This window comes from Gordonia sp. YY1 (assembly GCF_009872315.1).
Taxonomy (GTDB): domain Bacteria; phylum Actinomycetota; class Actinomycetes; order Mycobacteriales; family Mycobacteriaceae; genus Gordonia; species Gordonia amicalis.
Window position 1 is genome coordinate 147,068 of record NZ_WXYI01000008.1, and the last position, 53,069, is coordinate 200,136.

The 53,069-nt window shown below is 67.3% G+C and carries 48 protein-coding genes, 3 tRNA genes and 2 pseudogenes; 31 read left to right on the top strand and 22 right to left on the bottom strand.

The window, feature by feature from the left end:
- The 12 genes from nuoF to BPODLACK_RS13040 all read left to right on the top strand — a co-directional run.
- Positions 1–1,450, top strand: a 1,450-nt coding sequence (nuoF, locus tag BPODLACK_RS12985; protein WP_236577667.1) for an NADH-quinone oxidoreductase subunit NuoF, incomplete at its 5' end; no start/stop codon positions are given.
- Entirely contained in the window at positions 1,447–3,879 is a 2,433-nt protein-coding gene (locus tag BPODLACK_RS12990; RefSeq protein WP_024498750.1) for an NADH-quinone oxidoreductase subunit G, read from the top strand. The genes nuoF and BPODLACK_RS12990, both read left to right, overlap by 4 nt.
- On the top strand, positions 3,876–5,216 hold the full coding sequence (gene nuoH, locus BPODLACK_RS12995; RefSeq protein WP_006435195.1) for an NADH-quinone oxidoreductase subunit NuoH: 1,341 nt from the start codon (positions 3,876–3,878) through the stop codon (positions 5,214–5,216). The genes BPODLACK_RS12990 and nuoH overlap by 4 nt, the downstream gene beginning before the upstream one ends.
- Entirely contained in the window at positions 5,209–5,778 is a 570-nt protein-coding gene (gene nuoI, locus BPODLACK_RS13000) for an NADH-quinone oxidoreductase subunit NuoI (RefSeq protein ID WP_006435196.1), read from the top strand. Before nuoH ends, nuoI begins: the two co-directional genes overlap by 8 nt.
- Positions 5,775–6,590 (top strand): NADH-quinone oxidoreductase subunit J, encoded by an 816-nt coding sequence (locus BPODLACK_RS13005; RefSeq protein WP_024498751.1) that lies wholly within the window; start codon positions 5,775–5,777, stop codon positions 6,588–6,590. Before nuoI ends, BPODLACK_RS13005 begins: the two co-directional genes overlap by 4 nt.
- On the top strand, positions 6,587–6,886 hold the full coding sequence (gene nuoK / locus BPODLACK_RS13010; RefSeq protein ID WP_005200546.1) for an NADH-quinone oxidoreductase subunit NuoK: 300 nt from the start codon (positions 6,587–6,589) through the stop codon (positions 6,884–6,886). The genes BPODLACK_RS13005 and nuoK overlap by 4 nt, the downstream gene beginning before the upstream one ends.
- 10 nt (positions 6,887–6,896) lie before the next feature.
- Positions 6,897–8,810, top strand: coding sequence for an NADH-quinone oxidoreductase subunit L (gene nuoL / locus BPODLACK_RS13015; RefSeq protein ID WP_006435198.1), 1,914 nt, complete (start codon positions 6,897–6,899; stop codon positions 8,808–8,810).
- A complete protein-coding gene (locus BPODLACK_RS13020; protein WP_024498752.1) occupies positions 8,807–10,456 on the top strand; it encodes an NADH-quinone oxidoreductase subunit M in 1,650 nt (549 codons plus the stop codon). The genes nuoL and BPODLACK_RS13020 overlap by 4 nt, the downstream gene beginning before the upstream one ends.
- Positions 10,453–12,225: an NADH-quinone oxidoreductase subunit NuoN gene (nuoN, locus tag BPODLACK_RS13025; protein ID WP_024498753.1), complete on the top strand. Its 1,773-nt coding sequence runs from the start codon at positions 10,453–10,455 to the stop codon at positions 12,223–12,225. The genes BPODLACK_RS13020 and nuoN overlap by 4 nt, the downstream gene beginning before the upstream one ends.
- Positions 12,226–12,336: 111 nt before the next feature.
- Positions 12,337–13,218: a LysR family transcriptional regulator gene (locus BPODLACK_RS13030; RefSeq protein ID WP_024498754.1), complete on the top strand. Its 882-nt coding sequence runs from the start codon at positions 12,337–12,339 to the stop codon at positions 13,216–13,218.
- Positions 13,215–14,144 carry a serine hydrolase gene (locus tag BPODLACK_RS13035; RefSeq protein WP_006435202.1) on the top strand — a complete coding sequence of 310 codons (930 nt, stop codon included), beginning with the start codon at positions 13,215–13,217 and terminating at the stop codon, positions 14,142–14,144. Before BPODLACK_RS13030 ends, BPODLACK_RS13035 begins: the two co-directional genes overlap by 4 nt.
- Positions 14,145–14,233: 89 nt before the next feature.
- Complete coding sequence (locus tag BPODLACK_RS13040) at positions 14,234–16,015, top strand: penicillin-binding transpeptidase domain-containing protein (protein WP_006435203.1); 1,782 nt, start codon at positions 14,234–14,236, stop codon at positions 16,013–16,015.
- Here the strand turns inward: BPODLACK_RS13040 and BPODLACK_RS13045 are convergent.
- Together BPODLACK_RS13045 and BPODLACK_RS13050 are read right to left on the bottom strand one after the other, a co-directional pair.
- Complete coding sequence (locus BPODLACK_RS13045; RefSeq protein WP_024498755.1) at positions 16,001–17,635, bottom strand: alpha/beta hydrolase; 1,635 nt, start codon at positions 17,633–17,635, stop codon at positions 16,001–16,003. The two genes, BPODLACK_RS13040 and BPODLACK_RS13045, sit on opposite strands and share 15 nt — an antisense overlap.
- Positions 17,636–17,687: 52 nt before the next feature.
- Positions 17,688–18,239 (bottom strand): LppA family lipoprotein, encoded by a 552-nt coding sequence (locus tag BPODLACK_RS13050; protein ID WP_232513049.1) that lies wholly within the window; start codon positions 18,237–18,239, stop codon positions 17,688–17,690.
- A 507-nt stretch (positions 18,240–18,746) separates the two neighbouring features.
- Between BPODLACK_RS13050 and BPODLACK_RS13055 the strand changes: the two genes are divergently transcribed.
- From BPODLACK_RS13055 to BPODLACK_RS13065, 3 genes are all read left to right on the top strand, one after another.
- Positions 18,747–18,971 carry an amphi-Trp domain-containing protein gene (locus tag BPODLACK_RS13055; RefSeq protein ID WP_006435207.1) on the top strand — a complete coding sequence of 75 codons (225 nt, stop codon included), beginning with the start codon at positions 18,747–18,749 and terminating at the stop codon, positions 18,969–18,971.
- A 347-nt stretch (positions 18,972–19,318) separates the two neighbouring features.
- Positions 19,319–20,923, top strand: a complete 1,605-nt coding sequence (locus BPODLACK_RS13060) for an MFS transporter (protein ID WP_024498756.1) — start codon at positions 19,319–19,321, stop codon at positions 20,921–20,923.
- Positions 20,920–21,741 carry a universal stress protein gene (locus BPODLACK_RS13065; RefSeq protein ID WP_024498757.1) on the top strand — a complete coding sequence of 274 codons (822 nt, stop codon included), beginning with the start codon at positions 20,920–20,922 and terminating at the stop codon, positions 21,739–21,741. Before BPODLACK_RS13060 ends, BPODLACK_RS13065 begins: the two co-directional genes overlap by 4 nt.
- A 92-nt stretch (positions 21,742–21,833) precedes the next feature.
- On the opposite strand, the gene BPODLACK_RS13070 is transcribed toward BPODLACK_RS13065, so the two are convergent.
- A complete protein-coding gene (locus tag BPODLACK_RS13070) occupies positions 21,834–22,541 on the bottom strand; it encodes a YoaK family protein (protein WP_006435210.1) in 708 nt (235 codons plus the stop codon).
- Positions 22,542–22,754: 213 nt separating this feature from the next.
- Between BPODLACK_RS13070 and BPODLACK_RS13075 the strand changes: the two genes are divergently transcribed.
- The gene (locus BPODLACK_RS13075; RefSeq protein WP_006435211.1) at positions 22,755–23,453 is read left to right on the top strand and encodes a GNAT family N-acetyltransferase; all 699 of its coding nucleotides are present in this window, start codon (positions 22,755–22,757) and stop codon (positions 23,451–23,453) included.
- Positions 23,454–23,500: 47 nt separating this feature from the next.
- Here the strand turns inward: BPODLACK_RS13075 and BPODLACK_RS13080 are convergent, their stop codons facing one another.
- A complete protein-coding gene (locus BPODLACK_RS13080; protein ID WP_024498759.1) occupies positions 23,501–24,460 on the bottom strand; it encodes a hypothetical protein in 960 nt (319 codons plus the stop codon).
- 137 nt (positions 24,461–24,597) lie between these two features.
- On the opposite strand from BPODLACK_RS13080, the gene BPODLACK_RS13085 reads away from it, so the two are divergent.
- A complete protein-coding gene (locus BPODLACK_RS13085; RefSeq protein ID WP_024498760.1) occupies positions 24,598–26,343 on the top strand; it encodes a DUF3556 domain-containing protein in 1,746 nt (581 codons plus the stop codon).
- A gap of 33 nt (positions 26,344–26,376) precedes the next feature.
- Here BPODLACK_RS13085 and BPODLACK_RS13090 read toward each other — a convergent pair whose 3' ends face one another.
- Positions 26,377–27,519: an acyl-CoA dehydrogenase family protein gene (locus BPODLACK_RS13090; RefSeq protein WP_006435214.1), complete on the bottom strand. Its 1,143-nt coding sequence runs from the start codon at positions 27,517–27,519 to the stop codon at positions 26,377–26,379.
- 362 nt (positions 27,520–27,881) lie between these two features.
- Here BPODLACK_RS13090 and BPODLACK_RS13095 point away from each other — a divergent pair, with 362 nt between their 5' ends.
- Positions 27,882–28,352: a hypothetical protein gene (locus BPODLACK_RS13095; protein WP_006435215.1), complete on the top strand. Its 471-nt coding sequence runs from the start codon at positions 27,882–27,884 to the stop codon at positions 28,350–28,352.
- 19 nt (positions 28,353–28,371) lie between these two features.
- Here BPODLACK_RS13095 and BPODLACK_RS13100 read toward each other — a convergent pair.
- Positions 28,372–29,273: pseudogene (locus BPODLACK_RS13100) on the bottom strand (helix-turn-helix transcriptional regulator).
- 176 nt (positions 29,274–29,449) lie between these two features.
- Here BPODLACK_RS13100 and BPODLACK_RS13105 point away from each other — a divergent pair.
- On the top strand, positions 29,450–30,271 hold the full coding sequence (locus tag BPODLACK_RS13105) for an SDR family oxidoreductase (RefSeq protein WP_006435217.1): 822 nt from the start codon (positions 29,450–29,452) through the stop codon (positions 30,269–30,271).
- 78 nt (positions 30,272–30,349) lie between these two features.
- On the opposite strand, the gene BPODLACK_RS13110 is transcribed toward BPODLACK_RS13105, so the two are convergent.
- Together BPODLACK_RS13110 and BPODLACK_RS13115 are read right to left on the bottom strand one after the other, a co-directional pair.
- The gene (locus tag BPODLACK_RS13110) at positions 30,350–31,762 is read right to left on the bottom strand and encodes a phytoene desaturase family protein (RefSeq protein WP_024498762.1); all 1,413 of its coding nucleotides are present in this window, start codon (positions 31,760–31,762) and stop codon (positions 30,350–30,352) included.
- Positions 31,759–32,721: an alpha/beta fold hydrolase gene (locus BPODLACK_RS13115; protein ID WP_236577668.1), complete on the bottom strand. Its 963-nt coding sequence runs from the start codon at positions 32,719–32,721 to the stop codon at positions 31,759–31,761. Before BPODLACK_RS13115 ends, BPODLACK_RS13110 begins: the two co-directional genes overlap by 4 nt.
- 136 nt (positions 32,722–32,857) lie before the next feature.
- Here BPODLACK_RS13115 and BPODLACK_RS13120 point away from each other — a divergent pair, with 136 nt between their 5' ends.
- Complete coding sequence (locus BPODLACK_RS13120; RefSeq protein ID WP_159405444.1) at positions 32,858–33,295, top strand: MarR family winged helix-turn-helix transcriptional regulator; 438 nt, start codon at positions 32,858–32,860, stop codon at positions 33,293–33,295.
- Positions 33,296–33,350: 55 nt separating this feature from the next.
- Here the strand turns inward: BPODLACK_RS13120 and BPODLACK_RS13125 are convergent.
- The 5 genes from BPODLACK_RS13125 to BPODLACK_RS13145 all read right to left on the bottom strand — a co-directional run bounded on the left by BPODLACK_RS13125 (position 33,351) and on the right by BPODLACK_RS13145 (position 35,318).
- Positions 33,351–33,441: transfer RNA gene (locus tag BPODLACK_RS13125), tRNA-Ser, on the bottom strand.
- 77 nt (positions 33,442–33,518) lie between these two features.
- Positions 33,519–33,728: a CsbD family protein gene (locus BPODLACK_RS13130; RefSeq protein WP_006435223.1), complete on the bottom strand. Its 210-nt coding sequence runs from the start codon at positions 33,726–33,728 to the stop codon at positions 33,519–33,521.
- Between the two features lie 172 nt (positions 33,729–33,900).
- Positions 33,901–34,170: a hypothetical protein gene (locus tag BPODLACK_RS13135; protein ID WP_006435224.1), complete on the bottom strand. Its 270-nt coding sequence runs from the start codon at positions 34,168–34,170 to the stop codon at positions 33,901–33,903.
- Positions 34,171–34,294: 124 nt separating this feature from the next.
- Positions 34,295–34,759: a nucleoside deaminase gene (locus BPODLACK_RS13140; protein WP_006435225.1), complete on the bottom strand. Its 465-nt coding sequence runs from the start codon at positions 34,757–34,759 to the stop codon at positions 34,295–34,297.
- Positions 34,760–34,775: 16 nt separating this feature from the next.
- Entirely contained in the window at positions 34,776–35,318 is a 543-nt protein-coding gene (locus BPODLACK_RS13145; protein WP_006435226.1) for a tRNA adenosine deaminase-associated protein, read from the bottom strand.
- 79 nt (positions 35,319–35,397) lie between these two features.
- On the opposite strand from BPODLACK_RS13145, the gene BPODLACK_RS13150 reads away from it, so the two are divergent.
- The gene (locus tag BPODLACK_RS13150) at positions 35,398–36,372 is read left to right on the top strand and encodes a prephenate dehydrogenase (RefSeq protein ID WP_006435227.1); all 975 of its coding nucleotides are present in this window, start codon (positions 35,398–35,400) and stop codon (positions 36,370–36,372) included.
- Between the two features lie 23 nt (positions 36,373–36,395).
- On the opposite strand, the gene BPODLACK_RS13155 is transcribed toward BPODLACK_RS13150, so the two are convergent.
- Positions 36,396–37,049 carry a putative glycolipid-binding domain-containing protein gene (locus BPODLACK_RS13155; protein WP_035760422.1) on the bottom strand — a complete coding sequence of 218 codons (654 nt, stop codon included), beginning with the start codon at positions 37,047–37,049 and terminating at the stop codon, positions 36,396–36,398.
- 60 nt (positions 37,050–37,109) lie between these two features.
- Complete coding sequence (locus BPODLACK_RS13160; RefSeq protein WP_006435229.1) at positions 37,110–37,850, bottom strand: hypothetical protein; 741 nt, start codon at positions 37,848–37,850, stop codon at positions 37,110–37,112.
- A 429-nt stretch (positions 37,851–38,279) separates the two neighbouring features.
- On the opposite strand from BPODLACK_RS13160, the gene helR reads away from it, so the two are divergent.
- The 4 genes from helR to BPODLACK_RS13180 all read left to right on the top strand — a co-directional run bounded on the left by helR (position 38,280) and on the right by BPODLACK_RS13180 (position 42,452).
- A complete protein-coding gene (gene helR, locus BPODLACK_RS13165; protein ID WP_096272787.1) occupies positions 38,280–40,451 on the top strand; it encodes an RNA polymerase recycling motor ATPase HelR in 2,172 nt (723 codons plus the stop codon).
- An 89-nt stretch (positions 40,452–40,540) separates the two neighbouring features.
- The gene (locus tag BPODLACK_RS13170; RefSeq protein WP_006438762.1) at positions 40,541–41,086 is read left to right on the top strand and encodes a hypothetical protein; all 546 of its coding nucleotides are present in this window, start codon (positions 40,541–40,543) and stop codon (positions 41,084–41,086) included.
- The gene (locus BPODLACK_RS13175; protein WP_006438761.1) at positions 41,083–41,493 is read left to right on the top strand and encodes a BlaI/MecI/CopY family transcriptional regulator; all 411 of its coding nucleotides are present in this window, start codon (positions 41,083–41,085) and stop codon (positions 41,491–41,493) included. Before BPODLACK_RS13170 ends, BPODLACK_RS13175 begins: the two co-directional genes overlap by 4 nt.
- Entirely contained in the window at positions 41,493–42,452 is a 960-nt protein-coding gene (locus BPODLACK_RS13180; protein WP_006438760.1) for a M56 family metallopeptidase, read from the top strand. The genes BPODLACK_RS13175 and BPODLACK_RS13180 overlap by 1 nt, the downstream gene beginning before the upstream one ends.
- Positions 42,453–42,478: 26 nt before the next feature.
- Here BPODLACK_RS13180 and BPODLACK_RS13185 read toward each other — a convergent pair whose 3' ends face one another.
- Together BPODLACK_RS13185 and BPODLACK_RS13190 are read right to left on the bottom strand one after the other, a co-directional pair.
- The gene (locus tag BPODLACK_RS13185; protein ID WP_159405445.1) at positions 42,479–43,375 is read right to left on the bottom strand and encodes a cytochrome c biogenesis CcdA family protein; all 897 of its coding nucleotides are present in this window, start codon (positions 43,373–43,375) and stop codon (positions 42,479–42,481) included.
- Between the two features lies 1 nt (position 43,376).
- Positions 43,377–44,084 carry a DsbA family protein gene (locus BPODLACK_RS13190; protein ID WP_236577669.1) on the bottom strand — a complete coding sequence of 236 codons (708 nt, stop codon included), beginning with the start codon at positions 44,082–44,084 and terminating at the stop codon, positions 43,377–43,379.
- Between the two features lie 82 nt (positions 44,085–44,166).
- Between BPODLACK_RS13190 and BPODLACK_RS13195 the strand changes: the two genes are divergently transcribed.
- The gene (locus tag BPODLACK_RS13195) at positions 44,167–44,931 is read left to right on the top strand and encodes a DsbA family protein (protein ID WP_236577670.1); all 765 of its coding nucleotides are present in this window, start codon (positions 44,167–44,169) and stop codon (positions 44,929–44,931) included.
- Positions 44,932–45,046: 115 nt separating this feature from the next.
- Here BPODLACK_RS13195 and BPODLACK_RS13200 read toward each other — a convergent pair.
- Positions 45,047–45,119 (bottom strand) — tRNA-Arg (locus BPODLACK_RS13200).
- Between the two features lie 36 nt (positions 45,120–45,155).
- A tRNA-Ser gene (locus BPODLACK_RS13205) sits at positions 45,156–45,247 on the bottom strand.
- Between the two features lie 117 nt (positions 45,248–45,364).
- Between BPODLACK_RS13205 and hisC the strand changes: the two genes are divergently transcribed.
- Positions 45,365–46,432, top strand: coding sequence for a histidinol-phosphate transaminase (gene hisC, locus BPODLACK_RS13210; protein ID WP_159405446.1), 1,068 nt, complete (start codon positions 45,365–45,367; stop codon positions 46,430–46,432).
- Here hisC and BPODLACK_RS13215 read toward each other — a convergent pair.
- Positions 46,429–47,424 (bottom strand): alpha/beta hydrolase, encoded by a 996-nt coding sequence (locus tag BPODLACK_RS13215; protein WP_035760424.1) that lies wholly within the window; start codon positions 47,422–47,424, stop codon positions 46,429–46,431. The genes hisC and BPODLACK_RS13215 overlap by 4 nt on opposite strands.
- 199 nt (positions 47,425–47,623) lie before the next feature.
- Between BPODLACK_RS13215 and BPODLACK_RS13220 the strand changes: the two genes are divergently transcribed.
- The gene (locus BPODLACK_RS13220; RefSeq protein WP_006438754.1) at positions 47,624–48,124 is read left to right on the top strand and encodes an acyl-CoA thioesterase; all 501 of its coding nucleotides are present in this window, start codon (positions 47,624–47,626) and stop codon (positions 48,122–48,124) included.
- Here BPODLACK_RS13220 and BPODLACK_RS13225 read toward each other — a convergent pair.
- Positions 48,098–49,345 (bottom strand): hypothetical protein, encoded by a 1,248-nt coding sequence (locus BPODLACK_RS13225; protein ID WP_024498768.1) that lies wholly within the window; start codon positions 49,343–49,345, stop codon positions 48,098–48,100. The genes BPODLACK_RS13220 and BPODLACK_RS13225 overlap by 27 nt on opposite strands.
- 145 nt (positions 49,346–49,490) lie before the next feature.
- On the opposite strand from BPODLACK_RS13225, the gene BPODLACK_RS13230 reads away from it, so the two are divergent.
- From BPODLACK_RS13230 to BPODLACK_RS13240, 3 genes are read left to right on the top strand one after another with little or no spacing between them, the layout of a single operon-like run.
- The gene (locus BPODLACK_RS13230) at positions 49,491–50,615 is read left to right on the top strand and encodes a magnesium transporter CorA family protein (protein WP_024498769.1); all 1,125 of its coding nucleotides are present in this window, start codon (positions 49,491–49,493) and stop codon (positions 50,613–50,615) included.
- Between the two features lie 7 nt (positions 50,616–50,622).
- The gene (locus tag BPODLACK_RS13235; protein WP_006438751.1) at positions 50,623–51,537 is read left to right on the top strand and encodes an ABC transporter ATP-binding protein; all 915 of its coding nucleotides are present in this window, start codon (positions 50,623–50,625) and stop codon (positions 51,535–51,537) included.
- A complete protein-coding gene (locus tag BPODLACK_RS13240) occupies positions 51,534–52,334 on the top strand; it encodes an ABC transporter permease subunit (protein ID WP_006438750.1) in 801 nt (266 codons plus the stop codon). The genes BPODLACK_RS13235 and BPODLACK_RS13240 overlap by 4 nt, the downstream gene beginning before the upstream one ends.
- On the opposite strand, the pseudogene BPODLACK_RS13245 reads toward BPODLACK_RS13240, so the two are convergent.
- Positions 52,331–53,069, bottom strand: a pseudogene (locus BPODLACK_RS13245) (IS481 family transposase); the annotation flags it as partial. The gene BPODLACK_RS13240 and the pseudogene BPODLACK_RS13245 sit on opposite strands and share 4 nt — an antisense overlap.

Below are 53,069 nucleotides of genomic sequence, written 5' to 3' on the forward strand. Positions count from 1 at the left end.
GCCACCCCCGCCGGTTGAGCCGGCACCGAGCGCAACGAAGCCACCCCCGCCGGTTGAGCCGGCACCGAGCGCAGCGAGGAGCCGCGTCGAAACCCCCGAACCACCCGAACCCGATCCGCCGGAAACCCCGGTCCTGTCCCGCCACTGGGACGAGCCCGAGTCCTGGTCCCTGGCGAATCATCTGCGCCACAACGGCTACCGCGGCCTGCGTACCGCGCTCGACACCCCGCCCGCCGACGTCATCGAGATGGTCAAGGCCTCCGGCCTCCGGGGACGCGGGGGTGCCGGATTCCCGGTCGGGATGAAGTGGTCGTTCATCCCCCAAGAAGAATCTCCCGACGCCGAACCGTCGATTCCGCACTACCTCGTGGTCAACGCCGACGAATCCGAACCCGGCACCTGCAAGGACATGCCGCTCATGCTCTTGACGCCGCACACCCTGATCGAGGGGGTGATCATCGCGGCGTATGCCATCCGCGCGCATCATGCGTTCATCTACGTCCGCGGGGAGGTCGCCTCGGTTCTGCGGCGGCTTCGCACCGCGGTCGACGAGGCATACGCCGCCGGCTATCTCGGCACCGACATCCTGGGATCGGGCTTCGACCTGGAGCTCGTCGTGCACGCCGGCGCCGGCGCCTACATCTGCGGTGAGGAGACGGCTCTCCTCGACTCGCTCGAAGGCCGTCGCGGCCAACCACGCCTGCGCCCGCCGTTCCCGGCGGTCGCCGGTCTGTACGCCAGTCCGACCGTGGTCAACAATGTGGAATCCATTGCGAGCGTGCCGTCCATCATCCGTAACGGCGTCGACTGGTTCCGCTCGATGGGTACCGAGAAGTCCCCTGGTTTCACCCTGTACTCGCTGTCCGGCCATGTCACGCATCCGGGCCAGTACGAGGCACCGCTCGGTATCACCCTGCGGCAGCTCCTCGAACGCGCCGGCGGCGTACGCGCCGGACACGAACTCAAGTTCTGGACCCCGGGCGGGTCGTCGACGCCGCTCCTCACGCCGGAGCATCTCGACGTCCCCCTCGACTACGAGGGAGTCGGTGCCGCGGGCTCCATGCTGGGCACCAAGGCTCTTCAGATCTTCGACGAGACGACATGTGTCGTCGGCGCGGTCCTGCGCTGGACCGAGTTCTACGCGCACGAGTCGTGCGGAAAGTGCACACCGTGCCGCGAGGGCACGTACTGGCTGGTGCAACTACTTCACCGGCTCGAGCACGAGGGCGGCACCACCGCCGATCTCGACACCCTCGCCGACGTCACCAACAGCGTCGTCGGAAAGTCGTTCTGCGCGCTCGGCGACGGCGCGGGCAGCCCGATCGTGTCCTCGCTGAAGTACTTCCGTGAGGAGTACCTCGCTCATCTCGACCACGGTTGCCCGTTCGACCACTCGTTGTCGACGGTCTTCGACTCACCGGGCGGCAACCCGACGGGAGGTGTCCGATGACCCTCACACACGGTAGCGATCCGACGACCGGGGCAGACCTCGTCGGGATCACCATCGACGGGCACGAGGTCCGGGTTCCGAAGGGCACCTTGCTGATCCGCGCCGCCGAACAGATCGGCATCACCATCCCCCGCTTCTGCGACCACCCGCTGCTCGACCCGGTCGGCGCCTGCCGCCAGTGCCTCGTCGAGGTCGAGGGTCAGCGAAAGCCGCTGGCGTCGTGCACGACAACGGCCACCGACGGGATGGTCGTCCGGACGCAGCTCAGTTCCCAGATCGCCGCCGATGCCCAGCGGGGCGTGATGGAACTGCTGCTGATCAACCATCCGCTCGACTGCCCGGTGTGCGACAAGGGCGGCGAGTGCCCACTGCAGAACCAGGCCATGTCGGCCGGCCGCAGCGAGTCCCGGTTCGACGGCGTCAAGCGCACGTTCACCAAGCCGGTCCCGCTGTCGTCCGAGGTCCTGCTCGACCGCGAACGATGTGTGCTGTGCGCCCGGTGCACGCGGTTCTCGATACAGATCGCGGGCGACCCGCTCATCGAGCTGGCGGATCGCGGTGCGCTGCAACAGGTCAGCATCTACGAGGACCAACCGTTCGACTCGTACTTCTCCGGCAACACCGTGCAGATCTGCCCGGTCGGCGCGCTGACCGGTGCGCAGTACCGGTTCCGTGCAAGGCCTTTCGACCTGGTCTCGACACCGAGCGTCTGCGAGCACTGTGCGAGCGGATGCGCCCAGCGCACCGATCACCGGCGCGGCCAGGTGCTCCGCCGCCTCGCCGGCGACGACCCCGAGGTCAATTCCGAGTGGAACTGCGACAAGGGGCGATGGGCGTTCGCGTATGCGACCGCGGCCGACCGTCTGACCTCTCCCCTGATCCGCGACCGGCACGGCGAACTTCGGGAGGCGTCGTGGGCCGACGCGATCCGTGTTGCTGCGGAGGGGCTCTCGGCGACCATCGGAAACGTGGGTGTCCTGACCGGCGGACGTCTCACCGTCGAGGACGCCTACGCCTACTCACGTTTCGCCCGCACGGTCCTGAAGTCCGACGACATCGACTTCCGTGCACGCGTCCACAGCACCGAGGAGGCGTCCTTCCTCGCGAGCCGGGTCGCGGGGCGCGGGCTCGAGACCACCTACGACGACCTGTCCGCCGCCCCGGCGGTACTCCTCGTCGGTGTCGAACCCGAGGAGGAATCCCCGATCGTCTTCCTCCGGCTGCGCCGGGCGGTGCGGACCGACCGGCTGCGGGTGGCCACCGTGGCGCCGTACGCGAGCCGCGGAGCACAGAAGCTCGACGCGCGACTGTTCGCCACGAAGCCCGGTGCCGAGGCGGAGATCCTCACCTCGGCCGAGGTCGCCGACCATCTCCGCGAGCCCGGATCGGTGATCGTCGCCGGTGAGCGGCTCGCCGCCGCTCCGGGTGGGTTGCGGGCGGCTGCCGATCTCGCGGACCGCACCGGCGCCCGCATCGCCTGGATTCCCCGACGGGCCGGCGAACGCGGTGCACTCGAGGTCGGCGCCATGGCCGGGCTGCTGCCGGGCGGTCGACCGATCACGGACCGCAGTGCACGCGAATCGGTGTCGGCTGTCTGGGGGCCCGGCATCCCGACGCATCCCGGTCGGGACACCACCGGCATCCTCGACGCGGCCCGGTATCACGGACTGTCACTGGTCGTCGCCGGTGTCGACCTCGAGGATCTCCCCGACCCGGCGGCCGCGAACGAAGCCCTCACCGCCGCACCGTTCGTCGTGAGTCTCGAACAGCGACTTTCGACGGTGACGCCGCACGCCGATGTGGTGTTCCCGGTCGCGGCGGTGGCCGAGAAGGAAGGTACCTTCGTCGACTGGGAAGGCAGGCCGCGCAGCTTCACCGCCGCGCTCACCGAGTCGGGGCACATCCCCGAACACCGGGTCCTGGACGCCCTGGCCCGGCGTCTCGGCGTCGAACTGCGCTGCGACGGGCCTCAGACCATCCACCTGGACCTGCGCCGGATCGGGGCGTGGTCGGGTGACCGCTCGCCCGTCGTCGCTCATGAACGTCCGCTGCGCGCACCCGAATCCGGTCAGGCCGTGCTGGCGACCTGGCACATGCTGCTCGATCTCGGTCGTCTGCAGGACGGTGAACCGCACCTCGCCGGGACCGCGCGTCCACCGGTCGCGCGCATGTCGGCGAGGACCGCCGCCGAAGCCGGTGTCGCGGTCGGCGGGCGGGTCCGGGTCAGCACCGCCGACGGGGAGATCGCGCTGCCCGTCGAATACGCCGACATGCCCGACCGGGTGGTCTGGGTCCCGCTCAACTCGCCCGGATCGCGTGTCCACGCGGACCTGCGGGCACAGGCGGGCGATCTCGTCGCCTTGTCGCCTGCCTCGGCGGCCGACGTCGCCGGAGGCGTCCCGATGAACACAGCCGGAGGCGTCCGATGAACACGCTCACGCTCGCCATCGACTACCCCGACCTCACCGATTTCGGCCACGACCCCATCTGGCTCATCGTCGTCAAGGCCGTCGCCGTGTTCGCCTTCCTGGTCGTCAACCCGCTGGTCGCGATCCTGCTCGAACGCAAGATCATGGCGCGCATGCAAACCCGGATCGGACCCAACCGCGTCGGACCCCGCGGGATTCTCCAGAGCCTGGCCGACGGCGTGAAACTCGCGCTGAAGGAGGGCATCATCCCGACCGGCGTGGACAAGGTGATCTACCTCCTCGCACCGATCATCGCGGTCGTACCGGCGGTCATGGCGTTCGCGGTGATCCCGTTCGGACCGATGGTCTCGGTGTTCGGCCACGAAACCCCCTTGCAGCTCACCGATCTGCCCGTCGGGGTGCTCTATGTCCTCGCCGTCACATCGGTCGGCGTCTACGGCATCGTGCTGGCCGGCTGGTCGTCGGGCTCCACCTATCCACTGCTCGGCGGGCTGCGGTCCACCGCCCAGGTGATCTCCTACGAGATCGCGATGGGACTCACGTTCGCGGCGGTGTTCCTCGACGCCGGGACGATGTCGACGTCCGGGATCGTCGCGGCGCAGGAACACCACTGGTACTTCCTGCTGCTGCTCCCGTCCTTCGTGATCTACGCGATCTCGATGGTCGGCGAGACCAACCGCGCCCCGTTCGACCTGCCCGAGGCCGAGGGCGAGCTGGTGGGCGGCTTCCACACCGAGTACTCGTCGCTGAAGTTCGCCATGTTCATGCTTGCCGAGTACATCAACATGGTGACGGTCTCGGCCCTCGCCACCACGATGTTCCTGGGCGGCTGGCAGGCCCCGTGGCCGCTGAGTGCCTTCGACTGGGCGAACTCCGGATGGTGGCCCGTCCTCTGGTTCACCATCAAGGTCTGGGCGTTCCTGTTCGTGTTCATCTGGCTCCGAACCAGCCTGCCGCGGTTGCGGTACGACCAGTTCATGAACCTGGGCTGGAAGGTGCTCATCCCGATCTCGCTCGCCTGGGTGATGGTCGTGGCGATCATCCGCGCCTTCGTCGGCGGCGACAACGCCGAACTCATCCGGGCCCTCATCTCGGCGGGCGCCGGTCTCGTGGTGACCGGCCTCATCGCCTATGCGATCTGGCGGATGATGCGGGTACCGGAGGTGCCGGAGACGGCCGCCGAACCCGAACGTCCGGCAGCATTCGACGCCATGGCCGGCGGGTTCCCGATCCCGCCGATGCCCGCACCGGACTCGAGATCGCAGCCGGTCCGCACCGATCCCGATCTGCCCCTTCCCGCCGATCAGACGCCGAGCAGGGAGACCACCGATGCCTGATTTCCTCAAGCCCGTCAGTGGATTACGCGTCACCTTCGGTGGCATGTTCCAGCCGAGCATCACCGAACAGTATCCCGAGGAGAAACGACCGACCGCACCTCGCTATCACGGTCGCCACCAACTCAATCGGCACCCCGACGGACTGGAGAAGTGCATCGGGTGTGAGTTGTGCGCCTGGGCGTGTCCGGCCGACGCCATCTATGTCGAGGGGGCCGACAACACACCAGACGAGCGGTATTCGCCCGGTGAGCGATACGGGCGGGTCTACCAGATCAACTATCTGCGGTGTATCGGCTGCGGACTCTGCATCGAGGCGTGTCCGACGCGTGCGCTCACGATGACCAACGACTACGAACTCGCCGACGACAACCGCGCCGACCTCATCTACGAGAAGGACCGGCTGCTGGCGCCGCTGCAACCGGGCGTCGAACCGCCGCCGCACGCCATGGCACCGGGATCGACCGAGGAGAACTACTACCGGGGTGAGATCACCTCCGACGGCCGGCTGACCCCGTTGCCGACTCCGACTGTGCGCGAGGGTGCACGGGAGCCGCGGCCATGACGCCCGGATCGATGACGACGCTTCTCGCCGACGAACTGGTCCGCACCTCGACCGGGGAGGCCGTGCAGTTCTGGGTACTCGGCGTCGTCGCGGTGGTCGGCGCACTGGGTGTCGTGTTCGCCACCAAGGCCGTGTATTCGGCGATCTTCCTGGCCACCACGATGATCGTTCTCGCGGTCTTCTACGTGGCCCAGGGCGCACTGTTCCTCGGGGTCGTGCAGGTGGTCGTCTACACCGGCGCGGTGATGATGCTGTTCCTGTTCGTGCTCATGCTCATCGGCGTCGATTCATCGGACTCACTCAAAGAGACCCTGCGAGGGCAGCGCGTGGCCGCGTCCCTCGTCGGACTCGGCTTCGGTGTGCTCCTGATCGCGGGGATCGGCAACGCAACCATCGCGGTCACCACCGGCGCGACCGCGCCCGGCGCACTTGATACTGACAGCAACTACGGCATCGAGGCGATCGCCGAACTGATCTTCGTCCGTTATCTGTGGGCCTTCGAACTGACCGGCGCCCTGCTCATCGCCGCCACCCTCGGCGCGATGGTCTTGGCCCACCGGGAGCGGTTCGGTCCGCGCCTGACCCAGAAAGAGCTGTCGCAGGCCCGGTTCCGTAGCGGCGTCAACCTCACGCCCCTGCCGAGTCCCGGTGTCTACGCCCGCCACAACGCGGTCGACGTCCCGGCGCGACTCCCCGACGGGAGTCCCTCCGACCTCTCGGTGAACGCCATCCTGGCCGCACGCACGTTGCGGCAGAAGAACTCGAAGGGTCCGAAGAATCCCGAGGGCCAGAATCCCCGGGGGCGCGCATGAACCCGGAGAACTACCTCTACCTCTCGGCACTGCTGTTCACCATCGGCGCTGCCGGGGTCCTGCTGCGACGCAACGCGATCGTCGTGTTCATGTGCATCGAGCTGATGCTCAACGCCGCCAATCTCGCCTTCGTCACGTTCGCTCGGATGAACCAGTCCTTCGACGGGCAGGTGATCGCCTTCTTCACGATGGTGGTCGCCGCAGCCGAGGTGGTCGTCGGGCTCGCCATCATCATGACCATCTTCCGATCGCGCCGCTCGGCGTCGGTCGACGACGCGGATCTGCTCAAGCGGTAGAGGAGGATTGGTGAACGCCGAACTGACCGCGTCACTGCTCTGGTTGGTCCCCGCGCTCCCGCTCGCCGGTGCGGTGATCCTTCTCCTCGGCGGTCGTGCCACCGATCGCTGGGGTCATCTGCTCGGTACCGCCGCGGCGATCGCGTCGTTCGTGGTCGGACTGGTGATGTTCGCCGGGATGGTGTCCCGCCCGGCCGACGACCGCGGGGTGACCGACACACTGTTCCGCTGGGTGCCGGTCGGAGACTTGCAGGTGGACTTCGGTTTCCGCCTCGATCAGCTGTCCATGTGCTTCGTCCTCCTGATCACCGGTGTCGGGTCGCTGATCCACGTCTACTCGATCGGCTACATGTCCGACGACCCCGACCGCCGACGATTCTTCGGCTACCTCAACCTGTTTCTCGCGGCGATGCTCGTCCTCGTCCTCGCCGACAACTATCTCGGCCTGTATCTCGGCTGGGAGGGTGTGGGCCTGGCATCGTATCTGCTGATCGGCTTCTGGCAGTACAAGCCGACCGCGGCGACCGCGGCGAAGAAGGCCTTCGTGGTCAACCGCGTCGGCGACATCGGACTCGCCGTCGCACTGATGATCATGTTCGCCACCTTCGGATCGGTCGCGTTCACCGCGGTCTTCGACGGCGCTCCCCAGGCCGGCGAAGGAACCCTCACCGCACTGGGTTTCGTGCTCCTGCTCGCGGCGTGCGGCAAGTCTGCTCAGGTACCGCTGCAGTCGTGGCTCGGCGACGCGATGGAAGGTCCGACCCCGGTGTCCGCGCTGATCCACGCGGCGACGATGGTGACCGCCGGCGTGTATCTGATCGTGCGCTCGGGTCCGATCTTCGACCTGGCACCCGTCGCACAGGTCGGTGTCGTGGTGGTCGGATCGGTGACGCTGCTGTTCGGTGCGATCATCGGCTGCGCCAAGGACGACATCAAGAAGGCGCTCGCGGCGTCGACGATGAGCCAGATCGGGTACATGGTCCTGGCCGCCGGACTCGGTCCGGCCGGCTATGCGTTCGCCATCCTGCACCTTCTCACGCACGGCTTCTTCAAGGCCGGCCTGTTCCTCGGTGCCGGATCGGTGATGCACGGGATGAACGACGAGACCGACATGCGACGCTACGGCGGACTCCGCAAGCTCATGCCGATCACCTTCGTCACCTTCGGCGTCGGCTATCTCGCGATCATCGGAGTCCCGCCGTTCGCGGGCTTCTACTCCAAGGACCACATCATCGAGGCCGCGTTCGGGGAAGGCGGCGCGAAGGGGCTGATCCTCGGTGGTGCAGCGCTTCTCGGGGCGGGTATCACCGCGTTCTACATGACCCGCGTGATGCTCCTGACGTTCTTCGGGGAGAAGCGGTGGCACGACGGCACGGATGCCGCTGTCCCGCATCCGCACGAGTCGCCCAGGGTGATGACCGGACCGATGGTTCTGATCGCACTGGGTTCGGTGGCCTCCGGCGGGCTGCTCGCGATCGGCGGGTCGCTCGAGCACTGGCTGGAACCGGTGGTCGGCGAACACACGGCTCATCATCTGATCCCGGTGTGGGCGATGACCGCGATCATCCTCGTCGTCGTCGCGGTCGGCGTCGCGATCGCCTACCGGCAGTACGCCACCCGGCCGGTGCTCGTCCTCGCACCCGAGGACGTGTCGGTGCTGACGGTCGCGGCACGGCATGATCTGTACGGCGACACGATCAACGAAGAGCTGCTGATGCGTCCCGGACAGCGCGTCACCGCCGGCCTGGTCGCCGTGGAGTCCGACGGCGTCGACGGTCTGACGAGTGGCGTCGGCGTTGCCGTGACCCGCACGTCGCGTCGAATACGCAGGTGGCAGAACGGTTATGTGCGGTCCTACGCGCTGTCGATGTTCGCCGGGACGACCCTGATCGTCGCGCTCGTGATGGCGGTGAACGTGCTGTGAACATCCCCTGGCTGACGATCCTCTGGTTCGCACCCGCGGTGGGCGCGGCCCTCGTTCTCGCGATACCCGCTAGCCGTCCCGCGGCGGCTCGATGGTTCGCCTTCGCCATCACGCTCGGAGTCCTCGTCGTGGCCGTCGGCCTCGCGATCGGATTCGATCCGGCCGGTGAGCGATACCAGTTCACCGAAGACGTGAGCTGGATTCCGGCGCTGGGAACCCGATACGCGTTGGGGCTCGACGGGATCGGCCTGGTCCTGATCCTGTTGACGGCCGCACTCCTGCCCCTGCTCCTGCTCGCCGGCTGGCACGACGCCGAATCCGCCGGGTCGCTGGACCATTCGGGCGGACGCGCCCAGAAGGGTCCGCACATCTACCTCGCACTGCTCCTCGCCACCGAGGCGATGGTGCTGATGAGCTTTGTCGCGCTGGACATCCTGCTCTTCTACATCTTCTTCGAGGCCATGCTCATCCCGATGTACTTCCTCATCGGCGGCTTCGGCACCGGACCCAACCGCTCCGGCGCGGCGGTGAAGTTCCTGTTGTACAACCTGTTCGGCGGTCTGCTCCTGCTCGCCGCCGTGATCGGCGTGTACGTCGTCTCCGCACAGAACAGCGTCGGGGCTGATGGCGGCGGGACTTTCGCGCTCGGCGACATCGTGGCCGCGGTGTCGAGCGGCCAGATCGACGACACCACCGGCCTCGCGAAGTTGCTGTTCCTCGGTTTCATGTTCGCGTTCGCGGTGAAGGCCCCGCTGTGGCCTCTGCATTCGTGGCTTCCCGATGCTGCGGTCGCGGCCACCCCGACGTCGGCGGTGCTGATGATGGCCGTCATCGACAAGGTCGGGACCTTCGCGATGCTGCGGTTCTGCCTGCAACTGTTCCCGGATGCGAGCCGGTACTTCGCGCCACTGATCTGCGGACTCGCGGTCGTCAGCATCGTCTACGGTGCGATCCTGGCCATCGGCCAGACCGACGTCATGCGCCTGATCGCCTACACCTCCATCTCGCACTTCGGTTTCATCATCCTGGGCATCTTCGTGATGACCGATCAGGGACAGACCGGTTCGGCGCTGTACATGGTCAACCACGGACTCTCCACCGCCGCCCTGTTCCTCATCGCCGGGTTCCTGGTGTCGCGCCGCGGCAGTCGGCTGATCGCCGACTACGGCGGGGTCCAGAAGGTCGCCCCCGTCCTCGCCGGCACCTTCCTCGTCGCGGGCCTGGCAACCCTGTCGCTACCCGGCCTCGCCCCGTTCATCAGCGAGTTCCTGGTCCTCATCGGCACATTCACGCGCTACCCGGTGGCGGCGGTCCTCGCATCATCCGCGCTGGTGCTCTCCGCGATCTACATCCTGTGGACCTATCAGCGCATGATGGGCGGCCCCCCGAAGCCCGACGACGTGCGGGTGTCGTCGATACGCGACCTCGCCGGCCGCGAGCTGGCCGTCGTCGTACCGCTCCTCGCGCTACTCATCGCCCTGGGGGTCTATCCCAAGCCGATGATCGACCTGATCGATCCCGCGGTGCAGAGCACGCTCACCACGGTCGGGGTCACCGATCCCGCACCCGCGGTGGCGGACCCGGTCCCGATCCCGGCCCACGACCGGCCTGAGGGCCCCACCACCGATGCGGAGGCCCACCGATGAGTCCGTCCGTCGTTGCGCTGAGTTCGACGCCGCTGGCCGCGATCGAGACCCCGAGCGTCGAGTACGCGGCCCTGTCGCCCATGTTGATCGTGTTCGGCGCAGGTGTCATCGGGGTCCTGGTAGAGGCCTTCGCTCCGCGCAGGCTGAGGTACCCACTGCAACTCGGGCTTTCGCTGGGCGGACTCGTCGTCGCGCTCGCTGCGCTCGCCACCGTGACGGCCGCACAGACAGCGGACGGCTCGAACGGACAGTTCGCGATGTCGGGGGCCGTCGTTCTGGACCGCCCGACCCTGTATCTGCAGGGACTCCTGCTGATCATCGCGATCATCGCGGTCGGGTTCATCGCCGAACGTCGGCTCGAGCGGGTCGTCGCGCCGGTCACCATGCGTACCCTGGCCGGCGCCGCGGTCACCGACGATCAGTCCGGCAGAGCAGGATTCAACGGCGGGGGCGTCGACGCGGACATGTTCACCCCGTCCGGCGCCTCGGTCCCGAACACCGACGCCGAGTTCGAGGCGACTCGTGCCGGGGCGGTGACGACCGAGGTGTTCCCGCTGGCACTGCTGGCGGTCGGCGGCATGATGCTGTTCCCGGCGTGCGGTGATCTGCTCACCATGTTCATCGCGCTGGAGGTCTTCTCGCTGCCGCTCTACCTGTTGTGCGGGCTGGCTCGGCGTCGTCGGCTGATCTCGCAGGAAGCATCTCTGAAGTACTTCCTGCTGGGCGCCTTCTCGTCGGCCTTCTTCCTGTTCGGTGCAGCATTCGTCTACGGGGCGACCGGCTCGTTGAACCTGTCGACGATCGGTGCGTCGATCACCGACGTCGCCGGTACCGGTGGCGACACGACGCTGGCGCTGATCGGTTTGGCGATGCTCGCGGTCGGACTGTTGTTCAAAGTCGGTGCGGTGCCGTTCCATTCGTGGATTCCCGATGTCTATCAGGGGGCCCCGACCCCGGTCACCGCGTTCATGGCATCGGCCACCAAGGTCGCGGCGTTCGGTGCGCTCCTCCGGGTCTTCTACGTCGGTTTCGGGGCGCTGCGCGACCAGTGGGAACCGGCGCTGTGGGCGGTGGCGATCGCGTCGATGGTCATCGCCTCGGTGATGGCCGTGACCCAGAACGACATCAAGCGGATGCTCGCCTACTCGTCGATCGCACACACCGGGTTCATCTTGCTCGGCCTGATCGCCTTCGACGATGCCGGGCTCGGCGCGACGCTCTTCTATCTGGCCGCCTACGCCTTCACGACCCTCGGCGCCTTCGCGACCGTGGCGGTGATCCGCGAACCCGACGCGGACACGAGCACGTCGGCGCGCACGGCCGCGGTCCACGGCACCGCCGCGACCGTCCGCAATCCTCATCTGTCCGGGCGTGAGGCGACCGATCTCACCCAGTGGTCGGGTCTGGGCCGACGGTATCCCTTGGTCGGCGCCATGTTCGCGGTCTACCTGCTGTCCTTCGCCGGCATCCCGCTCACGAGCGGCTTCATCGCCAAGTTCGACGTCTTCGCCGCGGCCGCCGGCAGCGGTGGCGGCGTTCTCGTGGTGATCGGTGTGATCAGCAGCGCGATCGCCGCCTACGTCTACATCCGCATCATCGTGGCCATGTTCTTCGACGATGTCCCCACCGGCGATGCCCCGCACGTCGTGAAGCCCAGCATCCTCACCACCACCGGCATCGCGGTCTGCACGCTGGCCACCGTCGTGCTCGGCATCTTCCCGCAACCGCTGCTCGACCTCGCCGACGCGGCCGCGACCTTCCTGCGCTGACCCGCAAACCCACCCCTTTTCAGCATTTCCACCCCCCTGCGAGGGGGTGGAAATCTCCATCCGTGGTGGGTTTGTGGAGCAGGTCGACGATGCCGTGCCATCCTGGAAGCCGTGGATCTCGTCAGGCACCTGCGGTTCTTCGTCGCCGTCGCCGAGGAGGGCCACTTCGGGGACGCGGCCGCCCGGTTGGAGATGACGCAGCCACCGGTGTCGCAGGGGCTGCGCCGCCTGGAGAGGGAACTCGGGGTTCAGCTCATCCGGCGCACCTCCCGCGGTGCGGAACTCACCGACGCCGGTCGCGACCTGTTACCCCGGGCACGACTCCTCATCGACGACGCGGCGCGGTTCCTGGGCGAAGCCCGACGCCTTCACGAGGGTTCTGAGGTACTGCGTTGGGGTGCAGTACCTCTCGCGGGGAGCGCGGCCGTCGCCGCTGTCGCACAACGCCTCGGCGACGTGTCGTCCGGTCAGGAGATGGTGAGTGCCGCGGCGGTGAGTCTGATCGAGCAGGTGTCGGCGGGCACGCTCGACCTGGCCATCGTCGACGCGCCCTGCGTCACCGGCACTCTCACCACCGGCCCGGTCGTCGTGTTCCGACGCCACGTCGTCGTGCCGGCCCGTCATCCGGTCACCACCGCAGCACGTCCCCGGTTGCGCCACCTTGCGGGCCTGGACTTCTGCCACCCGCCGCGCGCCGCGAATCCGCCGGCTCATGACCAGCTGATCGACCGCCTCCGCGAGTCCGGACTCGATCCAAGAATCCTGGCCGTCTCGTCCTCCGAGCACCTGGTGGCCGCGGTCGCCGGTGGCGGAGCCTTCGGCCTGACCGTTGACCCGGAACGTCTCGCGTCGCTCGACGGCGTTCGGTGTCTCCCCATCGGGCGCGACGCCACGGCGCTGCGACTCCGGGTCGTCTACCGGGAATCCGCACTCGCCGAGGTCGCGGACGTGTCAACGGCGGCACTGTGGAAGATCAGCAAGGCCGCCGGGTGAACCCAGAACCAGCTGAGCTGCCCCTACACGTGCGGAAGCGGGTCGACCGCGACGTCACGGAGACCCTCGCCGACGCCGGCTGTTCCGGCTGGATACATGCGACGACGATCGGTTCCCCACGGATCGGATACTCCTTCGACGCCGACGCTCCGGTCGTCCTGGCCTCGGTGTACAAGCTCGCTCTACTGATCTCGTTGTGCCGCAGCGCAGATCGCGGTGACATCGACCTGACCTCGTCGGTGACGGTCGACCCGACACAATGGGCACAGGGTCCGACCGGACTGGCCGCGTTGCGCGATCCGATCACACTGAGCCGGCGAGACCTCGCCACCTCGATGATGACCGTCTCCGACAACGTCGCCGCCGACGTCATCCTCGACGAGATCGGACTCGACCGCGTACGCGAGGACCTTGCAACGCTCGGTGTCGCGAACACCCGGATCGTCGGCGGAGTCGCAGAGCTACACCAGCGTCTCCAGCGGGAAACCGGGACAAGCACGGTGGCAGAGGCTTTCGCCGCGCTCGCAGACCCGGATGACGACACGTCGGTCAGCGCCTACGACGCCGCGTACTCCAGTTCGTCCACGCCTCGGGACTGCACGACGCTGCTGTCCGCGGTCTGGACCGACCACGCGGCGTCGAACGAGATGTGTGCGTTCATCAGGGACACCATGCGTCGTCAAGTGTTCACCTCGCGCCTCGCGTCTGGATTTCCGTTCCGACGGGTCACCGTTGCGGGCAAGACGGGCACCCTGGTCGCGATCCGCAACGAGATCGGCGTCGTCGAGTTCCCCGGTGAGTTGCCGGTCGCCGTCGCGGTCTTCACGTCGAGTGCACGGTCTGAGCCCGCACTGCCGCACGTGGACCGGGCCATCGGTGAGGTCGCCCGGACGGTCGTCACGGAGCTCCGCACTCCCGCTGAGTAGCGCGGCAACCTGCCCCGATAGCGTTTCGCTATGGCGTCATCGCGCGTCGTGACCTTGCGTGGGGAGGCTCGGGTCGGTTGTCTGGCCACATGCGTCGGTTGTTGGTGATCCTGAGTGTTCTCGCGGTGCTGGTCGGCACGTTGTCGGGGTGTTTCCTGTCGAAGGACTCGCCGGAGGACACGTTGCAGTCGTTCGCGGACGCACTGCAGCGAGGAGATGTCGACGCGGCCGCCGGGCTCACCGACGACCCGACGACGGCTCGCACGACGATCCGGTCGATCTTCGACGGTATGGGCTCCACCCCGAAACTGTCGGTCGCCGCCGACCTCGTCGACGACAAGAAGGTCACCGGAACGCTCGACCATCAGTGGCAGATCCGAAACACCAATACGGCCTACCAGACGTCGGTCGTTCTCGCCGAGACGGATTCGGGCTGGCGCGTCCGGTGGCAACCATCGGTCATGCACCGGCAACTCCGCGCGGGACAGTCCTTCTCGTACAGCGACGACCGCGCCTACCGCACACCGGTTCTCGATACCAATGCGCGCCCGCTGATGACGTGGCAGCCGGTGACGTTGATCAGTCTCGAACGGGCACAACTCGCTTCGGCCGAGACGTTGGCCCGTGCGCTGCGACCGGTCGAACCGTCGATGACGGCGGCCGGGATCCGCAAGCTCTTCGACGGCAACAACGCCCCGCGTCAGACCGTGATCAGGCTGCGTGAAGCAGATCTCGAACGTGTCCGGCGCAGCGTCGAGTCGACCGCCGGCGTGACGAACACCGAGCAGGGTGCGCTCCTCAGTGCCACCAGGGACCTCCATTCGCCCGCGATGTCGGGACTCGAGGACATCTGGCGTGGCGCGATCGACGCCACGGCCGGCTGGTCGATCCAGATCGTCGACAACGACGGCACTCCAACGCATCTCGTGGACTCCGCGCAACCGGGCACCACGCCGCCGATACGCACCTCCATCGACCGAGACATCCAGACCCGGGCACAACGCGCCGTCGACGGTGAACGACGTCCCGCGATGATCGTCGCCATCTCCCCGTCGACCGGCGGGATCGTCGCCGTCGCCCAGAACGACGCCGCCGACAGGTCCGGCGCGGTCTCCCTCACCGGCTTGTACCCGCCGGGATCGACCTTCAAGACCATCACCACCGCAGCGGCATTGGCCGCCGGGGTGGTGCAGCCGACGTCGCAGGTTCCCTGTCCCGGGCGCACGACGATCGAGGGACGAACCATCCCCAACGAGGACGACTTCGACCTCGGAACCGTCGCGCTGCCAACAGCTTTCTCCCGCTCGTGCAACACGACCATGGGAGCTCTCGCGAACAGACTCCCCGCCGACGGGTTGACCACGATGGCCCGCCGATTCGGCATCGGCGCCGACTACACGGTCCCGGGCCTGACCACCGTCACCGGACGAGTGCCCGTGGCCGACACCCCTGCCCTGCGCGTGGAGAACGGAATCGGTCAGGGCACGGTGACCGTCAGCCCGTTCGGTCTGGCGCTGGCCGAAGCGAGTCTCGCGCGGGGTGAGACCGTCACGCCCACGCTGGTCGAGGGACAGCGCACCACCGGCGACACCGAACCCGAACAGATTCCCGACGACGTGGTCCGTGCACTGCGAAGCATGATGCGCGACACCGTGACCCGCGGTACCGCCACCGCGTTGCAGGACATCCCCGACCTGGGCGGCAAGACCGGCACCGCCGAGTACGGTGACAACAAGAACCCACACGGGTGGTTCGCCGGTATCGTCGGCGACCTCGCCTTCGCGACGCTCGTCGTCGGCGGCGGGTCGTCGGCGCCCGCCGTGCAGGTCAGCGGCGAGTTCCTGCGTCCGCTGCGGTCATTCGGCGGATAGGCCGGCCAGTATCCGGGCCATCAGATAGCCGGACACGCGTAGCTCACCGTTGTTCCCGTCGCGGGGATAGTCGGCATGCCCGAATGCGCCTTGCCGCTCCACACCGTCGGCGGTGGTTCGATCGTCGACTTCGAGTTGCACGAGGTCGGTCGAGGTTGGCCGCGGACCGTTGGGGCCGACGGGCCCGAGGGACTGACCGTACGAGATGCTGTCGCTCTCGCCCTGCATGACGAACCCGTGACCGTCCTCGAGCCCCAGCTCGGGTTCGTCGTTCGCCTCGAATCCCGGAGAGCCGTAGAAAACGGCATCGTCGACCGGATGTCCGCCGGGGGTCTGCAGCGCCAGTCCTTGCGTCAGCGACCCGTAGGAGTGCCCGAGTGCGACGATGTGCGGGTCCGCCTTGTTCGACGTCGCATCGATCGCACGGTAGAAGTTCGCCAGTTCCGGCGCACCGTCGCTCGCCCGATCCTGTTGCGCCACTTCCAGCCACGACCATCCGGACGGACGGCTGCCGTCGGAGTCCGGCGGTTCGAAATCGAGCCACGAGACGGTGGCGACCCTCTCGTGTCCGCGTCCGGCGCGCTGGAGCTCGTCGAGCGTTTCGTCGCGCAGAGCTGCCGACTCACCCAGCATGGATCCGAAGCTGTTCCGGATGTTCGTGTTCAGTCCCGGCGTCGTGACCGAGACATGGTCGGCATCATCGGGATTGCCGATGGAGATCGCCGCCTTGCCCTGCTCCCCGGAGAACATGTCCATCACCAGCAGCATCCGACCATTCAGATTCGACGGGCTCCACTCGTTGTCGGCCATCAACTCCTGCAGCGTCTGCACATCCCGGATCTTCTTCCCGACCTGTTCGAGTTCGGCGTCCTCGTTGGTGAAGAGGCCGCCGAACCTGATCTGCCTCGTGAGCTGATCCCGACGATCCTCGAGCTGTCTCAGCACGTCGTCGAGCCGGGCGACGTTCGCAGCATGTCTGATCGGCGACGGGATGCCGTCGACGTTGCCCAGCAGATCCGGTCGGTCGCGTAACAGCTCCTGCTGTTGCTCGGGAGCCAGCGCGTCCCAGTAGGCATTCACCTCGTCGGGCGACTTGCCCGCCGGCGGTTCGAGAGGGGTGAGCCCGCCCTGTCCAGCCCCCGCCTTCGTCGCCTCTTCCATGCTCCCGGCATCGTTCGCGGTGATCTTGCCGTCGCGGATGGCGTCGAACACCCGCGCGGCATCGGCGTCGACATCGGTTGCCTGGGTGATGAGTGCCTTCACCGCGGTCTCCAGTGCCTTCCGCAGGTCCTCCCGCGCTTCGTCGTCCTCCGGGTCGGGTGTCGGTGCGGCGGTCACGGACCCGTCGTCGTGGATGGTCATCGACGCATCCGCGGCCTGCACCCGTAGACCGGCGAGTCGGCCTTGGAGGTGTTTGACCGCCGAGGAGGTCTCGACGGCGAGCTGCCGGGCCGCACCGAGGACTGCGGCTTCGTCGCGGAGGTCATCGACCGTGACCGCGTACAGCTGTCGGGCGGCGTCGGCCGCATCGCCGAACCAGCCCGGCAGCTCGCCGGCTGTCCGTAGCGCACCCTCGATCTCGCCGACGGTCGTCACGCGTTTCGCGAGGGAGTCGGCCATCGTGTCGAGCGCGCCGGTGTCCCAGGCGTCGATTCGGGCAAGATCCGTGGAGTCAGCCCGGCGACGAGGCGTTCGATCCGTCCGCGGCCGGCGGAGTCACCGCTTCCGCGGGGCCGGCGGGGAGCCTGCACGGCGTCCGGATCGACAGTAGCGCTGCCTCGAAGGTGCCGAACTTGACGGAACCGTTCTCGTCGTCGGAGAACCGGACCTCTCGGTCACCCGGCTGATTTCGTGTCCACGTCTCGTTCGTCAACCCCGCCGCGGCAGCGGCAGAACGCACGATCTCCACGGCTCGGGGCCACTGCTCTTCGCTGATCGGCACCGGGGATGTCCGACGGTCGAGCTGGACGGTCCTGCCGTCGGTCTCCAGCCACTCGCCCGAGCAGGGGTTCCGGTAGTCCGGGAACAGGTTGTCCGGCGGATTGGTCGATTCGAACCTCACGCCGGGCGCGATCACCTCGACCTGCTCGACGATCGCCTCCCGCATGGCGCGGAAATCATCCAGGGTCGCTTCCAGGCTCGGTAGCCCGCGAAGCTGCCCGTTCAACTCCGCCACTCTCGCCGCGGACACGTCGTCCGACGGTCCGAACGTCGCTTCGTCCACCGCGGAGCACCCCCCTCCACACAGAACGGCCGCGAGTACCACCGCAACCCATCCCGCACGCATCACGTAACCCCCGACCGGCTCTGCGGGTAGCCTGCTACCTGCACCAGAAACATACTTCAACGCACGGGGGTGCCGGTATGTCTGCTCACGAGTCAGAGGTCGATCCCGAAGTTCTGTGGCACTCCGCCCGAACCATCACGACGACCGCCGACCTTGCGGAGACCCATCTCAAGAGCAGCGATGCGGCGGTGGCCTCGTGCGGTCGCGGCTGGTCGACCATGGCGTCCGCGGGCTTTCGACGAGTTCGTGGACCGCTCGGACCGATTCACCAGAGACCTGTTGCAGAAGCTCGCGGACCTCGAGCAGAGCACCCGGGCTGCAGCCGCACAGTACGAACGCACCGACGCCGCCAGTGGTCGGGAGATCGCCGCGACCGCTGGAGATTCCCGTCTTTTGAACCTCTGAACCTTGACCGCCGGCGTGTCATCGGCTCAGATGAAACGCATGGGCGACGAACTGTTCGAGCACAAGACCAAGACCACGCTGACCCGCGAAGAAGCGGCCCAGCGGCTTCGCGACCTCGCCGATGCGATCGCCCGGCACAATGAGGTGTCGTTCGTCGCCAACAACAAGACCGTGCGAATCGACGTCCCCCCGCAGGTCAAGCTCAAGGTCGAGTTCGAGCGCGGCGAGAAGGAATCCGAGATCGAGATCGAGATCTCCTGGTAGCCCCGCTCCCGACCGCCGATGCCCGGTCGGATTCGGTCCAGTCCTCGGTGATGCCTCTCGCCGATCGGCTCGACGACGCCAGTACCCACACCGCGCCGCCCAACGCGTAATCGTCGACCTGCGCGCTCGCGTCGAGGAGCGTCGAACCGACCCGCTCGGAGTCGGCGATCCTCGTCGTCAGAACAAATGCCCCGCGACTGAGGCGTCGAACACAGCAGGAACAATCCCGCTTAGTTGCGTGTTACAACCTTCACGTCTGCCTTTAGTTGCAGCTTTCAACAATTTGCCGTCCACGTGCGCGAACATCGCCGGCAGCACGCGGACGCGTACCGCGGAGGTATCAGAGGATGAGCGCACCCGCCGCCGGGCCGGTGGAGGTCGAGGACATCCCGATGACCCATCGCCAGCGAATCGAGGCACTGGTCGGCCTCCTGCTGGGGATGTTCGTCGCCTTCCTGTCCTCGACCATCGTCTCCAATGCACTGCCGACGATCATCACCGATCTGCACGGCACACAGAACCAGTACACCTGGGTGGTCGTCGCGACCCTCCTGGCGTCGACCGCCACCACCCCGATCTGGGGCAAGTTCGCGGATCTGGTGAGCAAGAAGCTGCTGGTGCAGATGTCACTGGCCCTGTTCACCATCGGATCCGTCCTCGCCGGGACCTCGCAGTCCGTCGACATGCTCATCGGGTTCCGTGTGATCCAGGGTCTGGGTCTGGGCGGTTTGCAGGCGTTGGTCGTCATCGTGGTGGCAACCATGTTCAGCCCGCGTGAGCGCGGTCGCTACCAGGGTCCGATGGCCGCGGTGATGTCGGTCGCCACGGTTGCTGGTCCGCTGATCGGCGGGCTGATAGTCGACACCAGTTGGCTCGGCTGGCGCTGGACCTTCTACGTCTGCGTGCCGCTCGCCGTCGCGGCACTGCTGGTCATCCAGCGCACGCTGAACCTCCCCGTGATCCGCAAGAAGGTCAGCATCGACTACGGCGGCGCTGTCCTCATCGCCGCGGGTGTCAGCATTCTGCTGATCTGGGTGACCCTCGCCGGGAAGAGCTTCGACTGGGCGTCGGCGGCGTCCTACGCACTCGTCGCGCTGGGGCTGGTGCTGCTGGCGGCCGCGGTGTTCGTCGAGTCGCGGGTGAGCAGCCCCATCATCCCGTTGCATCTGTTCCGCGATCGCACGACGACGCTGGCCACGCTGGCAAGCGTCGCCGTCGGTGTCGCCCTCTTCGGTGGTGCGGTGTTCCTGGGTCAGTACTTCCAGGTCGCCCGCGGCTACTCGCCGACCGCGGCGGGCCTGCTCACACTCCCGATGATCATCGGCTCGATGGTCTCGGCGACCATCTCCGGACAGATGATCACCCGCTTCGGACGCTGGAAGGTCTACCTAGTCGCCGGTGCGGCGCTGATGACGGTCGGCTTCGGACTGCTGGCCACGATCGACGCGCACACCGACATGAGGATTCTGGGTGTGTACCTGTTCGTCCTCGGTATCGGTATGGGTATGACGATGCAGAACCTGGTGCTGGCGGTCCAGAACAACGTCAGCCCCGCGAACCTGGGTGCGGCCACCTCGACCGTCACGTTCTTCCGTTCGCTCGGCGGCGCGTCGGGTGTGTCGGTGCTGGGTGCGGTCCTGTCCAGCCATGTCTCCGACCTCATCGCGCAGGGGCTGAGTGCAGTCGGCATCAACGCCGGGCAGACCGGCGGCTCGCAGGCCGGCTTGTCGAACCTGAACGAGTTGCCCGGCCCGATCGCCGATATCGTCCGCGGCGCGTACGGTGACGGCACGGCCCGCATCTTCCTGGTCGCCGGAATCATGGCGGCGCTCAGCCTCGTCGCCATCTGTTTCATCATGGAGGTCGCCCTCAAGACGATGAGCAGCGATGAGGAGCGCCGGGCCGAGGCCGCCGCGGCCGCACTGACCACAGAGGACACCAGTCCGCGATGAAGACGATCGCGGTCGGGCTCGACCACAGCCAGGAGTCGGAAGCCGCCGCACGATGGGGTGCGGCGGCTGCCGTCCGTCGCGGCGGGCGGCTGCTGCTCGTCCACGGATACGCTCCTGCGGGCGCCGCACAGGGCCTGGCCGAGTTCGACATCGAGAACATTCGCGATGCCGCGCTCGCCCGGGCGGACGCGGTCGCGAATTCCCTTCGCGCCGACCATTTGCAGCTACGGGTGGACACGCTCGTCAGGCCAGAGCTCCCGGTCCCGTTGCTGCTGCAGGTGTCGGAGCACGTGGACCTGCTGGTCCTGGGGCACCACCGCGCGAACTGGCTGGAACGACTCACCTCCGGAAGCGTCAGTGCGATTCTCACCGCACGGTCGAAATGCCCCGTCGTCACCGTGCCTTTCGGCAATGTGTGCTTCGACGGCCCGGTCGTCGTGGCGGTCGACGTCGACGCGCCGTCGGATCAGGCCATCAAGACCGCCTTCGAGCGGGCACGCGACATCGGCCAGCGGGTGACCATCATCTGTGCAATACCCGACGACGCTGCGCCAGAACAGGTCTCCGATGCGTACGCGCGCGCCGACACCCTCCTGGACCCGTGGCGGCGGCAGTACCCGGACTGCCCCGTCAACGTTCAGCTCGTCAACGGCGATCCCCATCGCTCGCTCGCCGAAGCCGTGCCGCAGGCGTCACTTTTGGTGATCACCCGACCGCGCGCCGGTACCGCCTTCCCGGTCTGGACCACCTCGGTGACCCGCGCCGCCCATCACGCGGCGCGACACCCGATCGCGGTGGTCGATCACTCCGCGTCCTGACTTCCGAGAGTTCGGATCAGCCCACCTGCGGAGGCACTCCGCCGGGATCAGGTTGCGTTTATGCCCGCGACCCGGGACAGAACGCAACCTGATCAGACGCCCGCCTGCTCACCAGCACCTGCCGACGCAAGCACGTATCCGCACACCACGACGACCGCGCTGATGACCGCGGCGACCGCGAACACCGACCACAGCGCGACCTTGACCAGCAGCGCTCCGACCAAGGCGCCCAACAGGATTGACACGATGGCCGCGGATCGACGGTTCACGATCGTCGCGCGACCGGGCCGTGCGAACATGTCGATCGCCCATGCGGTGATCGTCGACGTCACGACGACGGTCGTCACGTCGGCGACACCGATGTTGCGCGCCGCCGCAGCCTGCATGCCCATCGCGCACGCGGTCATCCCGACGGCGAACATCGCTGCCACATGCTCCGTCGACTGTGCCCAGATGATGACCGCGGTACCGGCGACCAGCGACGCCGACACCGCAAGCACAGCGGTCAACCGCGGACTCCACCCACGCCGATCCGACCGTAGGAACAGGCTCGCCAACCCGGCGCCGAGGATGAACGCGACGAGGGCGAGCGCCACGGAGAACACCGGCAGTCCGTCGGCGCCGGCAGCACCCATCCCGAGGATCAGGACGTTCCCGGTCATGTTCCCCAGGAACACGGTGTCGAGACCGAGGAAACCGCCGGCGTCGACGACGCCGGTCGCGAACGTCAGCACGAGCATCAACGCGAGGTCTCGGGCCGCTTCCCGGTCAGCGCCGGGGGAACTGTCACTCGTGGTCAAGCGCGGCTCCTTCGGCCCTGGATCTCGCCGTCGACGCACGGCAGATCGTCGTGACCAGCACTGTTCGGTCGCTCCGATCGTAAGGCGGCGAGCAGCCGGATGTCCGGCGAGTCCGGTTCCCGCGTGTGCGTTTACATCCCGAGCGCTCGCGGTCATCGTGGTCGGCGCACGGCCGGGTATCGTCGTCGTGTGGTCGGAAGCGTCGACGAATCCATGAGCGGTACAGAGCGTTCCGGCCACCGGCAGCTCGGCAACCCGGCACGTGCTGCCCTCACCGGCCCCCATGCGCGGTTCGCCGAACGTGTCGGCACCGCGCTGCGGTACCACCCCGATGTCTGCCCGATGGCGGCCCTGCCGGACGACCCGACCCCCGGCGACTGGGCCGACGCCGCCCGACTGGTCGGCCCCGGCGGTTCTCTCTTCATCCCCGTCGTCGCCGACGCCCCACCGGCGGAATGGCAGACGACCATGCGTCGACCCGGGGTGCAGATGATCGACGCAGGCGTGTCCGCGGAACCCGACGCCGAGGCGGTCCCCCTGGCCGCGGGCGACGTACCGGAGATGATCGACCTCGTCCGGCGCACACGTCCCGGACCGTTCCGTCCGCGCACCATTGAGATGGGCACCTACCTCGGCATCCGGCGCGGTGGGCGGCTCGTCGCGATGGGTGGCGAACGACTCGCCCTACCGGGTTACACCGAGATCAGCGCGGTCTGCACCGATCCCGCGCACCGCGGCGAAGGACTTGCGTCACGACTGGTTCTCGCCCTCGCCCACGGCATTCGACAGCGTGGCGCCACCCCGATACTTCACGCGGACGCGACCAACGTGAACGCCATCCGCCTGTACGAGCAACTGGGTTTCGAGATCCGCGCGGAAGTGCTGTTCCAGGTGATGCTGGCCCCTTCGTGACGTGCGCTCCGCAAGCTCCGGGCACTCCTCAGGGAGCAGGTGACGCGCTACGCGGCATCACTTTGTTTCAGCGACTTCGCCAGCGGCGCGATCTCGTCCAGGTAGATCGCGGCCAGAACACCGGACTCGTCGGCGAGGTTGCGCACGCGGTCACTCTCCGCGCGGTCCCGTTCCGCGTCGACCACGTGCTCGAATTCGTCTATGGCACTGACCCGCTCGAGCCAGGACTGCTTGTCCTGACGCTGTTGGATGCGGGCGACGATCTGCTCGTACTCGGCGAATGCCTCGACCCGCGCGACGAGGCCGTCAAGCCGACCGGACAGCAGCCTCGACTTCTCCGCGAACGTCGCGATCACCTCGTCGTCGACGCCGAGATGTCCCGCGGGCGCGTCACCGAGGATGGCCAGCTGGTCGCGCAGCCCGGCCGCTGCGGTCGTGATCGCGGTGGCCTCTCCGACCAGGTCGACGCGCACGGAATGCCGGTCGAAGAAGTCCAGCTTCCACGCCGGATAACGGCTGACGCTGTCGGCGACGAGCGCCGTGGTCCAGACGATCTTCCCGATGCGATCCTTGTTGAGTTGTGCGAGTTCGGTCCAGTCCCCGAGCCGGTCGCGAGGTTCCGCCTGGCCCGCCTCGTCCGGATCGGAGTTGCCCGGACTCCGGTTGTGCCAGAGATCGAGAGCAAGGACGAGGTAGTCGTTCGCGCCACCCGCCGGGCTGCGGGTCCACTGCCCCTCGATTCGGCGCTGTACCGACTGACACGACGCCCACCGCGTGGCCTGGGCCAACCGCAGCTCGTCGGCGAGTTCGCCCAGTGCATCGGTCGACGGTCGAACAGCGACGTGCGACGCCTCGACCGGGGAGTCGTTCCGCTCGGCTCGACGCCGCGCGCGGTCGTCTCTCATCCCGGTGAACATCGCCGAGAACGCGCCGACGGCCAACGACATCAGCAGGACGAGAGCCACCACGACCACCACCACGAAGACGGCCCCGGCGACGAACATCATGCTTCCAGTGAACCACTCGGCGACGCTTACGTGGCCTGTTCGCGACTGGCATCTACCACGCGAGGATGTCGGCCACAGCCAGGCCACACCACCGATCTCGCCCCAAGCAATCGCTTGGTTTGTTACGTTCGGCAACGATGGGATTCCTGAAACAGACCACTCCCGACATCGACTTCCCGACCTGGAGCCAGGGCACACGCGCGGAGAAGATCCGGCCCATGGCGCGACATTGGGCCGAGGTCGGGTTCGGGACCCCGGTGGCACTGCACCTGTTCTATGTCGGCAAGATCCTCGCCTTCATCCTGATCGGCTGGACGATCGTCATCACGACGCCGGGCATCGACGGCTTCCTCGACGTCACCGCCTGGTACAACGAGCCGATCGTCTTCCAGAAGGTCGTGCTCTACACGACGCTCTTCGAGGTGGTGGGTTTCGGCTGCGGGTTCGGCCCGCTGAACAACCGCTTCTTCCCGCCCTTCGGCTCGATCCTCTACTGGTTGCGCCCCGGGACGATCCGTCAGCCCCCGTGGCCCCGGATCCCACTGACCGCGGGTGACGCCAGGACCCCCGTCGACGTCCTGCTCTACGGCGCGCTGATCGTCGTCGTGCTGATCGCCCTGTTCAGCCCCGGTTCGGGCGCCGTCCCCGAACTCGACACCACCGTCGGCGTCCTTCCCGCGTGGCAGATCTGGACGATCCTCGGACTCCTCGCCGCGATCGGACTCCGGGACAAGACGGTCTTCCTGGCCGCACGCGGCGAGGTGTACGGCGCGCTGACGGTGACGTTCCTGTTCGGCGGCGTCGACATGATCATCGGCGCCCAACTCTTGTTCCTGTGCATCTGGCTCGGCGCGGCGACGTCGAAACTGAACAAGCATTTCCCCTTCGTCATCGCGACGATGATGTCCAACAACCCGATCTGGCGGTCGCCGAAGATCAAACGCAAGTTCTTCGAGGACTTCCCCGAAGACCTCCGACCCGGACGCCGGTCCCGTTGGATCGCCCACTTCTCCACGGCCGTCGAAGGACTCGTCCCGATCGTGCTGTTCTTCTCGCACGGCGGGTGGGTCGGCGGGATCGCCGCCGCGATCATGCTCGTCTTCCACTTCGGCATCCTGTCGTCGATCCCGATGGGAGTCCCGCTGGAGTGGAACGTCTTCATGATGTTCGGCATCCTCGCGATCTTCGTCGGCCACCCGGGCATCGGGCTCACCGACCTCGAATCCCCGTGGCCGCTACTACTGTTCGCGGTGTCGGCGACGACGGTGGTCGTCGGGAACCTGATGCCGCGCAAGGTGTCCTTCCTGCCCGGCATGCGGTACTACGCGGGCAACTGGGACACCGGACTGTGGTGCATCAAGCCGTCGGCGTCGGCGAAGATCGAAGCGGGCATCGTGGCCATCGCGTCGATGCCGGCGGCCCAACTCGAACGGTTCTACGGCAGTCCCGAAGCCGCCCAGATCCCCCTCTACATGGGATATGCGTTCCGCTCCTCCAACAGTCACGGCCGCGCACTCTTCACGCTCGCACATCGCGCCATGAGTGGAACCCCCGAGGAACAGTACGTACTCACCGACGGCGAACGGATCTGCAGCACCGCGATGGGCTGGAACTTCGGCGACGGCCACCTCTCCAACGAGCAGCTCATCGAATCACTCCAGCGCCGTTGCCGATTCGAGCCGGGCGAGGTGCGGATCGTCCTGCTCGACGCCCAGCCGATTCATCGTCAGACGCAGGAGTACCGCCTGATCGACCCGGCGATCGGCGTCTTCGAGAAGGGCTACGTCCGGGTCGCCGATCTCGTCACCCGCCAGCCGTGGGACGACGAGGTCCCGACGACAGTGACATGGCGCGCCGATGGTGGCCGCACTGATCCTGCCTGAGGCCGCCTGCCGTCGGCGCGACCGGTCCCGGACTCACAGGGTGCGGGCGATGATCTCCTTCATGATCTCGTTGGTTCCCGCGTAGATCTTCTGCACGCGGTTGTCCGCCCACAGGCGGGCGATCGGGTACTCGTTCATGTATCCGTAGCCGCCGAACAGCTGGAGGCATTCGTCGGCGACCGCCATCGCCCGGTCGCTCGTCCACCATTTCGCCATTGCGACCGTGGGGATGTCGAGCTTTCCGTCGATGTGCTTCACGATGCAGTCGTCGACGAAGACACGCGCTATCCGTGCCTCGGTGGCCGCTTCGGCGAGTTTGAACTTGGTGTTCTGGAAACTGAAGACAGGCCGGCCGAATGCCTCGCGCTCCTTGGTGTAGGCGATCGTCTCGGAGACGGCCTTCTCCATGCCGGCCACCGAGGCGACCGCGATGATCAGCCGCTCCTGTGGCAACTGCTGCATCAGCTGGATGAACCCCTGACCTTCCTGCTCACCGAGCAGGTTCGACGTCGGCACCCGGACGCCGTCGAAGAACAGCTCCGATGTGTCCTGTCCGCGCTGCCCGATCTTGTCGAGGACCCGTCCGCGACGGAACCCCTGCCGGCTGGATTCGACGAGGATCAGGGAGATGCCCTTGGCACCCTCGGACGAGTCCGTCTTGGCGACGACGATGATGAGGTCGGCCTGGCCGCCGTTGGTGATGAAGGTCTTCGAGCCGTCGATGACGTAGTCGTCACCGTCGCGGATCGCCCTGGTCTTGACGTTCTGTAGGTCGGAGCCGGTACCCGGTTCCGTCATGGCGATGGCGCCCACGACCTCCCCGCTGGCCATCTTGGGGAGCCACGTCGACTTCTGCTCCTCGGATCCGTACGCGAGGAGGTAATGCGCAACGATGCCGTTGTGGAGGCTGACGCCCCATGAGCTGTCGGCCACGCCGGCCTGCTCCTCGATGAGCACCGCCTCGTGCGCGAACGTGCCCCCGCCGCCGCCGTACTGCTCGGGGATGGACATACACAGAAGCCCCAGTTCACCGGCCTTGAGCCACAGGTCGCGATCGACATGGTGCTGCTCGATGAACTTCTCGGTGTTCGGCTTGATCTCTTTCTCGCAGAAGCTTCGCGCCAGTTCACGCAAAGCGCTGATGTCGTCGTCCTCCCAGGGGGAACGTTCAGTCACAGGGGTCAGCCTTTCGTCGCGGGACCGTCGGCGCCAATCGTAACATTGAACGATGTAACGGTTGGCGCACCGCGCATCGCCGCGCCTCGTGTACGGGAGAACGCGGGCGATCAGGCCGCGGCGTGTCCGAGGTGCGCAACCGGGAGTCGTACGTCATGATCGGATGCACACGCCGAGATCAGCGGCCCCCGTGCCCGATCGTCGTGCGCGTCGAATCGACGCCGGGTCCCGCGCGCGCCTTCCCCCGCCTTCGGATGCTCAAATCGACTGCTGTCCAATATCTTTCCGACGCGTCGCGATGCAGAACGATCCGAAATCGGTCACACTGTGAGCACACCAGCCTTCGCCGAGAGGGGTCAGTTGTGACCAGGATCTTCGATGCAACCACTTGGGGAGCCGAGCTCTGTGCCGCCGGCGACGACGTCCTCGCCGGCGAGGTCTCACTGCGTGAGGAATCCCTGAGGCGCAAGGTCGCGTTCTACCTCGACGCCGAGGGACTCCCCTTGTGCCAGTCCTCGTGCGACCCGTCGCAGTGGCATCCGACGCTGGTGACCCGGATGACCTCGGTGGTCGTCTCCCATGGGCGCGCCGTCGTCTCCATCGATGCGGCTCTCCCGTTGCACTCGTCGATTCTCGACATCGCTTTCCCCGGAGCAGGTTCTGGTGGCTCGATGATGGACATCACCATCGTCGACCTGTCCCGGCACCGCCGTACCCTGCACGCCGAGGTCCCGTCACATCTGGTGGTGACCGGCACCATCGCCGTGGCACTCTCTCCCGTCGGGTCGGCGCTGCGCACCGCGCCATCGGGACGCACGATCGGGATCGGCTGACCTCGCCCCCGGCGCCCGCTCAGGCGTTCCCATCGGGGATCTGCGGGACCGTCGACTCCGACGCAGTCGCCGCCGACGGTTCGTCGGCGATCCGGGACAACAGCTGCAGCGCATGCCGGGACGCGGACTCCGGCTCGGTCCGGTAGACGAAGATCGTCGCTCGGGATCGTCGCCCGGGCTCAGGGCTTGGTAGGAGACCTTCAGATCACCCACCACCGGATGGTGGTACCGCTTGGTGCCGACGCTCCGCTCATGCACGCGGTTGCGCGACCACAGCTTGACGAATTCCGGGCTGTGGATGGACAGTTCACCCACCAGAGCGCCGAGCCGCGGATCGTCGGGATGCTTGCCCGCATCCATGCGCAACATGGCAGCGGTGTCCGCGGCGACGCCGTCCCAGTCGACGTACAGGTCGCGCGCGTGGGGGTCGAGAAAGACGAATCGGGCCTGATTGCGTTCTGCCGCAGGCCGGTTCTCGAAATCGGCGACCAGGAGTCCGGCGAGTCGGTTGTGGCCCAGCACATCCAGGCGGCGCCCGAGTACGAACGCTGGTTGCAGTGCGGCGTCGAAGGTCTCGAGCAGTTCGAGCGTCGACGCGTGGAGACGCTGCGGCTTGTCGGCACGGCGTCGGCGAGTCGGTTCGCGACGGGCGATCGTGTGCAGGTGGTTGCGTTCACTGTCGTCGAGTTGCAGTGCGTCGGCGAGTGCGTCGAGGACCTCCAGCGACGCACTCTTGCTCCGCCCCTGTTCCAGCCGCGTGTAGTAGTCGACGCTCACTCCGGCGAGCATCGCCAGTTCCTCACGACGCAGGCCGTTGACCCTGCGACGTCCCACCTCGGCTATCCCGGCGGCGTCCGGTGACAGCCGACCGCGGGCCGCGCGAAGGAAATCGGCGAGTGACGGTTCGAGTTGATCGGCCATGTTCCCATCCTGCGGACTCGTCTGACCTGCGTCAAAGGGTGAGGGTGGCCCAGTTTGTCCCAGGAAGAACTCTCTCTTCACCGATGGCTGCCGGGTCGTGACGATGGATGTCATCGCCTCGACGGCGATTCACCACCACCCCAACAGGAAGTGAGTACACGAACATGTCTGTCTAGATGATCACCGGAGCGGGCCGCGGACTGGGCCTCGAGATCACACGAGCCGCCCTGCAGGCCGGCGACCACGTCGCGGTCTGCGCACGACGCACCGACTCCATCCCCGACGACGTCCGCAACCACCCCGATGTGTTGCCGGTACCTCTCGACGTCACCGACATCGGCCAGGTCGCGACCGCAGTCGCGTCCGTGATGGAGCGGTTCGGAACCGTCGACGTCCTCGTCAACAATGCCGGACGCGGCCTCCTCGGCGCCGTGGAGGAGATCACCGATGCCGAGGCGCGGTCGGTGTTCGACGTCAACGTCTTCGGGCTCCTCAACGTCACCCGTGCGGTCGTACCACTGATGCGCGCGGCCGGCCGGGGCAAGCTCGTCCACATCGGGTCGCGCGGCGGCTTCGAGGGCGAGCCCGGCGTCGCACTCTATTCGGCGACCAAGTTCGCGGTCGCGGGTATCAGCGAATCCCTCGCCGGTGAACTAGCGCCGTTCGGAATCCAGAGCACGGTCGTCGAACCCGGCGTGTTCCGCACCGATTTCCTCGATGCCAGCTCGCTACAGTTGCCGGCGAATCAGGTTGCCGCATACGACGGTACGCCCGCACACGCGACTCTCGAGTGGGCCGAGGAGACCAACCATTCCCAGCTCGGCGACCCGGTCAAGGGTGCCGCGTTCATCCACCGGATCGTGTCGTCGGACGATCCACTGCCCCTGCATCTTCCGGTGGGCCAGGACGCACTCGACCGACGGGTGGCGATCACCGAACGCATCGAGAAGGAGATCGCTCCGTTGCGTGCGGCATCCGCTGCCACCGCGTGTGACTGACCGGCACCCGGAATCGCCACCTCACGTCCAGAATCGCAGCTGCCCAGCGGGATTCCCACGGAGGTGGCGATTCGGCCGTCACCGGAGTGAGCGCAGCGCCGACTCGGCGGCGTGATACCCGCACAGCCCGTGGATACCGGCGCCCGGCGGGCTGGCCTGCGAGCAGATGTGCACGCCCGGAACACCGATCGCGTACGGGTCGATCGCGAGGCGAGGCCGCAGGACCATCTGCAGGCCGTCGTTGGCGCCACCGATGATGTCACCGGCCCCGAAGTTGGCGTTCTTCTGGTGCAGGGCTTCGGTCCCCGTACTCGCCGTGGCGACGATCCGATCACGAAAGCCCGGCGCGAATCTCTCGATCTGCGAGACGATCTGGTCGGTGGCGTCGCCGTCGAAACCGCCGGGGACGTGGGCGTAGGCATAGATCGGGTTGATTCCGCCCGCACTGCGGGTGGGATCGGCGACGTACTGCTGACCGAGCAGGACGAACGGCCGCGACGGCATGACCCCGGCGGCACGTTGCTTCTCCGTATACGCGATCTCGCCGAAGCCGCCGCCGAGGTGAACGGTTCCGGCCCGCACACACTCCGGATTGGTCCACGGGATGTCACCGTCGACGGCGAAGTCGACCTTGAATGCGGACGAGCCGACGCGGTATCTCCGGTAGGAGCGGCGAATCCGCGCAGGCATGGCGTCGCCGTATATCGAAAGCACCTGTGACGGTGACAGATCCAGGAGGACGAGGTCGGCGGGCGGGATGTCGGCGCGGGAGCTGACCCGGACTCCGGTCTCGATCTTGCCGCCGGCCTCGAGCAGCGCAGCCGACACCGCGGCGGTGATGGCGCCGGAACCGCCCTCTGCCACCGGCCATCCGTATCGGTGCCCGCTCGCGGCGATCATCAGGCCGAGCGATGCGGTCAGCGGCCGGTCGAGGCGGGAGAACAGGTGCGCGGCGATCCCCCCGTAGAGGGCCCGTGCGCGTTCGGTGCGAAACCAGCGGGCCAGCACGGTGGCCGGAAGTACGGCTCGAGGACCGAAGGCGGCCAACCGGATCGGGTGTCCGGGGATGCCGACGATCGGCCCGAGGAGATCTTCACCCAGGTCGTCGAAGTGTTCGGCCAGATCGCCGAACATCGACCGCCAGCGGGCCCCGTCGACGCCGAGACCAGCGGCGGTCTCGGTGATCGACTGGTACAGGAGTCCGGCTTCACCGGAGTCGAGCGGGTGGGCACAGTCGATCTCCGGCCACTTCCACACCAGCCCGTACTTCTCGAGTCCGACCTCGGCCCAGAACGGCGACCCCACCCCGAGAGGATGGAACGCCGAACAATGATCGTGGATGAGGCCGGGCACCGTCAGCTCCCCGGACCGTGCGCCACCCCCGACCGTGTCCGCGGCCTCCAGCACCTGAACCTGCACTCCGGACCGGGCGAGGTGAAGGGCGGCGGCGAGCCCGTTGGGACCACCGCCGACCACGACTGCAGTGGTCACCGACTCCCCTGACCTCTCTCCGGGACCGGCGACGCGCCACAGTCGTCGGGTCGCATCCGCCATTCACTCACCACCTCAGAATCGGTGACCCGATGACGGGCGTCAACGTCGAGACTCCGGTCGACGCCGTCCAGGAAGTCGACGATCGCTGCAGCGAGGCGATCCGGAGCCTCGAGCGCGACGTGACGTCCGACCGCCTCGAACTCGATCGTGGACAGAGGTCCGCCCGAAATCTGAGCGAGCGTCTGAGCGGTGAAAGCTCCGCCGGAGGTCCCGACAGCGAGCATCGGCATGGTCAACGGCACCGAGGCCCGGTCGCGGAACTCTTCTCCCTCGGCGAGCATGGACCGATACAGGCCCGCCGCCCCGCGCCAGCCCCCGTCTCGGGCGAAGACCCGCACGAACTCGGCGATGTCCGTTTCGTCAACCGCCCCCGGCACGGTTGTCATCGTCGGGAACGCCCACTGCTCCAGCACTTCCCGTTCGCGCCCGCCGAAGAGCAAGTCGGCGATGCCCGGCGCGGCCAACGTACCGATGTGCCACGAACCGCCTCGGGTCACGTCCCCGAGCCCCTCCAGGCCGAACCCGGCCAGACCCATCTCGACCGCGATCAGACTGCGCACGAGACCGGGATGTTCCGTTGCCAACCGGTAGACCGCTCCACCCGAAATATCCTGTCCCAGAACATGCATCGGGCCCACATCGAGGTGCCGGATGAGTTGGCGCAGATCATCCGACGCCGTCGCGCTGTCGTGGTCGTCATCCGCGACCGCGGAGTCGCCGAAGCCACGGAGATCGACGGCGAACACCCGGTGACGCCTCGCCAGCAACGGAATCAGTCGGTGGAACGTCCACCATGATTCCGGGAAGCCATGAACCAGGAGGATGGGCGAGCCACCGCTTCCCGCCGAAACATGGTGCAGCGTCGTTCCGTTCACGTGCGCTACGTGGTGTTCCACGCCGGGGATCGTGGCCCTGGCCACACTTCGGGTATTCACACTCATGACAAGCCGTTTTATTGGCAACCGGGTTGTCAATAACCTAGAACCTGACAACCGGGTTGTCAATAGGGTGGGTGAGCATTAATCTCCCGACGTGGACGTTTCCCATGGTGGGCAGTTCGCGCGAATGCTGGTCGAGACCTTCGATGCGATGACGCGCGAGGTCATCGAGGAGCTGACCGCGGCCGGCCACGCCGGGCTCACGGTCTCGAATGAGCTCGCCATGGAGGCCATCGACGACGGGGCGGGCACCGCCGCCTCCCTGGCCCGTCGCCTCGGCGTCTCCCGTCAGGCCGCCGCCAAGACCATCACGACCCTCGAAGGCCTGGGTTACGTCGAACGTGCTGCCGACACAGACGACGCGCGCCGCAAGAGCCTGAGGATCACCACCCGGGGCCGGGAGGCGATCGCGATCGGGAGCTCGGCGTTCGAACGGATCCGGGTCCGGTGGGAATCCGCAGTCGGCGCCGACCGTGCCGCCGAGACCGAAGAGGCCCTCCGTACGCTGCGGGACGACATCGCCGGCAGCTGACGAAGCAGCATCCGAGAAGCAAGATGGCCCCCGTCTACACGACGGGGGCCATCTCTGGCGGTGGCGGAGGGATTTGAACCCTCGGTACGGGGTTACCGCACACAGCATTTCGAGTGCTGCACCTTCGGCCGCTCGGACACGCCACCGCGAAAGACTGTACCGCAGCGGGGCGGCGAGTCTTAAATCAGCTGGTCAGAGCGATCAAACCGGGTACAGCGGGCAATCAGTGGCCGGTCAGCTTGTCCTTGACGTCGTCGACCTTGCCCTTCACGGCGTCGGCGGCCTCGGTGATCTTCTGCTTCCCCTGGGCCTGGGCCTGATCGCCCTTGCCCTCGTTCTTCAGATCCTGATCGTCGGTGAGGCTGCCGGCGGCTTCCTTGCCGCGGCCCTTCAACTCTTCGGCTTTGTTCTTGGCGTCGTCAGTGGTTCCCATGAAGCCTCCTCGATGAGGTTCGGCACGGCCGGATGCCGGCCGAGGTGGAAGAACTCGGCGATCTACCCGCGCCGGTGGCTCGACGCGAGCGTCGCCATGCAGGAGCTGACTCCTGCGTTCCACGGTGCCACAGACCGGCGACTCCGTGCAGAACTCCAGGTCAGACGTCAGATCAACGACTGTTGAACTTCTGGGCCACCTCGGTGATCTTGTCCTTGGCGGTGGTGACGACCTCCTGGACCTTCTCGTTCTCGGCGAGCTCGCCCAGCTTGTCCTTCGCGGTGCCCAGCGCATCCTGGACCTGCTTGCTCTCGACCAGTTCGTCGATCTTGTCGCGGGCGGTGCCCAGTGCCTCCTGCACCTTGCCACTCTCGGCCAGTTCGTTGATCTTGGCCTTGGCGGTGTCGAATGCTGCGGTGACCTTGTCGGCCGGGTCGGACATGGCTACTCCTCGAGGATCGGGTCGGGACTCGATCTCCAATCTGCCAGAGCAGCGCGGTACCGACCACCGGTCGCGACCCTGCGATCTCACCGATCTTTTCGTCTCACATCCCTGAGAGTGGTGTTCAGCGCGCTCTCCGTGTCGCGAAGAAATCGACCATCAGCGCGCGGCACTCGGCCTCGAGGACGCCGCCTTTCACCTGGGGGCGGTGGGTGAGTCGCGGGTCTCGCACGACGTCCCACAGGGACCCGACGGCCCCGGTCTTGGGTTCCCACGCGCCGAACACCAGCGCGTCGACGCGGGACAGCGTGATGGCGCCGGCACACATCGTGCACGGTTCGACTGTCACCGCGATCGTGCAGCCGGGGAGTCGCCAACCGTCACCGAAGGCGCGGGCTGCGGCACGCAGGGCGAGCACCTCGGCGTGCGCCGTCGGATCGCCGTCTGCTTCCCGACGATTGGCCGCGCGCGCCAGTTCGACGCCCTCGGGGTCGAAGACCACGGCACCGATCGGGACGTCGTCGGTTCCCGACGACGAGGCGGCGTCGAGTGCCGCGCGCACCATGTTCTCCCAGGCGGGGGCACTCATCGTGCGCCGGCGCCGGTCAGTGGCCGAGTGAGTCGAGAACCTTGCCCAGTTCATCGGCGAAGCCGAGCCGGGCGGCGATCATGCCGAGCTGTTCATCCGCGTAGAGGTCGGTGTCGCCGACGATGACGCTCATGACCGCGTCGGGCAGGCCCAGGTCGGCCAGGACCGCCAGGTCGCCCTCTTCCCACGGTTCGACGGTGTCGAGCTCGTCCGGGTCGATGTCGGGCACGTCGAGGTTCAGGGCGTCGAGGACGTCGGCCGCGACGTCGTAGTCGACCGCCGCGGTCGCGTCGGAGAGCAGCAGCCGCGCACCCGACGGCGCGGGCCGGACGATGACGAAGAACTCGTCGTCGACGTCGAGCAGCCCGAACACGGCGCCGGCCGAACGGAGCTCGCGAAGTTGTCGCTCGGCGTCCTCGAGATCAGAGAGCGCCGACGGCTTGAGCGCAGTGACTTTCCATCCGCTCTCGTCGCGCACCACCGCAACAGCGAAACCGTCGATGTCCTCTTCCACGTCCTGCGTGTTCGAACCCGACTTCCCATATCCGGCACCGGCCATGCAGCAAACCGTAGCCTCTATCAGCTGCAGTCCCAAGTCCCGGAACGAGCGGAGATCGAGGTATGGGAACGTTGTCAGCGTGACTGCTGACTCGTCGTCCTCGCGTTCTGCGCCCTCGACGCCGGTGTGCGTGCTTGGCCTGGGTCTGATCGGCGGCTCGCTGTTGCGGGTTCTGCACGACGCCGGGCACGAGACGTTCGGTTACAACCGGTCGTCGGCGACCGTCGACGCAGCAACCTCCGACGGATACCAGGCGTCGACGGATCTCGTCGCCACCTTGCGCCGTGCGGCCGAGACGGAAGCCGTCATCGTCCTGGCGACCCCGGTGACGACCATCGAACCCATCGTGTCGGACATCGCCGAACACGCACCCGGCGCTCTGCTGACCGACGTGATCAGCGTCAAGCAGGAAGTGGAGAAGGTGATCGCGCGGGCACACCCCGGCGCGCGCTACGTCGGCGGGCATCCGATGGCGGGGACCAGTCGGTCCGGGTGGCCGGCAACCGATCCGACACTGTTCCGGGATGCGATGTGGGCGGTCACCACGACCGATCACACCGTCGCCGACGACTGGCTGGCCGTTGCGTCGATCGCACGGCTGGCGGGGTCGCTGGTGGTGCCCGTGGCTCCCGATGCGCACGACCGTGCCGTCGCCGCGATCTCCCACATGCCGCATCTGACGGCGGCCGCGACCGCCGCGGTGGGCGCCGGCGAGAGCGACCTCGCCCTACGCCTGGCCGCCGGCAGCTTCCGCGACGGCACCCGGGTCGCCGGAACGGCACCCGCGCTGCAGCGGGCGATGATCGAGGCCAACAGCATCGCCGTCCTCAACGTTCTCAGCGAGACCATCGACCGTCTGATCGCCGCGCGCGACGAGTTGCGTGATCACGGGACGGCCGAGGTCCTGGTCGACGACGGACATCGAGCACGCACCGCGTACGAACGACTGCACGACGGTAGCCCGGAGCCCATCAGTGGAGTGACGATCGGCGAGCCGGGTTGGCAGGAGGAACTCCGCCGCCAGGCGCATCAGGGCCGGGTGTGGGTGGGCTAGGCCTACCGCAAGGTCTGAGTGGGCTAGACCCGGCGGGCGAGTCCCGGGTAGTCGGCGACGAAGCCGTTGTCGTCGAGGGTGATGGTCGTGGTGGCCAGCGGCGACACCAGGTCGACGCCGTCCGCGGTGGCGGTGTAGGACATCGTGGCCGGCTTCACCTCACCGCTGGGCAGGTACATGTACATGACGGGTACCTCGACGGTGCCGTCGGCCGGCGTGATCCCCATGCGGCGCAACGGGAGCGCGTTGAACATGGGCGACAGCGCGAGGTCGACGTCCTCGGCACCCTCGAAGTCCGATTGGATGATCTCTCCGTCAGGGCGACGGATGAGCCAGGTGCCCTCGTTGTCGCGGGTGATTCCGAACTGGGTCTCCCCCGTGTCGCCGCAGATGAGGTGCACCGTGAGACGTCTGGTGATGCCGGTGTCGGTGGTCTGTAACTCGTACGACGCGGAGAACGGCTCGTGGTCGTCGGTCGCGGCGGCGATGATCCGGCCATAGGCCTTCACGCGTGCGCCGGAGACGACCAGGCGGACCTGTTCGAGTCGGTCGGTGTCCTCGCCACGCCACGTCAGCACGGTCTTGAACTCGTCCGTGGCGGCGGACGACTGCTCACCCTCGGGGGCTGTCTGCGGAGAACTCACACGACTACGGTAGCGAGCCGACCCGCCGATCACACATCGGACGTGCTGGTCACTCGACCAGATGGACGACGTGGCGGCGCGAATCTCCGCCGGTCACGCGATACACGAGGCGGTGCGTCGGGCCGACGACGCCGTCACCGTGTCCTCCACCACCACTTTGCCGTCGACCTTGATCGAACACTTGGCGCCGCTCCCGGTCCCGGCGATCACCAGGAGACGCAACGGATTGTCCCCACCGGTGAACTGGACACTCCAAGGATTGGATGGCGCGAACTCCGACCTCAGACCCATCGCGTCGACGTAGAGGATGGTGGCCTGACCGTCGATGGCGACGTCGTAGGTCACCGGTTTGTCCAGGGGATTGACGCGTTCGTCGGGTCCGCCGGGCACGGGCCGGCCGGGATCGTCGGGAGTCAGTTGCGGTGGTTCGAATGTGCGCGGAAGCGGAACGTCGATGGTGGTCGGCGGGTCGGCGAGGGGCAGTTCGGTGGGTTCGTTCCGAAAAATCCCGCTGAACCCGACTATCGCGACGGCCACCAGCACGACGAGTCCGAGACACACGATGAGCGTCGAGGTGGAGACCTTCGTGATGCGTGACTCGTCGTCCGATACGGCCGCGGATCGGGCGGCGGCACGCGCCTCTTCCCGCTCGGCCTGCTCGGCGATGCGCAGCTCGGTGTTGGTGGGCTGGCCGGGCCGGAACAGGGCGGTGCCGTCCGGGGCGTATCCGAGCGGCGGGTACAGCTGCGGCCCGGGTGTGTGCCCATACGGATCGCTGCCACGATCCCGCGGGTCGCGGGCGTCGCGGTTCGGTCCGCCGTACGGCTGTCCCATCGTCGGCCTCCGGTCGAAGTGTTGTCTGTCTTCGACCTTACGGCGGGTCTCTGTGCCGGTGAGCCCGCGCGGTCCGGAAATGCTGGTCGCGCGGTGGGCAACCCGTTGTGGAATCGATTGAACGAATGGGGTCCCGGTCCGGCCGTGCTGCCGCCCCTACCCCCAGTTCACGGGGGCGGCAGCCCCCTGACAGACCCCACCGAAATCGTTCACCAGGTGAACTGAAGACACTCTCACATATCTGACAACGGTGTGCAACAGATGGGAGGCGTGCAGCAGATGGGCATGTGACAGCCGGGCCTGGGCCGATCGTTCTGCCCTCTTCACCATAAGCGCTGGAGGGGGCCTTGCGGCAAGCCCCCTCACCGGGTGCAGAATCGCCTTCCCACCTGCCGAGAGTCTCACCCGCATCGCCCAATCGGAGCCGCTTTGTCCGTGTCGCCCGCCCCGCTCGTCCCCGAACCCAGCAGCGTCTTCGACCTCCCGAGGAGGCTGTCCGCCAAAGCCGACCCCGTACTCATCGCGGACGACGAGCGCCACCTGGCCATGCTCGCCGCGAGTCTCACCGAGAGCATCGACGACGCCACCGCCCGGATCGAGGCCCTCCGACGGTCCGAAGGCGGTGGTGGACGACGAGCACTGGATCGCGATCTGGAGATCCACCAGACGCTCTCCCGCGTACGCGCTCTGCAACGCTTCAGCCTCGAGGCATGCCTGGGTCGTATCGTCGGCACCGACGGCGAGGTCCTCTACATCGGTCGCCTCGGCCTGACGGGGTCCGACGGTGCGACGTTGCTCGTCGACTGGCGTACCCCGCTGGCAGCTCCGTTCTTCGCCGCCACGCTGCGTGAGCCCGCGGGCCTGGTGAGCCGACGCCGCTACCGATGGACCCGAGGCCGCATCACCGACTACTGGGATGAGGTGTTCGTCGACGACCCGGCGGTCCTCGACCGGCACGCCGCACTCGACGACCAGTCGGCGTTCATCGCCGATCTCGCGGCCGTCCGTTCGCCGCGGATGCGGGATGTGCTGGGTACGATCGCTGCCGATCAGGACGAGATCATCCGCGCCGGTTCCCATGGGGCCCTGGTCGTCGACGGTGGTCCCGGAACGGGCAAGACGGTGGTGGCGCTGCATCGGGCCGCGTATCTCGTGTACGCCGATCCCCGACTCGCCGGGAATCGCGGCGGACTCCTCGTCGTCGGTCCGCACCGCCCGTACCTCGCCTACGTCGCCGACGTGTTGCCGAGTCTCGGGGAGGGCAGCGTACAGACGTGCACGCTGTCCGATCTGGTCGTCGAAGGAGCTTCGGCGACAACGGAATCCGATGCTCACGTCGCACGGCTGAAGTCGTCGGCGGGCATGGTCGGGGCGATCGAGCCGGCTGTGGCGTTCTACGAACAACCACCGACGACGCCGCTCGTCGTCGAAACCCCCTGGGCTGAGGTCACTCTCACCGCAGCGGACTGGGCGGAGGCATTCGATGTGCCCGAGCCGGGGACGCCGCACAACGACGGTCGCGACGAGGTGTGGGAGGAACTCGTGTCGATCATCGCTGCCCGGCATGACGATGACGTCCCGTTCGGAGCACTGCGTTGTGCTCTCGCGTCCAACCCGGAGCTCACGTCCGCGTTCAACCGCGCATGGCCGGTTCTGCGGCCGGCGGAAATCGTCGGCGACCTCTGGTCGGTGCCGGCGTACCTGCGCCGGTGCGCGCCGTGGCTGACGCCCGAGCAGGTGAGTGCCCTGCAGCGCGATCGCCCGGACGCGTGGACCGACGCCGACCTCCCGCTGCTCGACGCGGCGCGACGCCGGATCGGCGACCCCGAAGCCGCCATGCGGAGACGCCGTCGGCGGGCGACGGTCGACGCCGAGCACGAGCGGATGAGCCAGGTGGTCGAGGACCTCATCGCGGCGCAGGTGCACGACGACGGCGAGGGACTCATGACCATGCTCCGGGGTGAGGACCTGCGCAACGCGCTCGACGACGGGGTCGTCGCCGACACCGACACCCCGGACCGGTTGGCCGGTCCGTTCGCGCACATCGTCGTCGACGAGGCGCAGGAACTGACCGATGCCCAGTGGCAGATGCTCCTGCACCGGTGCCCGTCGAAGAGCTTCACGGTGGTCGGCGATCGCGCCCAGGCCCGCCACGGATTCACCGAGTCGTGGTCGGAGAGATTGCAGCGGGTCGGCTTCGACGGCGTCACCATGTCGGGGTTGACGATCAATTACCGCACCCCCGAGGAGATCATGACCGAGGCGGAACCGGTCATCCGCACCGCGCTGCCCGACGCCAACGTCCCGACCTCGGTGCGCCGCACGGGGATTCCCGTCCGGCACGGCGATCGCTCGGAACTCGCCGGAATCGTCGACGAATGGTTGTCCGCGCACGACGAAGGACTGGTCTGCGTCATCGGCGCTCCGGATGTCGCCGATGCCGACCGGGTTCGGTCGCTGACCCCGACCCTTGCCAAAGGGCTCGAGTTCGATCTCGTCGTGCTCGTCGATCCGGAGTCCTTCGGCGAGGGGATCGAAGGCGCCGTGGACCGGTATGTGGCGATGACGCGGGCGACGCAGCAGTTGGTGGTGCTGAGTTAGCCGGGCCGGTCCGACCTGGCAGATCCGTCGACTATCGGGTCTAGTTGGTTACTACGATGCTTAGTCGAGGATGAGGCATACTGGCCGATGTGCGATTCCTGATGCCGATGCAGCGCTACCTGCGCGAGGCGCCGTCGATCCTGAAGCAGGGCCTCTCCGCCTGGTCGGTGCGGCACATGGTGGTGGCGGTGATCGCCGGCGCGGTGATCGGCGTGGTCATCGCCCTCGCCACAGCGCTCATCCCCAACCCCGTCTTCGTCCGGTCGATCGGTCCCGAGTGGTGGAACGCGCCGGTGCTCGTTCTCAGCGCGGTCCTCGGTGGACTGCTGGTGGCCAGTTACGTTCGCAGCCCAGGAACGGCGACCGACGCGGACCGTCCCGGGCGTCTCGGGATGGCCGGTGGCTTCTTGACCTGGTTCGCCGTGGGCTGTCCGGTCTGCAACAAACTCGTCGTGCTGACGTTGGGCTCCTCGGGGGCGATGACCTGGTTCGCGCCCATGCAACCCGTGATGGCGGTCGCGGCAGTGGGATTGTCGGCGGTGGCGCTGACCGAGCGACTCCGTGCGCAACAGAAGGGGTGCCGGATCAGGTTCGACGCTCCTGGGTCCGACCCGGTTGCGGCCGTGCCGCGATGAGCACGAAACGCTCCGGTGCCGCCGACCGTCCGGCGCCCGAACCCGCGCGTCTGGGTGCGCTCGAACAGCAGGTCATGAACATCCTCTGGGCCGATGGCCCGCAATCCATTCGCGAGATCATCGAGAAGCTGCCCGGTGAGCCCGCGTACACCACGATCGCGACGGTGCTGCGTAATCTCGAGCGCAAGCGGATGACCTCCGCCAGCCGTCGGCGCGGATCGGTGCGCCACCGGGCGGTGCACGACCGCGACCAGTACGCGGCTCAGCTGATGCAGCATGCGCTGACCACCAGCGGAGACCGCGCGTCGTCGATGCTGCACTTCGTCGAGGCGCTCTCGCCGACCGACATCGAGGTGCTGCGCAGATACGTCACCGAACATGCCGACGACCCCCCGGAGCAGAGCTGATGCTGGTCACCGTGGCGGTGGTGGTGGCCGCGTTCGTCGCTGCAGGTTGGCTGGGTCCGCGCGCTCTACGTCGCGCCGCGCCCGCGTTGTCCCGGGCGCCGCGTGTGGCAACCGGCCTGCTGATGGCCTGCGCCGCGCTGTGGGCCGGCGCGTTACTCGCGATCGGACCGATGTTCGCCTGGGTGCTCCGCGGCCCCCAGATCCTGCCGTCCGGAGCGGCCGAGGTGTGCCAGCGCTGCCTTGCCAGCGCGAGCCCGTGGTCGACCGGCACCGTCGAGACGGCGCTACCGACCGTCTTGTTTCTCCTCGCACCGGTGGTCATCGTTCTCACCGCAAGCTGGGTGGGCGCCCGGTATGTGTACCGCTCGACCATGAGCACGCGCGCCACCGCAGCCGCTTTCGCCGCCGTGACCACCCCCGGGGAGATCGCCGGCCATCGCGTCCGGGTCCTCGACGACGCCACGCCCGTCGTGTTCGCGCTACCCCGTCGCCGTGGCGGGATCATCATCTCTCGCGGTGCCGTCCAGCTCCTCGACGGCGTGGAGCTGAGGGCGGTGCTGGAACACGAAAGCGCCCATCTGCGCCAGCGACATCACCTGATCGCACTCGTCGTCGGCGCACTCGGTGCCCCACTGCGATGGTCGCCGTTGCTCGACTCGATCGTCGAGGCGGTGCCCCACTATCTCGAGATCGCGGCCGACAACGCGGCCCGCCACGCCGTCAGCACCCCGGCGCTCGCCACTGCGCTCCTGAAACTCGGCGGGCACCGCACCCACGTCCCGGGTGCACTGCACGCCGGTGGACCCGACCGGATCGGACAGCTCGTGGCGGTCGCCGACGGATCACGTCGGGGCGCGGTCCCTACTGCGGCGATCGTCGCGTTCATGGTGTTCTCGGCACTGGTCACCGCAAGCATCTACGCCTCCTACCTGATGGCCGCCAACGCCTGCATCCGGTGAGCCACCTGCGTGCGGGCCGTCGTCGGTCAGGCCTCCTCAGCCGCGACTGATCGTGCGGACGGATGTTCGTCGTCGAGGCCCGTTGCGTCGGGCCGACCGACCACGCGCGCCCTACTCGATCGACGCCACCACCAGGTGAGCACCACCGTGGCCAGCACCGCGATCGCGATGATGTCGACGATCGGTGTGGCCAGCATGCCCGCCGCGTTCTGTAGCCAGCCCTGGGCGTCGATCCCGATCGGCTCCGGGGCCCCGACGAACCCATTGGTGAGCCAGAACACGACGCCGACGGCGATCAGCAGGCCACCGGCGATCAGGTGGGTGGTGTGCAACCGCAGACGTCCGAGCGACACCTCGCGTCCACGAAGTCGTGCGCGCCCCGCCTCCCCGATTCGTGTCCACAGCACGGCGAGGATCAACAGCGGCACCACCATCCCCAGTGCGTACACCGCGAGCAGCAGTGCGGCCCCGCCGATTCCGCGGGACGCGGCCATCGTGATCACGGCACCGAGGATCGGTCCGGTGCAGAACCCGGTGACCCCGCTGACCGCACCGAGCAACAACGTCTTCACCAGCCCGGTGCGTGCCATCGACTGCTGCTGTACCCGGGACATACCCGGAACCAACCGGCCCAGGTCGAAGCCTCGACCGAAGAGCTGCAGCACACCCAGCATCACGATGAGAAGCGCGGCGACGGCGATGATCGTCGATCGGTGCTCGGTGAGTCTCGACGCCAGCGCTCCGACACCCATCCCCACCGGCAACAGTGTGATCAGGAGTCCGGCGTAGAAGATCGCGGCATGCACGACCAGCGCCCGCGCGCCCACCGAGGATGCGAAGAACGCCGGGAGCAGCAGTGCGCCACAGGGGCTCAGCAATGCGAGCACGCCGCCGGCGAAGGCGGCGATCAAGCCCACATCCACGCTAGTTGCCTTCCGCGGTGGTCAGTTCGTCGAGCGCGTCGACGAACACCTGGGTCGGCTGGGCACCCGCGATGGGCTGTCCGCCGAGAATGAACGACGGGGTCGAGTAGGCGCCGGCGGCGGCCCCCAGTTCTTCGTTCTCCGCGATTGCCTTCCAGGTCGCCGCAGACTCCATGTCCGACCGGAAGCGGTCGACGTCGAGTCCCAGCTCCGCCGACGTCGCGATCAAGCCCTCCGTGGACAGCCCGTCACCCTTCCGCGGCCGACCCTCCGGATACAAGGCGTGGTGATAGTCGAGGAAACGCCCTTGCAGCGCAGCCGCATACGCGGCCCGGGCGGCCCGTGTGGACGCCTCGCCGAAGACGTTGACGTCACGGAACTCGATGCGCAGCTCTCCTGCCTCGGCACGCTCGATCATCGTGGGCAGCGTGTCGTGCGACCACTTGGCGCAGAACGGACACTGGTAGTCGGTGAACACGATCAAGGTGACCGGAGCATCCACCCGACCCAACGCCAGCGGATCCTGTGGGTCGCGTCGTTCGAGGCCGATGTCGTAGAGGTAGTCACCGGTGCTGTCGGTACCGGCCCGCGCAGGAGGTTGCGGGTCGTCGGAGTCTATGACCACCACAAAGGCGATCAGGGCGATGGCTGTTGCGACGATGACGCCCGCCACCAGCCAGAACGTCAAGGGTGAACGCTTCTCGGTCAACAATGCCTCCGCTTCGAGTCGATTACTAAGCCAGATAGTAATCGACTATGGAACTTAGTTGATTGTCGGGCATAGTGGGCACGTGAGTTCTTCTGGCGATTCGACCCGAACCCCGGGCCCCGACGGTGGGCGACCACGACGACGCACGACCCGACGCTCGCGATGGGCCGTGGCGCTGGGTGCCGTGCTCGTGGCAACGCTGGTCACCGCGGCGCTGACGCGACCCTGGGAGGAACCGTCGGCCCCTGAGGTCGCAGCACCGGCGGCGACGATGATGAACACCAACCTGGGTCCGGCCGGGGATGTCCCCCGACGTACCGACGACGACCCGCTCGTCTTCGGGGCCGCCGACGCTCCCGTCACCATGGTGGTCTTCGAGGACTTCCGCTGCGAGTACTGCATCGTGTTCACCCGGGAGATCCAGCCGGCACTGGTCGACCGCTACGTCGATACCGGGATACTCCGCGTCGAGTGGCGCGACGCCCCGATGGCGGGGCCGCAATCCTGGCTCGCGGCGCGTGCCGGCCGAGCGGCCGCCGCTCAGGACCGGTTCTGGGAATTCGTACGGGTGGTGATGGAGGGCGCCCCGGCAGACCGGCAACCCGAATTCACCGAAGAGTCACTCACGGCGTTCGCCCGGCGAGCGGGGGTCACCGATCTCGAACGGTTCGGAAGCGATATGCGCGGTGGCACTTTCGACCTCGACATCGAGTCCGACCTCCGCCTCGCGAAGAGTCTGTTCATACCCCCGACGCCGGCGTTCTGGATCAACGGCACCCCGCTGCTGGCGGGAATGCCGTTGCCGGTCTTCATCGATGTCATCGAAGGTGTTCGGCCCGCACGATAGGCAGTCCCAGCCGGGGTGAGGTGCCTAGCCCATGGGCGGTCGGGTCAGCGGAGTGGACACCTACCATCGCCCACATGTAGAAATCCCCAGGCCATATCGACCTGGGGATTCTCTGTGCGCCCGTAGGGATTCGAACCCCAAACCTTCTGATCCGTAGTCAGATGCTCTATCCGTTGAGCTACGGGCGCGTGTTATTCAGTTGTACCGCCGTCGGCCGACTGCGGTGGCGGAGGCGAGAGGATTTGAACCTCCGGTCCCGTTTTAGCGAGACAACTCATTAGCAGTGAGTCCCATTCGGCCGCTCTGGCACGCCTCCTTGGCGGAGTCCTTTCGAACTGCCGGACGAAAGGTTACACACCCTTCGCGTCCACAAGCAAACCGTTTGGTCAGAGCCGGTTTTTGCCCGTTCCGCGGTGCGGCCTACATTGGTCTGGTGCGCCTGCGAATCCGACCCGATCTCGACGACCTTCCTGTGTACGTACCGGGCAAGACGTTTCCCGGGTCCGTCAAGCTCGCGAGCAACGAGGTCCCCGAGGGTCCTCTGCCCAGCGTCATCGAGGCCATCGCCGCGGCGGTGGCGGGAGTCAACCGCTATCCCGACAACGGGATCGTCGAACTCACCGCCGCGCTGTCCAAGAAGCTGGGCGTCACCGAGGACGAGGTCCGGGTGGGCTGCGGATCGGTCATCCTCTGCCAGAACCTGATCCTCATCACCAGCGGACCCGGCGACGAGGTGGTGTTCGGGTGGCGCTCGTTCGAGACATATCCCCTCGCCACTCGCGTCGCGGGTGCGACGCCGGTTCAGGTGCCGCTCACCGACGACCTGACCTACGACCTCGAGGCGATGGCCGCAGCTGTCACCGAACGCACCCGCCTCATCTTCGTGTGCAACCCCAACAACCCCACCGGCACGGTCGTCGGGGAGGCCGACCTCCGCACGTTCCTGCAGAACGTGCCGTCGGATGTCCTCGTCGTGCTCGACGAGGCGTACTTCGAGTACCTGCGCCTGCCGGAGAACCAGGCCTACGACGCACTCGAACTCCGTCGGGAGTTCCCCAACCTGGTGATCCTGCGCACCTTCTCCAAGGCGTATGGCCTCGCCGGCCTCCGCATCGGTTACGCGATCGCCGACCCCGAGGTCATCACCGCGCTGGGAAAGGTCCACGTGCCGTTCTCGGTGAACAGCCTCGCCCAGACCGCCGCGATCGCGAGCCTCGAGGCCGGGGACGAACTCCTTGCCCGCACCGACGCCGTGGTCGCCGAACGTGCTCGCGTCACCGAACGTCTGCGTGCCGCCGGATACCGGGTACCCGACTCACAGGCCAACTTCGTCTGGCTCGATCTGGGTGCCGCGGCGATGGACTTCGCGCGTGCCGGCGTCGACGCCGGTGTGGTGGTCCGACCGTTCGACGGTGACGGCGTTCGGGTGACGGTCACCAACGCCGAGGAGGACGACGTCTTCCTGCGGTTCGCCGAGAACTGGGACGGCCCGCGGGCCTAGAGACCGCGTGCGATCGTCGGCCACGCCACGGCCAGGTCGCGTTCCCAGTAACCCCAGGTGTGGGTGCCGATGAGGCGGAAGCCGTCGGTGTACGGGATGCCCGCGGCGCGCAGGGTCACCGCGAACTCCAGCGAACAACGGTAGGCGCCGAGCTCGAGAGCCGACGACGACGCCGTCACGACGTCGCGAGACCCTTCTTCGGGTTCGATCCGGCGCTGCAGGTCGAGCGGACCGACCGCACCGGAACCCGCGGCGATGAAGATGTTCTTCCCGCGGAGTTTGTCCAGATGGTGGTTCGGATCGTGCGCACGCCACCCGGCGGAGCCGAAGGGCCCCCACATGTTGGTCGCGTCGCCGCCGTCCCGGCCGACCGTCGAGCGCACATACGCCTCGTTGAACGGGCCCGACACAGGCGGACAACCACTGAGGGATGCGACACCGGTGTACATCGCCGGGTTCCGCACGGTGAGCGCGAACGCTGCCTGCCCGCCCATGGACAGGCCGATGATCGCGTTACGCCCGTTGCCGTTGAACCTCTCGTCGACGAGCGGTGGCAGCTCCTTGGTCAGGAACGTCTCCCACATCGGTTTGCCGAGCTTCGCGTCCCGCTGCTTCCAGTCGGTGTAGAAGGTCCCCGATGCCCCGGCGGGGAGCACCACGTTGACGTTCTTGTCGGCGAAGAACCGGCCGGCACGTCCCTTGGTGATCCAGTCGCTGACGTCCTTGTAGTTACCGGCGCCGTCGAGCATGTACACCGTCGACCGCGGAGAGGTGGCACCCGCGGGAGTCAGCACGGACACGCGTATGCGGTCGTTCATGGCCGGCGAGAACACCCAGATGTCGGTGCGCAGGGCACTCATCTTCACGGCCTTGGCGATGCGGGCGACAGGTTTCGGTTCGACTGCCCGCGGTGCTGCATGGGCCACCACGGGGGTCAACGCAGCCGTCATCACCAGACTGGCAAGACCCGCGATCAAGCGCCTCGATCTCATGTCAAACTCCCTACCCGGCAAACCCCGACCGCACCGGAAGTCCTCGTTCGCCATGCATGTGCTCCGCGCCGACCGATCTGGACGCGTGGCGACATCTAGACTGTCAGACTACCTGCCGGTCGGCAGGTCGAGACGTCGCGAAAGTGGCCGATCCGATACCAACCACCACACAAACGGTGTCCCCGAGCGAAAGTCGACGATGCACAAACCTCCGAGCGGGCAGAACTCACCGAAAGACAAGCCCGACGACGGGGATCTGAACGACAACGGGTACGCGTTCGTCGCCGACATCCCGGTCCGGTGGTCGGACATGGACGCCTTCGGACACATCAATCACGCGCGCATGGTGACTCTCATGGAGGAGGCCCGCATCGCATGGCTTCTCAGCGCCGGCGAGGAGTACGCCCCTCTGATCACCAGCGCGATGATAGTCCACGTCGACATCCGATATCAGGCCCAACTCCGACACGACGACTCGCCGCTGCTAATCGGTATGTGGATCAAGAACTTTCGGTCGGTCGACTTCACCATCGGCTATGAGATCCGGGGCGCGACCGCCGACCCGGACAGCCGGCCGGCGTGCGTGGCGAGCACGCAGATGGCGGTCGTCGACGTCGAGAAACACACGCTTCGACGCCTCAGCTCCGAGGAGAAGGACTACCTCAAGGCCTGGTCACGACGGCTCGTAGCGGGCCGGTAGCTCCCGCGGCACGGCCGGGGATATCCGGGCGATGTTGCCCTGTAACACATCTCGGTAGATCCGAAGCTGCTCTTCGCCGCTGCGCACCTGTTCGGTGAGACGCTTGGCGTTGTCGACCGAGATCTCCCGATCACCCGACCGCGCGATCAGCGCGTCGATGCGGTCGTCCAGGGTCATCGCCTTGTTGTATTCGGCGAGCACCTGGAGTTCGTCGGCCGCCGACTCGACGACGTGGGCGACCTCGCCGAGCGCCTGCACACGATCGATGAGTTCGGTCCACACCGGCCGGAGCGTGGTCTCGCGCTGGTCGATCTGGGCCGCGAAGGTGCGATCGAAACCGCCGTTGCGTTTCGCGCGGTCGAGGTCGATGCGGACGGCTCGCAGGGCGATCACGTCGGCGGCGATCTCGGCGAGCTCGGCGTGCAGGTTGACCTGGGTGCGCTGCACCTCGAAGTGGTCGGAGCGCCATGCGGGGTTGCCGACGATGCGGTCGTAGTAGTGCCCCGCGATGAACAGGAGGGTCTCGTAGCCGTCGACGAAGTTCGCCGCCCGCGGGGCCCCGCCCGGCACGTCGCGTCCGGTCGCGAACAGCTGATCGGCCCACTGCCCGGCCTGCGGATTGCCCGACTTCGCGGCGACCTGCCCGACGACGCCGGCGATGCGGTCGATGGCCGCAGTACCCGCGCGCCGGACGTAGCCCGAGGAGTTGACGTTGGGTGTCGGCGTGCACAACAGCCCGGCGAAGAGCCGCTCGCGTTCCTCGATCTCGAGATAGATGTTCTCGCGGCGCTCGCGGCGGATCGCCCGCGTCCCGGAGGCGAGGACGCCCTTGGCGGTCACGATGTACTTGCGCGCGTCGTCGCGGCGCCGTTGCAGCCCGTTCAACCGGTTCCTCAGCACCGCGCCGACGACGCTCGGCACGACCGGGCTGGACAACTGGTGTTCGAGCTGGAAGATCGCCCGCTGCAGGCGGCGCAGGTCGCCGAACCCGGCGGGGACCGTCGGCATCGGCCGGCCGGTGGAGATCCTCCGCACCACGATCGCGCGGCCCCCGGGTGTCAGGTAGCCCGCCGCCACCAGCAGTGCGGCGGTGTCGGACAGCTCGCGCCGCTCACCCGGCACCGACGACCGGTCGCACCACTCGCGGATCTGATCGCTCGTGCGCGCGGGCATCCGCCGGTGCCCTCTCGAGCCCTGCCCTTCCGGGCCCTTGTCGACCATGCCACTGCCGCCTTACTGGAAGAATCGGTCCGCGCCCCGTATCTGCAGACACCGGCTTCGATGCTACCCGCGGTCTCCGACACGCCTGGGTGACCATGATCTCCCCCGGAGGCCAACCGGTGGTCCGGGATGACACGATGTGCGCATGACCGATTCCGTCGCGGCCGGTACCGGACACTCTGCGAGCGAGCGGGTACGCGGCCAGATCTGGCGCAACGGCGAGGCCGTCGGTGCATTCGACCCCGACGGCTTCGACCTCGACGTGATCTCCGACTGCCTCGACTCCGGCGATCCCGACACCCTCATCTGGGCCGACCTGGAATGCCCCTCCCACGAGACGCTGTCGCGGGTCGCCGCAGAGATCGATCTGGATCCCTTCGCGGTCGAGGACACCGTCGCGGCGGCCGAACGGGTCAAGACGGTGGTGTACTCGGGCCACACGTTCGTGATGGTCTACGCGATCGCGCTGCACGACGGCGACGCCTCGTCCGACGCCGATGCAGAGCCGTCCGACGAGGTGTCGGAGAGGGTGTCGGGGACCGACTTCCGCGCGTCGATGAACGGTCACGCGCGAATGTTCGACCTGCACCGCATCTCGATCTTCGTCAAGCGGAACGCCCTGATCACCGTGCGCCCGACGCCGGGGTTCGACATGGACGAGGTGGTCCGGCGCTGGACGGAGAGCAGCGCGATGCAACACGGCATGGGCGCACTCGTCCACGGCCTGCTCGACGTCGTCGTCGACGGACATTTCGACGCGGTCCAGCGGCTCGACGACGAGATCGAGGACCTCGAGGCGCTGCTCTTCGACGAGCGCGTCCCGGGGCGGGAACTCCAGCGCCGCACCTACGATCTCCGCAAGGACCTCGTCGTGTTGCGGCGGGTGGTCCTACCGATGCGCGAGGTGATCGCCGGCATCCAGCGGCGTCGCTTCGAGAACAACGCCCCGCCCGAACTCGATCCGCACTTCTCGGATCTGTACGACCATGCCCTGCGCGCGTCGGAGTGGACCGAGTCGTTGCGGGACATGATCACGACCGTCTTCGAGACGAACCTGACGCTCGCCGACGCGCGGTTGAACACGGTGATGAAGAAGCTCACGGCATGGGCCGCGATCATCGCGGTACCGACCGCCATCACCGGCTTCTACGGACAGAATGTGCCATTCCCGGGATATCTCAACACATTCGGTTTCATCATGAGTATCTGTTTGATAGTTGTTGTCGTGCTGAGTCTCTACATCTCCTTCCGACGCCGCGATTGGTTGTGACACGACGGTGAACTCTCCTGCCATCACGATCGACGGACTGACCAAGCGCTTCGGTGCGGTCGCCGCGGTCGACGACCTGTCCTTCACGGTCGCGGCGGGACGCGTGACCGGTTTCCTCGGCCCGAACGGTTCGGGCAAGACGACCACCCTGCGGATGCTGCTGGGTCTCGTCGAACCGACGGCCGGACGCGCCCTCATCGGCGACCGCCCGTATCGGCAGATCCGCCGGCCCGCACAGGAAGTCGGGGCGGCGCTGGAGGCCTCGAGCTTCCACCCGGGCCGCACGGGACTGTGGCATCTGAAGGCTCTGGCCCCACAGGTAGGGGTGTCGACGGCGCGGTGCCGGGAGGTGCTGGACTTCGTCGGGCTCACCGAGGCCGCGGACCGCCGGGTCGGCGGCTATTCGATGGGTATGCGTCAGCGCCTCGGCCTGGCAACGGCATTGCTCGGTGATCCCCGGGTCATCATCCTCGACGAACCGGCGAACGGCCTCGATCCCCAGGGCATCGTCTGGCTACGCGGACTCTTCCGATCGCTGGCTCACGAAGGTCGGACGGTGCTCCTCTCGAGTCACGTTCTGGCAGAGGTGCGCAGCACCGTCGACGATGTGGTGGTCATCAGCAACGGTCGACTCGTCCGGGCGTCGACCCTCACCGAGTTCGAGGACCTCGCCGTCCACGCGGTCAGGGTCCGCACCCCGGGCCCCGCGTCGTTCGTGGCCCTGGCACGCGAGCGCGACTGGCGGATCGAGGACGCCCCCGGCGGCTTCCGCGTGCACGGTGTCGACACGGCGACCGTCGGCTCCGCCGCATTCGGCGCCGGTATCGAACTGCATGAACTCACCGACGCCGGTGCCGATCTCGAGACCGTGTTCCTGCACCTGACCGGTTCGCCCACACCGTCGATGGGAGCTGTGCGATGAAGGCGGCACTGGTCGCGGAGTACCGCAAGTTCGTCTCCACCCGGATGTGGTGGGTGCTGCTCATCGCCATGGTCGGCTATCTGGCGTTCATCGGTGCGGTCCTTGCCTTTTCGATGACCGCGGAGGACGCCATGAACCGTCCGGTGCTGCTGTCGGGCGGTGATCTCGCGCGGTCGATCTACGCGTTGACCTCTCCGATCGGCTACGTGTTCGCCCTGGTCATCGGCAGCCTGGCGGTGACCGGCGAGTTCCGCCACAAGACCATCACCGCCAGCCTCCTGGTCGAGCCACGGCGCGGAATCCTATTGTCGGCCAAGCTGATCGCGGGCATTCCGATCGGTGCACTGTACGGCATCCTCGGCACGCTCGCGGTCGTGGCGACCGTCGCCCCGATCCTCGCCATCCTCGGCGACGGCGCCTTCCTCGGCGACGGTTCGACCATCGAGGTCATCGCCCTGTCGATGCTGGTGATGGTGTTGTGGACGGCGATGGGCGTCGCCTTCGGCGCGGTGGTCTCCAATCAGGTGGCCGCGATCGTCATCCTGCTGGCATTCACCCAGCTCGTCGAGCCGATCGCCCGGATCGCCCTGGGCTCCTTCGACGTCACCACGTCGGTCTCGAAGTTCCTTCCCGGTTCGGCTGCCGATGCCCTGGTGGGTACGACCTTCTTCGCCAGCATGGGCGAGGGCGCCTCGGATCTCCTCCCCCAGTGGGCGGGGGCCGTGGTGATGCTGGTCTACATCGCGGCGTTCGCCGTCGTCGGCCGGCTCACGACCCTGCGACGCGACGTCGCCTAGGTGTACTGACCCGCCAGGTTGGGTACGCGGTCGGCGGGTGAGTCGCCTCTGAGTGCGGTGTGGCTGCGTTCGTGATTGTAGATGCGCAGGAACTCGTCGAAGGCGGCCACGCGTTCGGTCTCGCTGTTGTAGGGGCGGGCGTAGGCCCATTCCTCTTGCAGTGTGCGGTTGAATCGTTCCACCTTGCCGTTGGTTTGCGGCCGGTACGGTCGTGTCCATTTGTGTTTGATCCCGTTGTCGGCCAATCGTTTCCGGAACATTCTGGACCGGTAACAGGACCCGTTGTCGGTCATCACCCGTGTGGTCGTGACGCCGATCGAGGCAAAGTGGGCCAAGGCCCGGGTCATGAACGCGGTCGCGGTTTCCTTCTTCTCATCAGCGAGGATCTCCGAATAGGCGTATCGGGAGTGATCATCGACGGCGTGGTGCAGGTAGGCGTATCCCAGGTTGGGGCGGCCATGCACGGTGCGGGGCCGGGACGTGATCGCGATGGGCACTGGAATTGCGGCCGCCTCGGGCGCGGCCGTGCACGCGGTGCCCACCACCGTCGGGGATCCTGCCCAGCTTCTTGATGTCGACGTGGATCAAGTCCCCGGCAGCTTCGCGTTCATACCGGCGAACCTCACGTCGTCGTGCACGCACCGGTGCTCCGGTGGCCGGGTCGGTCCACGACAACCGCACACACTGGTACCGGGTGAGGATGCGGTGGACTGTGGACACGTTCAACCCCAGGTG

Coding starts and splice junctions, on each gene's coding strand:
- BPODLACK_RS13105 (WP_006435217.1), top strand. CDS start 29,450: ATGATCACCGGAGCGGGCCGCGGACTGGGCCTCGAGATCACACGAGCC.
- BPODLACK_RS13230 (WP_024498769.1), top strand. CDS start 49,491: ATGACCGATTCCGTCGCGGCCGGTACCGGACACTCTGCGAGCGAGCGG.
- BPODLACK_RS13135 (WP_006435224.1), bottom strand. CDS start 34,170: ATGTCCGACCCGGCCGACAAGGTCACCGCAGCATTCGACACCGCCAAG.
- BPODLACK_RS13055 (WP_006435207.1), top strand. CDS start 18,747: ATGGGCGACGAACTGTTCGAGCACAAGACCAAGACCACGCTGACCCGC.
- nuoN (WP_024498753.1), top strand. CDS start 10,453: ATGAGTCCGTCCGTCGTTGCGCTGAGTTCGACGCCGCTGGCCGCGATC.
- BPODLACK_RS13215 (WP_035760424.1), bottom strand. CDS start 47,424: ATGAGATCGAGGCGCTTGATCGCGGGTCTTGCCAGTCTGGTGATGACG.
- nuoI (WP_006435196.1), top strand. CDS start 5,209: ATGCCTGATTTCCTCAAGCCCGTCAGTGGATTACGCGTCACCTTCGGT.
- BPODLACK_RS13180 (WP_006438760.1), top strand. CDS start 41,493: ATGCTGGTCACCGTGGCGGTGGTGGTGGCCGCGTTCGTCGCTGCAGGT.
- BPODLACK_RS12990 (WP_024498750.1), top strand. CDS start 1,447: ATGACCCTCACACACGGTAGCGATCCGACGACCGGGGCAGACCTCGTC.
- BPODLACK_RS13040 (WP_006435203.1), top strand. CDS start 14,234: ATGCGTCGGTTGTTGGTGATCCTGAGTGTTCTCGCGGTGCTGGTCGGC.
- BPODLACK_RS13065 (WP_024498757.1), top strand. CDS start 20,920: ATGAAGACGATCGCGGTCGGGCTCGACCACAGCCAGGAGTCGGAAGCC.
- BPODLACK_RS13045 (WP_024498755.1), bottom strand. CDS start 17,635: ATGGCCGACTCCCTCGCGAAACGCGTGACGACCGTCGGCGAGATCGAG.
- BPODLACK_RS13220 (WP_006438754.1), top strand. CDS start 47,624: ATGCACAAACCTCCGAGCGGGCAGAACTCACCGAAAGACAAGCCCGAC.
- BPODLACK_RS13140 (WP_006435225.1), bottom strand. CDS start 34,759: ATGAGTGCCCCCGCCTGGGAGAACATGGTGCGCGCGGCACTCGACGCC.
- BPODLACK_RS13225 (WP_024498768.1), bottom strand. CDS start 49,345: ATGGTCGACAAGGGCCCGGAAGGGCAGGGCTCGAGAGGGCACCGGCGG.
- BPODLACK_RS13145 (WP_006435226.1), bottom strand. CDS start 35,318: ATGGCCGGTGCCGGATATGGGAAGTCGGGTTCGAACACGCAGGACGTG.
- BPODLACK_RS13060 (WP_024498756.1), top strand. CDS start 19,319: ATGAGCGCACCCGCCGCCGGGCCGGTGGAGGTCGAGGACATCCCGATG.
- BPODLACK_RS13130 (WP_006435223.1), bottom strand. CDS start 33,728: ATGGGAACCACTGACGACGCCAAGAACAAAGCCGAAGAGTTGAAGGGC.
- nuoH (WP_006435195.1), top strand. CDS start 3,876: ATGAACACGCTCACGCTCGCCATCGACTACCCCGACCTCACCGATTTC.
- BPODLACK_RS13080 (WP_024498759.1), bottom strand. CDS start 24,460: ATGATGTTCGTCGCCGGGGCCGTCTTCGTGGTGGTGGTCGTGGTGGCT.
- BPODLACK_RS13240 (WP_006438750.1), top strand. CDS start 51,534: ATGAAGGCGGCACTGGTCGCGGAGTACCGCAAGTTCGTCTCCACCCGG.
- nuoK (WP_005200546.1), top strand. CDS start 6,587: ATGAACCCGGAGAACTACCTCTACCTCTCGGCACTGCTGTTCACCATC.
- BPODLACK_RS13085 (WP_024498760.1), top strand. CDS start 24,598: ATGGGATTCCTGAAACAGACCACTCCCGACATCGACTTCCCGACCTGG.
- BPODLACK_RS13075 (WP_006435211.1), top strand. CDS start 22,755: ATGAGCGGTACAGAGCGTTCCGGCCACCGGCAGCTCGGCAACCCGGCA.
- BPODLACK_RS13160 (WP_006435229.1), bottom strand. CDS start 37,850: ATGGGACAGCCGTACGGCGGACCGAACCGCGACGCCCGCGACCCGCGG.
- BPODLACK_RS13005 (WP_024498751.1), top strand. CDS start 5,775: ATGACGCCCGGATCGATGACGACGCTTCTCGCCGACGAACTGGTCCGC.
- BPODLACK_RS13175 (WP_006438761.1), top strand. CDS start 41,083: ATGAGCACGAAACGCTCCGGTGCCGCCGACCGTCCGGCGCCCGAACCC.